Source organism: Citrobacter freundii complex sp. CFNIH2 (assembly GCF_002880615.1).
GTDB classification, from domain to species: domain Bacteria; phylum Pseudomonadota; class Gammaproteobacteria; order Enterobacterales; family Enterobacteriaceae; genus Citrobacter_A; species Citrobacter_A amalonaticus_F.
Window position 1 is genome coordinate 2,695,196 of sequence record NZ_CP025757.1, and the last position, 57,671, is coordinate 2,752,866.

The 57,671-nt window shown below is 52.5% G+C and carries 46 protein-coding genes and 4 pseudogenes (1 of these 50 cut by a window edge); 24 read left to right on the forward strand and 26 right to left on the reverse strand.

Annotation, left to right across the window (positions count from 1 at the left end):
- Window positions 1-186: 186 nt before the first annotated feature.
- Window positions 187-1,242: an NAD(P)-dependent alcohol dehydrogenase gene (locus tag WM46_RS13240; protein ID WP_102602486.1), complete on the reverse strand. Its 1,056-nt coding sequence runs from the start codon at window positions 1,240-1,242 to the stop codon at window positions 187-189.
- A 338-nt stretch (window positions 1,243-1,580) separates the two neighbouring features.
- On the opposite strand from WM46_RS13240, the gene WM46_RS13245 reads away from it, so the two are divergent.
- Window positions 1,581-1,895: a PTS sugar transporter subunit IIB gene (locus tag WM46_RS13245; RefSeq protein ID WP_102603836.1), complete on the forward strand. Its 315-nt coding sequence runs from the start codon at window positions 1,581-1,583 to the stop codon at window positions 1,893-1,895.
- An 82-nt stretch (window positions 1,896-1,977) separates the two neighbouring features.
- Here the strand turns inward: WM46_RS13245 and WM46_RS26840 are convergent, their stop codons facing one another.
- The 5 genes and pseudogenes from WM46_RS26840 to WM46_RS13270 all read right to left on the reverse strand — a co-directional run bounded on the left by WM46_RS26840 (window position 1,978) and on the right by WM46_RS13270 (window position 5,693).
- Window positions 1,978-2,352 (reverse strand): hypothetical protein, encoded by a 375-nt coding sequence (locus WM46_RS26840; RefSeq protein ID WP_410374611.1) that lies wholly within the window; start codon window positions 2,350-2,352, stop codon window positions 1,978-1,980.
- A gap of 281 nt (window positions 2,353-2,633) precedes the next feature.
- Window positions 2,634-2,741 (reverse strand): annotated as a pseudogene (locus WM46_RS26845) (toxin); the annotation flags it as partial.
- Window positions 2,742-2,917: 176 nt separating this feature from the next.
- A complete protein-coding gene (locus tag WM46_RS13260; RefSeq protein WP_187394376.1) occupies window positions 2,918-3,673 on the reverse strand; it encodes an ABC transporter ATP-binding protein in 756 nt (251 codons plus the stop codon).
- A gap of 2 nt (window positions 3,674-3,675) precedes the next feature.
- The gene (locus WM46_RS13265) at window positions 3,676-4,704 is read right to left on the reverse strand and encodes a FecCD family ABC transporter permease (RefSeq protein WP_102602488.1); all 1,029 of its coding nucleotides are present in this window, start codon (window positions 4,702-4,704) and stop codon (window positions 3,676-3,678) included.
- Window positions 4,701-5,693 (reverse strand): ABC transporter substrate-binding protein, encoded by a 993-nt coding sequence (locus tag WM46_RS13270; RefSeq protein ID WP_262360387.1) that lies wholly within the window; start codon window positions 5,691-5,693, stop codon window positions 4,701-4,703. Before WM46_RS13270 ends, WM46_RS13265 begins: the two co-directional genes overlap by 4 nt.
- Before the next feature lie 128 nt (window positions 5,694-5,821).
- On the opposite strand from WM46_RS13270, the pseudogene WM46_RS26635 reads away from it, so the two are divergent.
- Window positions 5,822-6,077 (forward strand): annotated as a pseudogene (locus WM46_RS26635) (IS3 family transposase); the annotation flags it as partial.
- A gap of 611 nt (window positions 6,078-6,688) precedes the next feature.
- Here the strand turns inward: WM46_RS26635 and WM46_RS13290 are convergent.
- The 6 genes from WM46_RS13290 to fepB all read right to left on the reverse strand — a co-directional run bounded on the left by WM46_RS13290 (window position 6,689) and on the right by fepB (window position 15,920).
- Window positions 6,689-7,852 (reverse strand): YncE family protein, encoded by a 1,164-nt coding sequence (locus WM46_RS13290; protein ID WP_102602492.1) that lies wholly within the window; start codon window positions 7,850-7,852, stop codon window positions 6,689-6,691.
- Entirely contained in the window at window positions 7,849-10,608 is a 2,760-nt protein-coding gene (locus WM46_RS13295) for a condensation domain-containing protein (RefSeq protein WP_102602493.1), read from the reverse strand. Before WM46_RS13295 ends, WM46_RS13290 begins: the two co-directional genes overlap by 4 nt.
- Before the next feature lie 81 nt (window positions 10,609-10,689).
- Complete coding sequence (locus WM46_RS13300) at window positions 10,690-12,786, reverse strand: TonB-dependent receptor (protein ID WP_102602494.1); 2,097 nt, start codon at window positions 12,784-12,786, stop codon at window positions 10,690-10,692.
- Window positions 12,787-12,938: 152 nt separating this feature from the next.
- A complete protein-coding gene (locus WM46_RS13305) occupies window positions 12,939-13,922 on the reverse strand; it encodes a FecCD family ABC transporter permease (RefSeq protein ID WP_102602495.1) in 984 nt (327 codons plus the stop codon).
- On the reverse strand, window positions 13,919-14,932 hold the full coding sequence (locus WM46_RS13310) for a FecCD family ABC transporter permease (protein WP_102602496.1): 1,014 nt from the start codon (window positions 14,930-14,932) through the stop codon (window positions 13,919-13,921). Before WM46_RS13310 ends, WM46_RS13305 begins: the two co-directional genes overlap by 4 nt.
- 1 nt (window position 14,933) lies before the next feature.
- Entirely contained in the window at window positions 14,934-15,920 is a 987-nt protein-coding gene (gene fepB, locus WM46_RS13315) for a Fe2+-enterobactin ABC transporter substrate-binding protein (protein WP_102602497.1), read from the reverse strand.
- 198 nt (window positions 15,921-16,118) lie between these two features.
- Between fepB and WM46_RS13320 the strand changes: the two genes are divergently transcribed.
- Complete coding sequence (locus tag WM46_RS13320) at window positions 16,119-20,513, forward strand: amino acid adenylation domain-containing protein (RefSeq protein ID WP_102602498.1); 4,395 nt, start codon at window positions 16,119-16,121, stop codon at window positions 20,511-20,513.
- 44 nt (window positions 20,514-20,557) lie between these two features.
- Here the strand turns inward: WM46_RS13320 and WM46_RS13325 are convergent, their stop codons facing one another.
- The gene (locus tag WM46_RS13325) at window positions 20,558-21,877 is read right to left on the reverse strand and encodes a condensation domain-containing protein (protein ID WP_262360388.1); all 1,320 of its coding nucleotides are present in this window, start codon (window positions 21,875-21,877) and stop codon (window positions 20,558-20,560) included.
- A gap of 328 nt (window positions 21,878-22,205) precedes the next feature.
- Entirely contained in the window at window positions 22,206-22,652 is a 447-nt protein-coding gene (gene hpaR, locus WM46_RS13330; RefSeq protein WP_102602500.1) for a homoprotocatechuate degradation operon regulator HpaR, read from the reverse strand.
- 284 nt (window positions 22,653-22,936) lie between these two features.
- On the opposite strand from hpaR, the pseudogene WM46_RS26850 reads away from it, so the two are divergent.
- The 11 genes and pseudogenes from WM46_RS26850 to WM46_RS13390 form a co-directional block, all read left to right on the forward strand.
- Window positions 22,937-24,330: pseudogene (locus WM46_RS26850) on the forward strand (fumarylacetoacetate hydrolase family protein).
- A complete protein-coding gene (gene hpaE / locus WM46_RS13345) occupies window positions 24,327-25,793 on the forward strand; it encodes a 5-carboxymethyl-2-hydroxymuconate semialdehyde dehydrogenase (RefSeq protein WP_102602503.1) in 1,467 nt (488 codons plus the stop codon). The pseudogene WM46_RS26850 and the gene hpaE overlap by 4 nt, the downstream one beginning before the upstream one ends.
- A gap of 1 nt (window position 25,794) precedes the next feature.
- Window positions 25,795-26,652 carry a 3,4-dihydroxyphenylacetate 2,3-dioxygenase gene (hpaD, locus tag WM46_RS13350; protein WP_102602504.1) on the forward strand — a complete coding sequence of 286 codons (858 nt, stop codon included), beginning with the start codon at window positions 25,795-25,797 and terminating at the stop codon, window positions 26,650-26,652.
- A 10-nt stretch (window positions 26,653-26,662) separates the two neighbouring features.
- A complete protein-coding gene (locus WM46_RS13355; protein ID WP_102602505.1) occupies window positions 26,663-27,043 on the forward strand; it encodes a 5-carboxymethyl-2-hydroxymuconate Delta-isomerase in 381 nt (126 codons plus the stop codon).
- A 107-nt stretch (window positions 27,044-27,150) separates the two neighbouring features.
- Window positions 27,151-27,954 (forward strand): 2-oxo-hept-4-ene-1,7-dioate hydratase, encoded by an 804-nt coding sequence (gene hpaH, locus WM46_RS13360; RefSeq protein ID WP_043018631.1) that lies wholly within the window; start codon window positions 27,151-27,153, stop codon window positions 27,952-27,954.
- Window positions 27,955-27,964: 10 nt separating this feature from the next.
- The gene (gene hpaI, locus WM46_RS13365; protein ID WP_102602506.1) at window positions 27,965-28,756 is read left to right on the forward strand and encodes a 4-hydroxy-2-oxoheptanedioate aldolase; all 792 of its coding nucleotides are present in this window, start codon (window positions 27,965-27,967) and stop codon (window positions 28,754-28,756) included.
- Window positions 28,757-28,826: 70 nt separating this feature from the next.
- Window positions 28,827-30,203 (forward strand): 4-hydroxyphenylacetate permease, encoded by a 1,377-nt coding sequence (hpaX, locus tag WM46_RS13370; RefSeq protein WP_102602507.1) that lies wholly within the window; start codon window positions 28,827-28,829, stop codon window positions 30,201-30,203.
- A 9-nt stretch (window positions 30,204-30,212) separates the two neighbouring features.
- A complete protein-coding gene (hpaA, locus tag WM46_RS13375; RefSeq protein ID WP_102602508.1) occupies window positions 30,213-31,103 on the forward strand; it encodes a 4-hydroxyphenylacetate catabolism regulatory protein HpaA in 891 nt (296 codons plus the stop codon).
- A 178-nt stretch (window positions 31,104-31,281) separates the two neighbouring features.
- Window positions 31,282-32,844: a 4-hydroxyphenylacetate 3-monooxygenase, oxygenase component gene (gene hpaB, locus WM46_RS13380; RefSeq protein ID WP_102602509.1), complete on the forward strand. Its 1,563-nt coding sequence runs from the start codon at window positions 31,282-31,284 to the stop codon at window positions 32,842-32,844.
- Window positions 32,845-32,863: 19 nt separating this feature from the next.
- Window positions 32,864-33,376 carry a 4-hydroxyphenylacetate 3-monooxygenase reductase subunit gene (locus WM46_RS13385; protein ID WP_102602510.1) on the forward strand — a complete coding sequence of 171 codons (513 nt, stop codon included), beginning with the start codon at window positions 32,864-32,866 and terminating at the stop codon, window positions 33,374-33,376.
- Between the two features lie 139 nt (window positions 33,377-33,515).
- A pseudogene (locus WM46_RS13390) lies at window positions 33,516-33,878 on the forward strand (type I glyceraldehyde-3-phosphate dehydrogenase); the annotation flags it as partial.
- Window positions 33,879-33,982: 104 nt separating this feature from the next.
- Here WM46_RS13390 and WM46_RS13395 read toward each other — a convergent pair.
- Complete coding sequence (locus WM46_RS13395) at window positions 33,983-34,210, reverse strand: helix-turn-helix domain-containing protein (RefSeq protein WP_252440815.1); 228 nt, start codon at window positions 34,208-34,210, stop codon at window positions 33,983-33,985.
- Between WM46_RS13395 and WM46_RS26380 the strand changes: the two genes are divergently transcribed.
- The 3 genes from WM46_RS26380 to WM46_RS13405 all read left to right on the forward strand — a co-directional run bounded on the left by WM46_RS26380 (window position 34,205) and on the right by WM46_RS13405 (window position 36,758).
- Window positions 34,205-34,429: a hypothetical protein gene (locus WM46_RS26380; RefSeq protein WP_187394517.1), complete on the forward strand. Its 225-nt coding sequence runs from the start codon at window positions 34,205-34,207 to the stop codon at window positions 34,427-34,429. The genes WM46_RS13395 and WM46_RS26380 overlap by 6 nt on opposite strands.
- A gap of 136 nt (window positions 34,430-34,565) precedes the next feature.
- Window positions 34,566-35,726 carry an IS30-like element ISCfr4 family transposase gene (locus tag WM46_RS13400; RefSeq protein ID WP_102602512.1) on the forward strand — a complete coding sequence of 387 codons (1,161 nt, stop codon included), beginning with the start codon at window positions 34,566-34,568 and terminating at the stop codon, window positions 35,724-35,726.
- 312 nt (window positions 35,727-36,038) lie between these two features.
- Entirely contained in the window at window positions 36,039-36,758 is a 720-nt protein-coding gene (locus WM46_RS13405) for a hypothetical protein (RefSeq protein WP_102602513.1), read from the forward strand.
- Window positions 36,759-37,114: 356 nt separating this feature from the next.
- On the opposite strand, the gene WM46_RS13410 is transcribed toward WM46_RS13405, so the two are convergent.
- Both WM46_RS13410 and WM46_RS13415 read right to left on the reverse strand, forming a co-directional pair.
- Window positions 37,115-37,927: an LPO_1073/Vpar_1526 family protein gene (locus WM46_RS13410; RefSeq protein ID WP_044264532.1), complete on the reverse strand. Its 813-nt coding sequence runs from the start codon at window positions 37,925-37,927 to the stop codon at window positions 37,115-37,117.
- Window positions 37,902-38,114, reverse strand: coding sequence for a hypothetical protein (locus tag WM46_RS13415; protein WP_044264533.1), 213 nt, complete (start codon window positions 38,112-38,114; stop codon window positions 37,902-37,904). Before WM46_RS13415 ends, WM46_RS13410 begins: the two co-directional genes overlap by 26 nt.
- Window positions 38,115-38,602: 488 nt before the next feature.
- Between WM46_RS13415 and fecI the strand changes: the two genes are divergently transcribed.
- From fecI to fecE, 7 genes are all read left to right on the forward strand, one after another.
- Window positions 38,603-39,124, forward strand: a complete 522-nt coding sequence (gene fecI / locus WM46_RS13420) for a ferric citrate uptake sigma factor FecI (RefSeq protein WP_102602514.1) — start codon at window positions 38,603-38,605, stop codon at window positions 39,122-39,124.
- Window positions 39,121-40,074 carry a ferric citrate uptake sigma factor regulator FecR gene (gene fecR / locus WM46_RS13425; RefSeq protein WP_102602515.1) on the forward strand — a complete coding sequence of 318 codons (954 nt, stop codon included), beginning with the start codon at window positions 39,121-39,123 and terminating at the stop codon, window positions 40,072-40,074. Before fecI ends, fecR begins: the two co-directional genes overlap by 4 nt.
- 86 nt (window positions 40,075-40,160) lie before the next feature.
- On the forward strand, window positions 40,161-42,485 hold the full coding sequence (gene fecA, locus WM46_RS13430; protein ID WP_102602516.1) for a TonB-dependent Fe(3+) dicitrate receptor FecA: 2,325 nt from the start codon (window positions 40,161-40,163) through the stop codon (window positions 42,483-42,485).
- A 72-nt stretch (window positions 42,486-42,557) separates the two neighbouring features.
- On the forward strand, window positions 42,558-43,457 hold the full coding sequence (locus WM46_RS13435; RefSeq protein WP_102602517.1) for a Fe(3+) dicitrate ABC transporter substrate-binding protein FecB: 900 nt from the start codon (window positions 42,558-42,560) through the stop codon (window positions 43,455-43,457).
- Window positions 43,454-44,452: an iron-dicitrate ABC transporter permease FecC gene (fecC, locus tag WM46_RS13440; protein ID WP_102602518.1), complete on the forward strand. Its 999-nt coding sequence runs from the start codon at window positions 43,454-43,456 to the stop codon at window positions 44,450-44,452. The genes WM46_RS13435 and fecC overlap by 4 nt, the downstream gene beginning before the upstream one ends.
- Window positions 44,449-45,405 (forward strand): Fe(3+) dicitrate ABC transporter permease subunit FecD, encoded by a 957-nt coding sequence (gene fecD, locus WM46_RS13445; RefSeq protein ID WP_102602519.1) that lies wholly within the window; start codon window positions 44,449-44,451, stop codon window positions 45,403-45,405. The genes fecC and fecD overlap by 4 nt, the downstream gene beginning before the upstream one ends.
- Window positions 45,406-46,173, forward strand: a complete 768-nt coding sequence (gene fecE / locus WM46_RS13450) for a Fe(3+) dicitrate ABC transporter ATP-binding protein FecE (protein WP_102602520.1) — start codon at window positions 45,406-45,408, stop codon at window positions 46,171-46,173.
- Window positions 46,174-46,768: 595 nt separating this feature from the next.
- Here fecE and WM46_RS13455 read toward each other — a convergent pair.
- The 9 genes from WM46_RS13455 to WM46_RS13495 all read right to left on the reverse strand — a co-directional run.
- Entirely contained in the window at window positions 46,769-47,965 is a 1,197-nt protein-coding gene (locus WM46_RS13455; RefSeq protein ID WP_102602521.1) for a tyrosine-type recombinase/integrase, read from the reverse strand.
- A 396-nt stretch (window positions 47,966-48,361) separates the two neighbouring features.
- Window positions 48,362-48,736 (reverse strand): hypothetical protein, encoded by a 375-nt coding sequence (locus WM46_RS13460; protein WP_102602522.1) that lies wholly within the window; start codon window positions 48,734-48,736, stop codon window positions 48,362-48,364.
- Window positions 48,733-49,263 (reverse strand): lysozyme, encoded by a 531-nt coding sequence (locus tag WM46_RS13465; protein ID WP_102602523.1) that lies wholly within the window; start codon window positions 49,261-49,263, stop codon window positions 48,733-48,735. Before WM46_RS13465 ends, WM46_RS13460 begins: the two co-directional genes overlap by 4 nt.
- Window positions 49,244-49,474: a class II holin family protein gene (locus WM46_RS13470; protein WP_102602524.1), complete on the reverse strand. Its 231-nt coding sequence runs from the start codon at window positions 49,472-49,474 to the stop codon at window positions 49,244-49,246. The genes WM46_RS13465 and WM46_RS13470 overlap by 20 nt, the downstream gene beginning before the upstream one ends.
- 93 nt (window positions 49,475-49,567) lie before the next feature.
- A complete protein-coding gene (locus WM46_RS13475; protein ID WP_187394377.1) occupies window positions 49,568-51,601 on the reverse strand; it encodes an acyltransferase family protein in 2,034 nt (677 codons plus the stop codon).
- A 33-nt stretch (window positions 51,602-51,634) separates the two neighbouring features.
- Window positions 51,635-53,878: a phage tail fiber protein gene (locus tag WM46_RS13480; RefSeq protein WP_102602526.1), complete on the reverse strand. Its 2,244-nt coding sequence runs from the start codon at window positions 53,876-53,878 to the stop codon at window positions 51,635-51,637.
- 20 nt (window positions 53,879-53,898) lie between these two features.
- On the reverse strand, window positions 53,899-55,509 hold the full coding sequence (gene terL, locus WM46_RS13485) for a phage terminase large subunit (RefSeq protein WP_102602527.1): 1,611 nt from the start codon (window positions 55,507-55,509) through the stop codon (window positions 53,899-53,901).
- The gene (locus WM46_RS13490; RefSeq protein WP_102602528.1) at window positions 55,506-55,847 is read right to left on the reverse strand and encodes a hypothetical protein; all 342 of its coding nucleotides are present in this window, start codon (window positions 55,845-55,847) and stop codon (window positions 55,506-55,508) included. The genes terL and WM46_RS13490 overlap by 4 nt, the downstream gene beginning before the upstream one ends.
- A 64-nt stretch (window positions 55,848-55,911) precedes the next feature.
- Window positions 55,912-57,671 carry the 3' portion of a hypothetical protein gene (locus WM46_RS13495; protein ID WP_102602529.1) on the reverse strand. 1,132 nt of this gene lie beyond the right edge of the window, so the window shows 1,760 of its 2,892 coding nt (coding positions 1,133-2,892); its start codon lies beyond the right edge, outside the window; the stop codon is at window positions 55,912-55,914.

Consider the following 57,671-nt stretch of genomic DNA (forward strand, 5'->3'; position numbering starts at 1 on the left):
CACTCCTTCACTACGACAGTATTGTCTCATGATCCCGGAAATATTACTTCCTGCTCAGCTCACACCGGATCATATTTTGTCAGCAGGAAAATCTGATTTCGGCTGATAACCACAAAGCAGGAAAACCACGTTTTATTCCTGCTTTGTCAGCAGTCTGAGGCGGTACCGCGTACCGCCTTTACTTCGTCATGCGTTCAGCGAAGCCATATCAATCACGAAGCGATATTTCACATCGCTTTTCAGCATTCGCTGCCAGGCGACATTGATATCCTGGATATTAATAAGTTCAATATCCGACGTGATCTGATGTTCGGCACAGAAATCGATCATCTCCTGCGTTTCAGCGATGCCGCCGATCACCGATCCCGCCACCGATTTTCGCCCCAGAATCAGCGGTGTACTGTTCAGCACAGGATCCAGATCGCCCAGATACCCCACCAGTACGAGGGTACCGTTCAGCGCCAGTGTAGGGATATACGGTTTCAGATCGTGAACATACGGAACGGTATCAATAATCAAATCGAACTGGTTATAGACGCCCTGCATTTGCTTTTCATCAGTTGAAATCACAATATGCGCGGCGCCCAGTCGACGGGCATCCGCCTCTTTGTTCGGAGAGCGACTAAACAAGGTCACCTCCGCCCCCAGCGCTTTCGCCAGTTTGATCGCCATATGGCCCAGACCGCCTAATCCCACCACCGCAACCTGACTGCCCGGCCCCACCTTCCAGTGGCGAAGCGGCGACCAGGTGGTAATCCCGGCGCACAGCAGCGGCGCCGCGCCTTTCAGATCCAGCGTCTCGGGAATTTTGATGACGAATTTTTCGGTCACCACGATCTTATCGGAATAGCCGCCGTAGGTCGGCATATGATCATGGCGATCGATATCGTTATAGGTCAGCGTGTTTCCTTCTTCGCAATACTGTTCCAGCCCCTGCTCGCAAGGTTTACAGTGCTGGCAGGAGTCAACCATACACCCCACCCCGGCGTAATCGCCGACGCGAAATTTCGTCACGGCGCTACCCACATGCGTAATGCGACCAATGATCTCATGACCCGGCACCATCGGGTATTTCGCGCCGCCCCAGTCATTGAACGCATTATGAATGTCCGAGTGACAGACCCCGCTATACAAAATCTCGATAACCACATCATTGTCGCGCGGATCGCGGCGAACAAATTGATGCGGAGCCAAATCTTCTTTCGCGGCAAACGCGGCGTAACCTTTTACATTAAGCGTCATGAATAGTTCTCCTGATGATGGGTCATATGGCGTGAAAGGGACGACACAGCGCGCAGGCCTTGTCGTCGTCACTCGCTGGCGATGTCATGCAGAATATCGTTTAGACGAAGAGGCAGTAAGGGTATCCACTGGCATGGCCTTATGAACCTGATTCATAAATTAACAGCGTTAGCAACGCAGACCCGCTTAAGTCTAGTCGACATCGCTGCCAACGGTCGGATGAACGCCTGCCTGTGCGGTCAATCCGGCAATATATTTGTCACGTAAATAAGATGTGGCGCTCATTTTTTGCGCATGTCCAGCCCTATTCTGAGAACCGTTTTCAGGAGGTCAAAAACATGAAAAAGCTTCTGATTTGTTGTTTGTTCGGGAATACGGCAAATTCGCTTGCCAAAAAGATGCAGGTACTGGCAGATAGCAGCGGTCACCCTCTCATGATTAGCGCGGTAGGACTGGATAATTTCGCCAGCGTTGCTCCCGCTTTTGACGGTTTTCTCATTGCGCCGCACATTCAATACAAACTCTCTGAGATTTATGAAATTGTCGGCAACGCGCGTCCAGTTGCCATTATTGAAAGCCTGCCCTATGCGTCTCTGGATGCAGAGAAAGTTTTACATTTTGTGAAGGAGAATATGCCTGAGCTGGCAGCCTGACGCATGAGGCCGCAGTGGCCTCTTATTATGAACGATAACGGTCGAGGGGGTTCTCACGTTCATCCCCTCGATTCATTTGCTATTATTTTGCGGAATAGAGGAAATAATCAAAGTCGGCATAAATGCGCTCGCCGGTGAAGTCTTGGCAGCACATCCCGACAAACGCCCCGGTGAAGCGTTCAATGCCTCTTTCTTTAAAATACTCATCGGAAAGTTTACTGTATTCCACATGATCACCTACCGGGAACCCGGTGCGTTCATCCAACGAATAATAAAACCTGGCGGCATCGTCTTTCACGCAGACTTTAAGATACACCAGGCCATCACCGGCATCGTAGTACATCCGTCCAACATATTTGAAATCATGTGCTTCATGGCAACCATCGCAGATAAAGGATACTTCTTTAAAAAAAGGGATAAATAGCTGTCTTAAATATAAGTAAACCGTGACATGCAAACAAACCTCTCGGCAAGAGCCGGCTCATCATCTTCGATGACGTAGCATAGATGAACCATTAAACAAACGGGTATTTATAAGAAATATTCAGCGATAATAGGAACATAACACAACACAAATAACCTTTGATAAATATAGACATTTTCTTTTTTCATCTTTATAAATGCCCTTTTGTGCCCCCGCCTTGTTTTTCATGCGACTCGATGAGTCGTTCATCGAGTCGCCAATATCACCAATTTCTTCACAGACCGTACAAATCTTCTCGGTTCTTGAAGTCCACCTCACTGCCGCGATCGGCTAAGAACAATATTACTTACTTCCCGATAAGAACAACTGTTCATTAATCCACATGCTCTCCTGGCATGAAGGATATCTGTCACGGTCAAATACCCGGTACCGCTTCTTTGCAGGCTGGTTTAGTGCATAGATGACTGAATTGGCTACGTCTTACGAGCTGATGGTAATCTTGTTCAGTTCCTGGACTGCCTCTCGCTCAAAGCTGACATTCCGGTGATTTAATCCAGCGGGGGCTGAATATCAATAATGGTTTCTGCGGAGCCCTATTTCAGGCGTACTGGATATTCATCATTCCCCGTTCAGTTCGATAGATGGTCGCATCGACCTGCCAGGTAGACTGAATCAGCTCCGGGGTAAGCACAGCAGCAGGTTGACCCGACGCCACAACGTGACCTTCATGCAGCACGACCAGGTGCTGACAATATCTTGCAGCCAGATTCAGATCGTGTAATGCCATAATCACGGTAATCGGCAGCGCGGAAATAAGGCGCATCAGCTCCAGTTGGAATTGGATATCCAGATGATTAATCGGTTCGTCCAGTAATAGAATATCCGGCTGCTGGGTGAGCGCGCGGGCTATCTGACAGCGCTGACGCTCGCCGCCTGACAGACGCTGCCAGGTTCTGTGGGTCAGAGCATCAAGCCTCATCATCGAAAGCGCCTGTTGTACAGCATCTTCATCAGCCTGCCGCCATGGCGTGAATGCATTGCGATGCGGCGTGCGGCCGAGGCGAACAATATCAATAACACTCAGCTCCGCCTCCGCCTCCGCATGCTGTGGAACAAAAGCAAGCGTGCGGGAAAGCTGGCGTTGGCTCAAGTTACTTGTCAGCTTGCCGCCAATTTTCACACCCTCACACGCGCAGGGCTGGACGCCAGCCATCGCGCGAATCAGTGTCGATTTACCGGAGCCATTAGGACCGAGTAGCCCCACCGTTTGTGAACGGTGCGCAACAAAGCTGATATCAGATAACACCCGACGAGCCTGGAGCGTCACACTTAGCTTATCAACCACGATATGCATAATCATTTCTCCCGGTTGCGGTACAGAATCATGGCAAAAACAGGTGCGCCCACAAGTGCAGTTACTACGCCAATCGGCAAAACCTGATGACTAATCAGAGTGCGTGAGATCAGGTCTGCAAGAATCATAAAATGGCATCCGGCAAGAAAAGCAACAGGGATAATGAGTAAATGACGATGCCCGGCAATCATGCGGGTTATATGCGGGATGACCAGCCCAACAAAGCCTACGGCACCGATGGCGCTGACGATTACCGCCGTAATCAACGCGGTAGTCAGCAGTAAAATAACGCGTACCTGCAGCACTCGCGTTCCGAGCGTCGAGGAGACTTCCGTACCAAAGTTAAAGGTGTCCAGCGAGCGGCTATAGCAAACCACGATAAGCAACCCCATGATGACTACAGCGAAGCACAGCAGCGCATCAGCCCAGCGTACGCCACTCAGGCTACCCAACAGCCAGAACATAACGCCGCGCGACTGTTCAGCATTGGCCGCCGTACTGACAATGTACGATGTTAACGCGTTAAACAACTGCGTACCGGCGATACCAGCCAGAATGATGCGTGCCGAATTCACGCGCATACCACCCGATAACAATATGATCAGCATAAAAGCGGTACAGGCTCCGATAAACGCCCCGACTCCCGTCGTGATGGAGCCGCTGCCAATACCAAGCAGCATCACGCTGACGGCGCCGGTTGAGGCACCAGCTGAGATACCCAGCAAATAAGGATCGGCAAGCGCGTTACGCAAAAGCGATTGCAGAACCAGCCCGCATAACGCCAGCCCTCCACCGCAGCTGGCCGCCATCAGCGCACGACTCATACGGTACTGCCAGACAATCCCTGCTTCTACGGCGGGTAAATCAAAGTGTGTTAGACCCAGACCATTGGTTATTGCGCGAAAGGCAGTCGCGAAACTTACCGGTATATCGCCGGTTGCCGCAGCAAGAATCATCATGACCGGCAAACTTAGTATCCCGCAGGAAATTATCAGGCTGATTTGCCAGTAAAAAACAGATTTGCTAATCATCTGGAGGGAGCGAAAGCGTTCATCTGCTGGCTAATCAGTTCTACTGCTTCTACGTTACGCAATGATGGATTGAGCGACATGGCAGGAACCACCACTATATGCCCTTGTTTGACCGCAGGCATTTCACGCGTGACGGGATCGGTTTCCAGGAACCGTTTTTTAGTCTCTACGTCATCGGCGGGATAAAGCCGTCTTTCCATACTCGCAATAACAATAATATCAGGCTGAGACTTAACGATATGCTCCCAGGTCACCGCAGGCCACTCCTCATCAGAATCGATGATATTGTTCAGACCCAGTGTTTTATTAATCCAGCCTGGCGCACCTTTACTGCCTGCTATCCATGGATCGCCTTTCAGACGTGGACTTGAAAACCAGTAAACCACTTTAAGTGGCGCTTGCGGATGCATGTGGATTTGCTGCTGCGCGGTGACAATGCGCTCAGACAGCTTCTGCTTCAGAGCCTCGCCACGTGCTGGCACATCAAAAACGCGCGCCAGCGCCGAGATTTCATCAAGAATGATATCGATTGAGTAAGGTTTTGATCGTACGCCATCGCCGTTGGAGGTAGCTGTGACTGTTTTTGCAGTACAGTCGGCTGGAGAGATCCAGGTCCTGATACCCAACTGTTCAAATTGTTGACGCGTAGCAACCTCTCCCTGCGGGCCAACGTGCCAGCTGTACTGAGCAAGAACAAGCTCAGGGCGCTGGGCCGCTACGGCTTCGAATCCCGGCGCATTCTCAGCAAGTCGCTTCAGCCCCGCCCCTTGCTTTTGTAAATCATCGGGTAATGCTCCAAACCAAACGGCAGTGCCTACAATTTTATCTTCCAGTTCCAGCGCCAACATGAGTTCCGTTTCATGTTGACCAATTGTCACCACACGTGAAGGTGCATGGTTAAAGGTTTCTTTAACGCCGCAGTTTTCAATTGTCAGTGGATAGTTGCCAGCGGTTGCGCCAGTCAGGGGAATCAACAGCAGTACAGACATCAACAGTGGGAAAGTGAGTTTCATAATTCCGAATACAAGATATGTTATAACATAACAATATACGTATTCTAAAATTCGCTGTCAACGCATAGTACACCTCCTGCATATATCAGGATTCCCGGGGCGGTTCACAACGGCTTAAGGATGCAGAACTGCTGGCACCGACCGATAGCACGGGCGACTCATACGACAACGCGATGGCGGAGAGTATCAACGGGCTTTACAAAGCGGAGGTGATACACCGGATGAGCGGGAAAAACCGCGCTGAAGTGGGTGGGCGGGTACAACAATCGACGGTTGTTGGAACGACCAGGTCATATCCCGCCGGCAGAAGCAGAACAGGCATATTACGCTTCCATTGTAAAAGGTGATCTGGCAGCCTGAGTTCACAGACAAAACACTCTCCCGGAAAACCGGGGTGGTTCACCCTATCGCTATAGGTAAGCCTGTGTAAAAAAGTTTACCGTACAATAGTTCTCTATAACCAAACTGATCCCAAATGACCTGTCATTCCGTTATCTCCTTCTCCTGTTCAATGGGGATTATACTGTCCAGGTGTAAGCGACTAAGACTGTTGCTGTTTCCACTGCGTCGTCCTGTGATTTTACTGTAGCATCTTCGGTGACTGACGCACCAGGATGTGGATGTTTCATAAAGATGCACGCGTCTGATGCCGTTTTTATGACTGATTAGTCCTGTGTGTGTTTTACTTGTTGCCATGAGAACAAAGATCCTCTTGATGTTAAATACTATTCTCTTTATATGAAATATGACATTTACAGGGGCGCAGCCAATCCTGGAGTAAACCCATGCTCTTGTTATTTAAATAGAATTCAGTTACATGCTCATCTGTAATAGGCATTTTGGTTGCTGGGTAACGAGGTATCTTGAGAATATTTTTCTTTATAACTGTTCAAAAGTTGAATATTTACTTACTAATTCTATAGATAAAAAAGCCTATCATTGTAGTGATAGGCAAATATGAGTCTGTAAAGTTATTCTACCGTCTTTTTAATCAAACGAAGGCGAGCTACACATTCTGGTTGCTTATCCCGAATTAACGTTTCGTCATTCTTCACGGTGAGAAATAGATATTTTTTCTCCGTGTCGAACGCCAGACTATTAGGATGAGGGGAAATTTGTAGTGTCTGCACTCTCGTATAATTGCGAGTATTAAAGACAGTAAGCGTTCCTTCCCCCTTATCGACGCGTATCCCTCGCCGATTCGCAACATAAAGTCGTTCTTGCTCATCATCCCATACCAGACCGATAGGTATTTCATCCGTCGCCATCCGGGCGATAATTTCAGCCGTATCCGCATTGAGCACAAAAACTTCATGCCCCTGACTGCGCGAAATGTAGTCCCGTTCAAGATGGTTGTTCCGCCAGTCTCGGCGATCGATTCCCTGATCCACACCAAACAGTCTGTTCTGACGGCGGTCATAAACCATATTCAGTAACTGATCGGCCGCCACCTCATGGCAATGAACGATGCTCAGCGTGTCCGGATCGACAACGAAAAGATGTCCCTGCATATTCGACACAAACACTCTCCTCCCCTGGCTATCCAGCGTGATGCCTACGACGTTATAGCGAAAGCCTGGCAGCACTTTTTCCAGCCTGCGCTCGCGGGTATCGATAACAAATAAAACGCTGTCGATCCCGAGCCCCAGTCCCGGCAGAAACAGCCGCTCCGTGACCGGATCAAACACCAGTTCGCGAAGCTTCCAGGGATAGCCCTCACTGACGCCAAAGCGCGCCAGTTCGCGCATCAAAAACGCCAGCCGCGCGCCGGAAATGCCCTCCTGCTGGTAACGTTGCTCAAAAACGACCTCTTCCATCAGCGGGATGGTGGCGATAAGCCGGTTCTTGCAGATATCCACCACCGCCACCGAGCCATTAAAACCCTGCGTGAGATAAAGCAAACCGCGCTTATCGTCCAGCGCCACGCCGAATCCTTTTACCGGCAATGCGATCTCCGCTTCCACGCTGAGCGTCTGCGGATTAATGCGCAGCACCCGCGACTGCGTTTCATCTTCCCAGTCCGGCGCGCTGACAAACAACGCCTGTTGCGCGTCGCTGAAGACCAGCTCAACCACCGTCGTCGCAGGATAGATACGTTGAATATCGCTAAGCTGAATGTGATCCATTGGGTTCATAAATGTTGTTGTCCTTCCTGTTGGGCGATGTTCATCTTCTCGCGCAGGGATGCCATCGTTACGTCCGGCCCCCCCACCGACTCGGCCATGACCGTAAACAGCTGAAGAGTTGTCTGGGCGATGAGATCAACCTGAGCAGGAGAATAATGGTCCGCGCGATAGCTCAGCATCACTCGCACGTCTGGTTCTCCGTCGATTTGTTCCTCCATCACTTCAAACTGTAACCCCAGCACTGACTCCGTTTTTTCCGGATCAACCTGGCGGAAACGCACCTCCCGGTCGTCGGCAAGACGGAACGCACCGTTGAGCTTGTTTTTGGCGTGGATCTGAATGAAAACCTCGAACATATGGCTGTCCTGCGCAAGCTTATCGCCGAACAGCGCTTCTTCCACCAGGTCGACTGGAATGTCGGTATAGGGCATTGAATCATTGATTTGCCGCTTCACGTCATCGATCAGGGCATTGATGGTTGGCACCTGGGTAAACTGTATGCGATGCGCCACCACGGTGGTGAAATAGCCAATGGTATCAAAGAATTGTGCATCATTACGTCCGGAGGCGGAGGTACCTATCGTCAGCTCTCTGAGGTTGCCAAGCAAATGCAGCGCAGCCGCAATACCGCCGTACATAACGTTAAACAGCGACGCGCCCTGCTGTTTCGCCAGCTGATAAAGCCCCTTTGCCACCTCGCGTTCGACTTTGCATTCCACCCATCCGCCGTGTGAACCGGAGGCTTCCCTCACCTGCTCTTTGGCGGCGAAAATGGGCATCGCTGGCGACACGCCGTACAGGCGATCGAGCCAGTAACGCAGATGCCGATCGTTAAGCCCCTCTTCATGCTGTTGCAACGCAAATGCATGGAACGGCGGCGGAACGCTCTTCCACTCCGGCGCACGACCCGCTGAGCGACTCTTCACCGCCAGAGCAAGCTCATCCATCAGCAGATTGGCGGACCACTCATCCAGCACGATATGGTGGAACAGCAGCGACACCACCTGCTGACCATTTTTCTCATCCCTGAAAAAGGTAATGCGAATGGGCAGCTCATTATCCAGTTCAAAATGATGATCTGCGGCGCGCTTCAGCGCCTGATCAAGAGGCTCATGCTGCTGGCTGTCCGAGGGCCAGAACCATTCGTACTGAGAGAGCATCTGGGGCGGAATGACCTGCTGGTAAATCTCGCCGCCAATGTCCACAAACACGCTACGCAAACCCGAATGACGCACCAGGATATCGCTGAACGCCTGGCGGAAAATCTCTTCATCAATAGCATCAAGAAAGCGCAGCGCAAACGGAATATTGAACGCTTCGCTGAATCCCAGCGCCTTGTAAATCTTCCATAACGACTTTTGCGCCAGGGAGAGAGGTGCCTGAAGCTGGCTGACATACGCATTTTCGCACACCGCGCCGCTGGCCTGTGCCTCATCCATTTTCGCACACGCCGCCAGTTGCGCTGCGGTCGGATAACTGAACAGATCGTTAATGTTGATCTCAATGCTATAGTCGTTTTTTAAGCGCCCGATAATTCGTGTGGCAATAAGCGAATGCCCGCCAAAATCAAAGAAGTCGTCGTTTTCACCCATTTCCGGCATCGCCAGCGCTTCGCGAAACGCCTCCAGAATGCGCTGCTGAACATCCGCTTCGCCAGAGTAAGTAGACTGCGGTACGACAACGCTAACCGGCAGTTGGCTGACCTGCGCGTCCTGGCATTGAATGCTCTTAAACAGTAAGTATTCCGCGACCCAGCCTGCGATCTGCGCCCCGGCGATAATCTCCACCTGCGCGGGATCCTGAAACGCCACCGTCAACGGCCAGCGCGTATGCCCCGGCGGTAATGATAAAGGCTCACACACAATCCCGTGTAAAGATAACGCAGTCTGCCAGCACACGCGCAACGGCACGCCTTCGTTAGCCAGCGGGAGCATAATATCGTGGCCCTGCACGTGCCGATGAATGAGTACAGCAAGTTCTGCAGATGATTTACCCGCGCAGGTCAGCACCAGCGGCGCGGGGTTGCCATTCTGAAAGCGGTCGCCCTCGAACCAGAGCGTGATCTGCGCCTGTCCGGCGATCTCGCTGAGCGCCAGCGCAACGCCTGCGGTCCACTCGCTGAGTGCCTGTTCCTGCGGGCCAGCGCTGACCGGCAGAGTAGTGCGCAGGTGAACGCCGTGGTCGACGTGTCCCGGCAGCGCCGCGCAGGATGACAATAAGTGACTGCCCACGGGAGATGGCAGACTTCCGGGCGGCGAGGACTCGCGCGGCTGAGTGCCGTCTTGCCCGTTGTAAAACGCGCTGACGGTCTGCACTATTTCCGGCAATCCCAGCGAAATGAGCAGGATATCGTGGACCACCATTCCCAGGATGCAGATCTCTTCACCAATAAAAAGGTAAAAGTGGAGCGGCGTGGTGCTGGCGAGATCGAACGGTGTCTCTTTTAACCGCAGCAACGCCTCTGACGCCTGCCGTTCATGACGAATGGCCTGTATCGTCACGCCCGGCGATACGGAGGCTGGCCGTCGAACCAACCCGCGTGCGTCATCATAGTCATAGTTCAGGTTCGCCGCGCCGGTCTGCTGCTGCGCCAGAGTGAGCGCATTCACTAAACGCCCGGTATCGACGCGGCTATCGAGCGTCCAGGCAAAGCAATGCTGGCTTTCACCATGCTGCTGCTGTTGATGCTCAAACCAGATCTGTTCTTCAGCCTCGCTGGCCTTTTCCGTACGCTGCATGCCGGACTGATAAAAAATCGTACTCATAAACCCCTCTCAGGCGAACTGCCCACCTCGCCAGATCGTGTTGATATTTGGGGGAGCCGAACCTCCCCCACGCTTTTCGCCTCAGAAATCCAGTTGCACGGCAACGCCGACAAGACGAGGGCGCTGCAACACCGCCGTCGAAACATCGTTGTCGATCACCATAATCCGCTTGTCAGAATCAAACAGGTTTTGCGCAAAGACGCTGACGCGGCCATGGGTGAAGGTATAAGCCACCTGCATATTCGCTATCCATGACGAGGGAATTTCGCCCCGGCTATCGTTGTCATACTGGGAATAATAGGTATCGGTAAAGCGAACGTCTCCGCTCAATTCCAGTCCGGGCATCAGCATATATTTCGCGCCGAGGTTTGCCGTTAATGACGGTGCTCGCGGTAATTCATGTCCGTCTATTCCGCTGCTGGAGAATTTTTTAATCTTGGTTTTTAAAACCCCAACGGAGCTGTTCAGTTCAAAATCCAGCGTTGGTTTCCAGATAGCACCCAGTTCCGCGCCGTACGTTTCGACTTTATCCGCATTTCTGATCACCATCGAACTACTGTTGGAATTAAGATAATACGGTAACTGCATATCTTTATAATCGTTGTAAAACAGGTTGCTGGTTAATTCCAGATTCCAGTCGCTTATCCCGTGACGGCTGTATAATTCATAGCTCCAGACATATTCAGGATCGTAGGTATAGTTAATTAACGGCGCGACAAAGGTCATTCCCGCCCCGCCAGCGTTATATCCTCGCGACACCTTCATGCCTAACGTCTGTTGCGGTAACGGTTTCCAGGCAATATCAAGTTTCGGCAGGAAAACGTCCCAGGTTTCATCAAAATCCACCTTCCGGGTCGCACCGCCTTTGCGCTGACGATGCTCGCGCTCGACGCGGCTTGCGGCGGTGATATCCACCTCTGAGGTCACGGCCCAGGTCAGTTCGCCAAACGCCGAGTAGGTTTCCGTTTTATCCTTGAACTTACTGCCGCCGAACAGGTTCACAAACTCATCCTGCGAGGCGTGGAAATAACGCGCACCCACCAGTCCGCGCAGGGTATCGCCTTTGACGCCAAAGCGGGCCAGCGGCTCGGTCTGGAACTCTTTCCCGTCAATATTGGCCCACGGCAGGCTTTCTACGGTGCGACGGTGGTTGTCAAAATCGGTGTAGATCAGCTTGTTCTCCAGGCTGAGGCTTTCCGAGGCTTCCCAGGCCAGATCCCAGATACCGCTGGTCGAAGTGGTCTCAAACACCGGACGCCGTGGGTCGAAACGAGCGCTGACATGATTTTTCGGACTCAGCGTCTCATTCTGCGGCGCCCGACTGTCAAAGTGGTTAACGGTCAGTTTAGTGGTGAGTTCGCGAAGCCCGGCCGGGTTGAACAATAACTTGCCGCGCAGATTGGTGGCTTCAATTTCCCGCGGATCGCCCACCGGATCGTAAGAGATTAAATTGACGAAGCTGTCGCGCCGCTGTCTATCGGCGCTGAGACGAAACGCCAGTTGATCTTCAATAATCGGCCCAGATAACATCGCGGAAGCCACGGTAGAGCTTTGATTCCCGCCGCCCGCCTTCACTGAGGATTCCCAGTCGAAGGTCGGATCTTTACTGGTCATCACCACGGCGCCGGCAATCGCGTTGCGCCCCTGGATATAGCTTTGCGGTCCGCGCCAGACCTCAACCCGCTCCATATCCCACAAGGATTGCGGCCCAAACGCCAGCTCGTTGTAGGTCAGGGAACGCCCGTCCAGCGAAAGATTCAACCGCGGCCGGGTGCCATTCAGGAAAGCATTCGCCCCGTTTGCCGGGCCTGAGCCGTCGATACCGCGAATCGTAGGCAGATCGTTGCCGATACCGGTATCGACAACGTTGGCGGTCATTTTTAAGAGATCCGAGACCTGGGACGCGCCCGGCATCGCATTAATACGTGCGTCATCAAATACCTCGACGCTGCCGCTGGTATCGTAGAGCGTCCGGGCCACTTTCTCTCCGGTGACCACAATCGTATCCGGTTGAGAATTATCGTCACGCAGAGATACTTCTTCTGCGGCCATGACGTCTCCGGCGGCAAATACATATAAACCAAATATTGCGTAAGGAACAGGGTATTTCTTCGCCGTACTGCGGCGTCGGTATTTTAAAAATATCTGTTGTGCTTTATCACTCTCTAGTTCGCTCATTGTTTTCTCCTTTCCCAAAATGCGCACTAAATTTGCTTATTGTTAGATTGAGCGACAAAGAACACATTGCTTTATATTGGCAGCCTGACGGCCTTATTATGAGTGACTTACTTTCTCATCAGACGCACCGAGCCCGCCTGAAAAAATACCACCTAAACGGAAGGCATTCGCAACAGCAGAATAAGTAAATAAACGCCGCCGATAATCCCGGTCATTAGGCCAACGGGAAGGGTTAATGCCAGCGGCTGAATTTGCGTAAGCATATCGGCACCCAGAAGCAGGCAACTGCCAGCCAGCCCGGCGCTGAAAACCGGTAATCCCGGCGTTCTGGTTAAGCGTAACGCCAGCTGCGGCGCAATCAGGGCAATAAACGCGATTGGCCCTGTCGCACTGGTGGCCACCGCGGCCAGCGTGACGGCGCAGAACGTTACCGTTCTTCGCGTCCGCTCAACGCGCACCCCAAGCTGGCTGGCAATATCATCTCCCATCGCCATGATATTTATCGCTCTGGCGTGCAGAACAATGGCCGGAAGCAGCACCAGAAGACTTAACGCCACCGGTGCCACGTGATACCAGTTGCGTCCCTGCGTGGTACCGGCCAGCCAGAGCGTGGCGGTCACGGCATTGTCGATATCACCTTTCACCAGCAGCAGCGCATTAAGCGCGCTGAGTACCGCTCCGACGCCTATCCCCATCAGCACCAGTCGCTGGCCCTTCACCACGCCATAATGGCGCGCCAGATAATAGACCAGCAGCGCGGTGGCGAACCCGCCGGCCATGGCAGAAAGCACAATGGCGACCGGGTTTCCTTCAAACAAAATGATCTGGATAATCGCCCCGGTCGCTGCGCCGGTGGTAAAACCGATCACGTCCGGGGAACCCAGCACATTTTTCGATACCGACTGAAAGAGCGCGCCGGAAACGCCTAACGCAAAGCCAACCAGAATGGCGGTCAGGACGCGGGGCAAACGGATCATCCTGACAATATGCTGCGCCGTCGGATCACCTTCTCCCCGCAGCGCCTGGAAGGCTGACTCCACGGGAAGCATGAAACGCCCGACCAGCAAGGCATACAGGCCCGTCACCCCAAGCAACAGCGCCAGGGCGGCGCACACCCATCCGGCCCTCTGACTCATACGCGCGCCCCCTGCCAGCGTTTAACCAGCAGCACGAAGAACGGTCCGCCGATTAACGCTGCCATAATGCCGACGCCAATCTCGCCGGGATGACCAATTATCCGCCCGAGAATATCCGCGCTGAGTACCAGTATTGCAGAGAACATCATCGCCCACGGCAGCAGCAGACGGTGTCCCGAGCCGACAAAAGCCCGTGCAAAATGGGGCGCGGTGAGACCGACAAAGCCGATCGGTCCGGCCGCTGCCGTGGCCGCACCCGCCAGAATGACGATGATCGCGGCAGAGATCCCTGCGAGCACATGCGGGTTAATGCCAAGTGCGCGTCCTGTGTCCAGTCCCAGCGCCGCCACGTCCAGCATTCGCCCTCCCGCCAGCGCCAGAATAATACCGACACACGCAAGTACCGAGACCGGCAGCAGCACGTCATACCCCCGTCCCTGCAACGCGCCCGTCACCCAGTGACGAAACCTGTCGAAGGCGTCGGCGTCGCTGTTCAGAATAACCAATTGCGTCAGACTCAGCAGAACGATAGTCAGCGCCGCGCCAGCCAGCACGATACGAATCGGATTGGCGTGGTTCAGGCCACCCATCATAAATACCAGAATACTGATAACCCCGGCACCAGCCACACCGAATACCATATAACTGCTGACGCTGGTGACATTTAAAAAGGCAATCGACAGCACAATCGCCAGCGTGGCGCCCGCGTTAACGCCTAACAGGCCGGGGTCCGCCAGTGGATTGCGAGTCAGCGTCTGCATTATCACCCCGGCTCCGCCAAGCGCCGCGCCGACCACCATCGCCAGCAGCGTGCGCGGCAGGCGTAAATGCCAGACCAGCAGATGCGCGCTGTTTTGCGGATCGAACTGCGTCAACGCCTGCCAGATCACCGCAGGCGGGATCGTCCGCGAACCAAACCAGAGACTGGAGAAACCCAGCATCAACAGAATAAGAAAACCACCGCCCAGCCCTGCACTTCGCATCCCACGTCCCGCACACTGCGCAAACATCTCAGCGCGCCTCCGGCGTGGCCGCAGCGGACGGCGTTTCAACGACAAAACGATCGGCGATTGCCTTAACCATTTCACTGGCGCTGTAGAAATCGACGCGAAAAGCGTGAGGCCCCAGGCTGTAGACCTGGCGGGCGCGGGAAGAAGGCAAACGCTGTAACAGAGGATCGTTGATAAATTCGTCTATACGCACATCGCTGGCGCTCAGCAAAAAGGTTGTTTCGGCTTTCAGCTGGGTCAGGTTTTCATATTCAACCCAGATAAAATCGCCCGAGCGGGTGAGATGACTTTGCCATGCGGGGTCGGGCGCTTCGAGGGTGAATCCCAGTGATTGCAACAGCCGCGCGTGAACGCTTTCCGGTGTCGCCACGGGATTGACAGTGCCCGGCCCATTGAAATTGATAATATTGGCTTGCCCTTCCGGCAGGCGGATCCGCGTTCTGGTGCTGGCGATCAGCGCATCGAAACCGGCAATACGTGCGGCGGCCTGTTGCTCCAGCCCCAGCGCGTCGCCCAACTGGCGCGCCAGATCCTGCCAGGTCTGATTGCCGTAATTGACCACGATAACCGGCGCAATGGCCTGTAAATCCGCCAACTGTGCCCGCGCGGAATCCGCGCCATTGATTGATACCACAATTAAATCCGGTGCTGCGGCCCACGCCTGTTCCAGATCGACGCTGCCCGCCGGCCACACCTTCGCGACCTTTTTGGCTTTTGCGACGTCCTGCCACTGGCCGAAGAACTGACCGTTCACCGCCGTGGCGCTGGCGACAACCGGCGCATCAATCGCCAGCAGGGTTCCGGTGACGCTGACGGCGGTCGATAATATGCGTTTGGGCTGCTGAGGAATCGACGTGACCGTGTCATCGGCATTATGAAACGTTCTCGGCCATCCCTGTGCGACGCATTGCCCCGCAAACATGACCAGTCCGAGCGCCCACATGACACTCTTAAACCAATGGCGTTGTTTTTCCCTACAAACGTTCATTTTTGCCTGCTCCCTCTGCCACTCTTCCGATCGGCGCGTTCAGCCCTTTGGTCAGCAATTAACCCATCGTAAACCATCGCATCATAGCCTTTCTTTTGAATAAACATCAACAGCAAGAATAATAATTATCATTTTCATTCGCATTATCGTGCGATATATTCAGGGCGTTTCCGTTGGCTTAATCAGGAAAGATACCCAATGAAATCATTGACTCCAATGCAGGCGGCCTCCTGGGTCGGCAGGCAGTCGCCCCAGGCGTTGGGCGGCGTTGCCGCTCACTTATACGCCGAATTTGACGGATTTATTCATGACAGCGCGCGCTTCCGGCAGGCCGTAAACGCGCTGTATGCCCGCCACCCCATGCTGCGGTTGCGCATCAGCGATGAGGGGCAGCAGTACGTAGTGGCGGAGCATCCTCCGACGAGTCTTGATGATTACCGCCACTGCACCGGCAAAGACATCCAGACCCGGCTGGCGGAGAAACGTCACCGCATGGAGAACCAGCAGCTGCTGCGCGACCGGGGCGTGCCGTGTGAAATCAGCCTCTCATTGCTGCCGGAAGGGAAAAGCCGGTTACATATCGATCTGGACATGATCGCCGCTGATGCCGGGTCATTTCGTATCGTTATGGAGGATCTGGCGCGTTTTTATGCCTCTCCGCCCGACGATATTATTCCGCAACATGAGGTGGCATGGTTTCACTATCTGGACCAGCGTCTTCACGATCCGCAGTTGCAGACGCTCAGAATGCGCGACCGTCTCTGGTGGCAGGCGCAATTACCGACGTTTCCCCCTGCTCCGCGTCTTTTTGCAACGAAACAACGCTGTCAAAGCCGCCGATTAGCCCTGTCTCTTGACCGCGAAACCAGCCTCGCCCTTAACGCCTGCGCACGTCAGCATCATCTGACGCTCAGCGCGCTGTTCCTGTCGCTGTTTACGCTGACGATTGGTGAAGGACTTGCCCAGCCAGCGCTGCGCATCAACGTGCCGACCTTTTTCCGCGATCCGGATTTCCCCCAGGTGGAACAACTGGTGGGCGATTTTACGGATTTGCTGCTGTTCAGCGGCGAAATCCGCCCGGCGATATCCCTGCTGCACCACGCACAAGAGACGATGGAGCAGCTTCATGAACGGGTCGCGCACGGTCACTATCCTGGCGTCAGCGTTATGCGCGACCTGTCGCGACAGCACGGTAGCCTGCAATACTCGCCGGTCGTTTTTACGGCTGGCTTCGGTATTCGCGGCGGCGCGCTGTTCTCCGAACGCGTCCGCGAACAGCTCGGTACATTGAATTGGGTGATATCACAAGGCCCACAGGTCGCGCTGGACGCGCAGGTCGCCTGGTATGGCGACGAGATTTTGATCAACTGGGACGTGCGGGCCGACGCCTTTAAGCCAGGGCTGCCTGAACGCCTGTTTACGCATTTTAACGCGCTCGCCAGTCGACTGGCGCAGCAGCCCGACCATATCCACCACCCGGTTTCGCAGTGGCTTGCCCGCCCGCCGGAGGTCGAACACAATGCCCAATTCGGGGAGGAAAGGATGACGACACCCTTAACGCCGTTACAGCAGGCCTATCTGCTGGGAAGAAGCACACAGTGGCCGCTGGGCGGCGTGTCGATGCATGATTTCAGAACCTTTCGCGGACCACTGGAACCGTCGCGTTTCTGTCAGCGCGTCGCGGAGTTGATCGCCCATTTCGACGCCTTACGCACGGTGATCGACGCCGAAAAACAACAGCAAACGGTGCTACCCGCCCTGCCCGCGCCTGTGGAGCGGATAGACCTCACCGCCCTCAGCGAGAATGATGCGGAGCTGCAACTCCGGCAGCTTCAACAGCGCTATCAGCAACGTTGTCACGATCTCGCCTTCCCACCGTGGAACATCGTTCTGATCGCCATGCCGACGCAAGGCGAGTATGTCGTCTTTACCAGCTTTGATGCCCTAATTCTGGACGGTCAGGGGATCTCGCACATTGTCGCGCGCCTGTTCGATAATCAGCCTCTGGAGCCACTGTTGCCGCGGAGACCCGACGTCGAATCGCCGGGAACCGCCCACAGCCGCGAAGCGGCCAGAGAGTGGTGGAAAGCGACGCTCAACGACGCGGTCACGCCGTCGCGTTTGCCCTGGCAACGACCGCTGAGCGAAATAACGCGCCCCGAATGGCGACGTGAAAGCCGGACGTTAGCGGCGAACAGCCGAAAAACCCTCACCCGGCTCGGCGCTAAAAGCGGATTATTCGCCAACAGCGTGCTGTCGGCAGTCGTCCTCGACACGCTGGCGCTGTGGGCGGAGGATGAAACGCTGCTGGTCGGCGTGCCCTGCGCGTTTCCGGCGACGGCAGAACAGCCCAACAACGCCTCAACGTTTATCGCAGTACACTATCAGCGCACCGGCGAACTGGAAGAGAATGCGCAGCGTTTGCAGGTGGATATTCTCCACGGCCTGGATCATCTCGCCTGGTCGGGTGTCGATCTGGCGCGCCAGCTGGCGTCGCGAAACGCAAACCAGCCCGTGCTGCCGCTGATCCTCACTAACTGTCTGGCGTGGGAAACGTTGCCCGCCGGATCAGTCATCCGGGAAGAAGACGGTCTGACCCAGACGCCGCAGGTGGCGCTGGACATGCGTCTGATGACCGACAGCGCGGGCAATCTGCGGCTGGTTGCAGACTATGTCGTACAGTCGCTGTCCATGGAAACGATACGGGCCGTGCTGGAGGCAATTACGCGGCGTATTCAGTTAATCGTCGACCGCGAATCGCTGAATATTTCGCTGCGTGAGGCGCTATCGTATTCCCATTACCAGGCAAACACGCCGATGACGACCGCGGTCGGGTATGACTTTCTGGGCAACATTGCCGGACATTTGTTTAGCGGTGACGACGCCCGCACGGCGCTGATTTGCGGCGACAGACGCTGGAGCTGGAAACAACTCGGTCAGCAGGTTGCGCGCGTGGCAAACGGGCTGCTGGCGCGTCAGCTGAAACCCGGCAACGTGGTGGCGATTTCACTGCCGCGCAGCCCGGAACACGTCATTATTTCGCTCGCCTGCGCGCTGACCGGGATCGTTCGCGTGCCGGTAGAAATTAACTCACCGGCGGAACGCACGCGCTATCTGCTGGAAAACTGTCGTCCCGACCTGGTGATCAGCCAGGAAGATGCGCAGGTTGTTGGCAGCGTTACGCCGCTGGCGCTGGTGTCGGATAACGACTCACCCCCGCCATTCGCCGGGCAAAGCGCCAGTGAACAGCCGTCATATTATCTCTATACCTCGGGCACAACGGGTAAACCCAAGTGCGTGATGCTCAATAACCGCGCCACCGCTAATGTGCTGGCGCAAACTATCGCCCACTGGCAGGTAGACGAGCGCGACGTGTTTATTTCCGTCACGCCGCTGCATCACGACATGTCCGTTTTTGATCTGTTCGCCGCGATGAGCGTTGGTGCAACGCTGGTGATCCCGGCGCAGGAGCAGGAAAAAGATGCAATCGGCTGGAGTCGTCTGGTAGAACAGCACCGGGTTACGCTTTGGTGTTCAGTGCCTGCGATACTTGAAATGCTGCTGGATTGTGCCCAACCGGCGCAACTTCGCACGCTGCGGCTCGTGGCGCAGGGCGGTGATTATATAAAACCCGCTACGCTCCGGCGTTTGCGGGCGCTTTGTCCCGCGCCGCGTCTGGTTTCGCTCGGTGGTCCGACGGAAACCACGATCTGGAGCATCTGGCATGACATCACCCCCGACGACGTTGAGCACGTTCCCTATGGCCAACCGCTCGCCGGCAATCAGTATTACATCTGCCATGACAGCGGCGAACATTGCCCCTGCGGCGTGGCGGGCCGCATTCATACGGCTGGCGTCAATCTCGCCTGCGGCTATCTGGAAAACGGTGAACGGGTCGACCATGATTTTGTGAATCTTCTCACCCCCGAAGGTGAAACCGTCCGCGCCTTCCGCACGGGCGATATCGGCTTTTACCGGCCTGATGGCGTCATTATGTTCGCCACGCGCATCAACGGTTACGTGAAAATTCGCGGCGTGCGCGTTTCGCTGCCGGAGATCGAGGACGTCTTTCGCCAGCATCCCGCCATTCACGATATCGTCGTGGTGGACTACGCGACGGACGATGCTAATGAAAAATCTCTCGGGGCGATTTGCCTTGTCGGCGACCACGTCACGCCGGGAGCGGCGGAACTGCGCGCTTTCGCTCAGCGCTACCTTCCCTGTACGCATATCCCGGGACGATTTATTACTCGCCACGCCTTCCCGCTGACGGCCAACGGCAAGATCGATCGCCATGCGCTGCGCGCCAGCCTGGCGCAAACACCTCAACACCCATCGCCTGCGCTGAACGCCCCCGCCTGCGCAGCGCGTCCGGCTATTGAACAAAAAATACTGGAGATTTACTGCGCGGCAATGCAGCAGCCTGCCCGCGCGGAATGGGATGCCACGGTGCCGTTCATCGTGATGGGGTTGAAGCTGAACCATCTGAAGACGGTCAGAGAACGCCTTAACGCCGAGTTTGGCTGTCGCCTGGCCGGGCACGATCTGATTAAGTGCAAAAATATCCGCGACGTTTGCGCACTGTTGAACTAAACCAGTCCGGCCGCCAGGGGATTTATGGCGGCCGGACTGGCTGATTACAGCAACGGCTGAGGTTCGTACTGCGAAGCGAAGGCGTGCGAGAGCCAGTCGGTTAAGCTGGTGAGCATAGCCTGCGGATCCAGTCCCGGGAACATGCCCGCTTCCGCGTCAATATCGACATGAAGTTCACTGCAATCGGTGCGACCGCGCCAGGTAATATTAAAGCCGTCTCCAGGCCCGCTGGCCATCACCTGACGCGCCGTTTCGCAGCCGGCAAAGACTGGCGGATCGAAAGGCAGAACGTTAATCAGCGGCGAGAAGAAGTACCGCATTCCCTTGCCAATGCCCTGATCGGCGGCAAGCGTTTCAATGCGGTAACGGCTGTGTGCACGCATATCGTGGAGCGCGATGGCGGTACGCTTCAGGAAATCAACAAGACTTTCCAGGGGATCGAAAGTGATAAATACTGGCAATATATTCACCGCCAGCGACGGTGTATTGGCCGCTGCATGACTACGCCGGTTCATCACCGGCACCCAGACAGGCAAGACGCCGTTATGTTGCACATCAGGGATCTGTTTTGCCATCCATGCGGCGGAAAGGACCAGCAGGACATCAGGCCAGCCAATCCGACACAACTCGGCCAGCGCAAGAATATGTTTAGTGAACGAGGCCGGAAGCCATGTATCACTGTGCAGGGATTCGGTTGCGTAATCCTCCCCGCCTTTCTGTAATACCTTTAGTGGAGGTGCCTGTTCGAGAAGTCGGTGCCAGTACGCGCGATCCGCCTGACACTTTTTGCTGCGCGCGTAGTGCTGCTCTTCTGCGAGAAAATCAGCAAACGGGTTGAGTGGAAACCCCGTCAACGTAGTCTCGCAATAGGCCTGATACAGTTCCGCGCAGCGATGTTCTATTAACGCCATGCCGAAACCGTCGACAATAATATGATGCGCACGAATATAGACCATATAGTGCTCAGGCGAGAACCGTATCAGCCATACCGCGGCCAACGGCTGGCGCAACAGATTCAGTTGTCCGTCAATATCACCCTGCATCATGGCCTGTGCGACCGTCTGCGCAGAGCGCCGCTGTTGCATATCGATAATACGGACGTCGGGATACTGGTGGGGATCGCAATACTGAACCGGCATGGCGTCTTCCCCAACTAAGCGAAAGCGGACGGAAAATACCTCGGTTTCTTTGATAACCTGCTGAAGCGCGGCAAGCAACGCGCGTTCGTTAATGGCACCACGTAACGTTATACAATGGGCGACGGTTGAGACCGGCTGATGGGGGTGAAACGTAAACTCTTCCCAAAAATCCAACTGCGCCGGCGTCAGCGGCGACCAGTGACTGGACTGAATAGTCTGTGACATATCATACCTTTCCATATCATTAATCCTACGAAACAACGACTCACGCTCGCCGTTGCGGCAGACGCTTACCTCTGTTTCATCCCAGATGACGACTTGCTCAGATTAAAATGACAGGCCAGGTTGTTATTTTTTTCATTCGGTGAGTGCGTCAAGGCTGAATCTGTTTTCGCCAGAACGCGATGGTTACCGTTGGGTTGCCAGTGCCAAAATTGCTTATGTAAATAATAATCATTTACTTATCAGATATGCAAATGCTATTGCCGATAAACGCCCTGTTTCACTGCGGCTTCTGTGGTGGCGCCTCCTGTCTTGCCAACAGGAGAAATAGTCACGGTTTCCCCCTCTTTGTCATCTCCCCCGTACCGTTGCCCAGCGAAATAAACTCTTCCAGCAGCACGGTAAGTTGCTGCATTTTTTCGACGGTAAAATCGGATTCTATCAGGCGATATGCCTCTTCCACCTGGATCCTCACACTTTCATACAGTTTTGAACCTGCTGGAGTCAGCGAAACGTACAGCTTGCGCTGATCGTTAACTGGCTTGAGGCGCAGAACCAGGCCATCGCGTTCCATGCGGGTCAGGATGCCCGTCAGGCTCGGGCGTAAAATACAGGCGCGAAAAGCCAGATCGTGAAAATCCATCGACGGATTTTCGGCAAGGATGCGCACGATACGCCATTGCTGCTCGGTAAGATTGTGGCGTTTAACGATCGGGCGAAAGTGGGCCATCGCCGCTTCCCGCGCCTGTAGTAGCGCGATAGTTAATGAATCATGCATGGCTAACCTCTGAATCATACCTTCATTTGTTAATAAGTTAATAATTAGCGTTAATTAAACCAGAACGCAACCGGTTTCTGTCTCTGAAAAGTACAAGTCGATATAATAAAACAACCTTATATATTGATTTATAAGAAATAAAAATCAAAACTGTAATTTTATTGTTAATCTGATCACAAATCATTCACTTCTGTTTGCCAAACCTTTCTGCAAAGCATAAAAAATGATCATTAACATATTAATGAAATGATCGTATCCCGAAATCAGAATCAGAGGAGTGGTGAATGAAAGGTACCATCTTCGCCGTAGCGCTTAATCACCGCAGCCAGCTCGATGCCTGGCGCGAAGCGTTCCAACAGGCCCCCTACAAAACGCCGCCAAAGACCGCGGTGTGGTTTATCAAACCGCGCAATACCGTTATCGGCAACGGAGATAGCATCCCCTATCCGCAGGGTGAAACCGTGCAAAGCGGAGGAACTGTGGCCCTGATCGTCGGTAAAACCGCCCGTAAAGTAACTGCAGAAAAAGCTGTTGATTACATTGCCGGGTATGCGCTGGCTAACGACGTAAGCCTGCCGGAAGAGAGCTTCTATCGCCCGGCAATCAAAGCCAAATGCCGCGATGGCTTCTGCCCGATTGGCGCACTTTCTACACTCAGTGACGTCGATAACCTGACCATTATCACCGAAATCAACGGTCGCGAAGCTGACAGTTGGAACACGGTTGATCTCCAGCGCTCCGCCGCCGAGTTGCTAAGCGCCCTGAGTGAATTCGCGACCCTCAACCCTGGTGACGCCATTCTGATCGGCACCCCACACAACCGCGTAACCCTGCGACCAGGCGATCGCGTACGTATTCTTGCCGCAGGCCTCCTGCCGCTGGAAAACCCGGTGGTTACCGAAGGAGAGCTGGCATGAAAAAGGCACGTATTGAATGGCAGGGTCAACTGCACGATGTCCATGTTGATGAACGCGGCCAGGTACAACTGGCGAATGGTAAGCAGCTAAATGAAGGTGAATTTCGCTGGCTACCTCCCTGTAATGGCACACTTTTTGCGCTGGGCCTGAACTACGCCGACCACGCCAGCGAACTAGAGTTTAAGCCGCCAACTGAACCTTTAGTGTTTATCAAAGCGTCAAACACTCTTCTCGGCCACCAGCAGGAGTCGGTAAGACCGGATAACGTTGAGTACATGCACTACGAGGCTGAACTGGTGGTGGTGATTGGCAAAACGGCGAGTAAGGTCGCCGAAGCCGACGCCATGGAGTACGTGGCCGGGTACACCGTCTGCAACGACTACGCCGTCCGCGACTATCTGGAAAACTACTATCGCCCCAATCTGCGAGTAAAAAGCCGTGACGCTCTGACACCAATAGGACCCTGCATCGTCGACAAAGCGGATATTCCTGACCCGCACACCCTGGCACTGCGCACTTGGGTCAACGGCGAACTGCGCCAGCAGGGCACCACCGCCGATCTAATCTTCAGCATCCCGTTCCTGATCGCTTATCTGAGCGAGTTTATGACCCTGCAACCGGGCGACATGATCGCCACTGGTACGCCAAAAGGGCTGTCAGACGTGGTGCCGGGCGATGAAGTGATCGTCGAAGTGGAAGGCGTCGGCCGTCTGGTCAACCACATCATCAGTCAGCAGGCATATGAGGAGAAGCTGTCATGAAAAAGATTAACCATTGGATCAACGGCAAAAACGTCGCGACCACGGAGTATTTCCACACCACCAACCCGGCAACAGGAGAAGTGCTGGCGGAAGTGGCCTCCGGCGGTGCCGACGAAGTGAATCTGGCGGTGGCGGCAGCGAAGGAAGCGTTCCCTAAATGGGCCAATCTGCCGATGAAAGAGCGTGCACGTCTGATGCGCCGTCTGGGCGACCTGATCGACCAGAACGTCCCTGAAATTGCCGCCATGGAGACAGCCGATACCGGCCTGCCGATTCATCAGACCAAAAATGTGCTGATCCCTCGTGCATCGCATAACTTCGAGTTTTTTGCCGAAGTGTGCCAACAGATGAACGGCAAGACCTATCCGGTCGATGACCAGATGCTCAACTACACCCTCGTACAGCCAGTCGGCGTTTGTGCGCTGGTGTCGCCGTGGAACGTGCCGTTTATGACCGCCACCTGGAAAGTCGCTCCATGCCTGGCATTGGGCAATACCGCTGTGCTGAAGATGTCCGAGCTTTCGCCGCTGACTGCCGATCGTCTGGGTGAACTGGCGTTAGAAGCAGGCATTCCGGCAGGCGTACTGAACGTAGTTCAGGGCTATGGCGCAACAGCAGGCGATGCGCTGGTACGCCACCACGACGTACGCGCGGTGTCGTTTACCGGCGGTACCGCCACCGGGCGCAATATCATGAAAAATGCCGGGCTGAAAAAATACTCCATGGAACTGGGCGGCAAATCACCGGTGCTGATTTTTGAAGATGCCGATATTGAACGTGCTCTCGATGCCGCACTGTTCACCATCTTCTCGATCAACGGTGAACGCTGCACCGCCGGCTCGCGCATCTTTATCCAGCAGAGCATCTACCCCGAATTCGTCAAACGCTTTGCTGAACGCGCCAACCGCCTGCGCGTCGGCGATCCAGCCGACTCGAACACTCAGGTAGGCGCGCTGATTAGCCAACAGCACTGGGAGAAAGTCGCTGGCTATATCCGCCTCGGCATTGAAGAAGGGGCAACCCTGCTGGCGGGCGGCCCGGATAAACCCACCGACCTGCCTGCACATCTGAAAAGCGGCAACTTCCTACGACCAACGGTGCTGGCGGATGTCGACAACCGCATGCGTGTCGCGCAGGAAGAGATTTTTGGCCCGGTAGCGTGTCTGCTGCCGTTTAAAGACGAGGCGGAAGGTCTGCGCCTGGCCAACGATGTGGAGTACGGCCTCGCCTCTTATATCTGGACCCAGGACATCAGCAAAGTGCTGCGCCTGGCACGCGGCATCGAAGCCGGAATGGTGTTCGTCAACACGCAGAACGTCCGCGACCTGCGTCAGCCGTTTGGCGGAGTGAAGGCTTCTGGTACAGGCCGTGAAGGCGGCGAATACAGCTTTGAAGTGTTCGCCGAAATGAAAAACGTCTGCATCTCGATGGGCGATCATCCGATCCCAAAATGGGGAGTCTGATATGGGAAAGTTAGCTTTAGCTGCAAAAATTACACACGTTCCGTCGATGTATCTTTCTGAACTGCCGGGTAAAAACCACGGCTGCCGTCAGTCAGCCATCGATGGACATAAAGAGATAAGCAAACGCTGCCGCGAAATGGGCGTCGATACCATCATCGTGTTCGACACCCACTGGCTGGTCAACAGCGCCTATCACATCAACTGTAGCCCCTATTTTGAGGGGAACTACACCAGCCACGAACTGCCGCACTTTATTCGCGACATGGCCTACCGCTACGAGGGGAACCCGGCACTGGGTCAATCAATCGCCGATGAAGCCGTTAAACTGGGTGTGCGTGCTCAGGCACACAACATTCCCAGCCTGACGCTGGAATATGGCACTCTGGTACCCATGCGCTATATGAACGAAGACAACTACTTCAAAGTCGTTTCCATCTCAGCGTTCTGTACCGTGCATGACTTCGCGGACAGTCGCAAGCTGGGTGAAGCAATTCTTAAAGCTATCGAGAAATACGACGGCACCGTAGCTGTCCTGGCCAGCGGTTCACTGTCGCACCGCTTTATCGACGATCAGCGTGCGGAAGAAGGCATGAACAGCTACACCCGCGAGTTCGACCATCAGATGGACGAACGAGTCGTGAAACTGTGGCGTGAAGGTAAGTTCAAAGAGTTCTGCACCATGCTGCCAGAGTACGCCAACTACTGCTACGGCGAGGGCAACATGCACGACACAGTGATGCTGCTCGGCATGCTGGGCTGGGATAAATATGACGGCAACGTTGAATTTATCACCGAGCTTTTCGCCAGTTCCGGTACCGGCCAGGTCAACGCCGTCTTCCCGCTGCCGGAACAGGTTTAAGGAGTTCAGAATGCCGCACTTTATTGCCGAGTGTACCGACAACATCCGTGAACAGGCCGATTTACCCGTTCTGTTCGGTAAAGTTAACGAGGCGCTGGCGGTGACCGGCATCTTTCCCATCGGCGGCATTCGCAGTCGCGCCATCTGGCTGGATACCTGGCAGATGGCCGACGGCCAGCATGATTATGCCTTCGTGCATATGACGCTGAAAATCGGCTCCGGGCGTAGCCTGGAGTGCCGTCAGGACGTGGGTGAGATGTTGTTTGCGCTGATTAAGGCTCATTTCGCCACGCTGATGGAGAGCCGCTATCTGGCACTGTCGTTCGAAATCCAGGAGTTGCACCCGACGCTGAATTACAAACAGAACAACGTGCACGCGTTATTTAAATAATGTGCAAATTGCCCGGTGGCGCTGTGCTTACCGGGCTTACACCGGCCATGAATTGTAGGCCGGATAAGCGAAGCGCCATCCGGCAATGCAATGCCACAGGAACCACTATGCTCGATAAACATACCCATACTCTGATCGCCCAGCGTCTAAACCAGGCGGAAAAACAGCGCGAACAGATCCGCGCTATTTCGCTGGACCACCCGACGATCACCATCGAAGACGCCTACGCCGTTCAACGCGAATGGGTAAAAATGAAAATCGCCGAGGGCCGCGTGCTTAAAGGCCACAAAATCGGTCTTACCTCCAAAGCGATGCAGGCCAGCTCGCAGATTAGTGAACCGGACTACGGCGCGCTGCTGGATGATATGTTTTTCCACGACGGCGGCGATATTCCCACCGATCGCTTTATCGTTCCCCGCATTGAAGTTGAACTGGCCTTCGTGCTGGCAAAACCGCTGCGCGGCCCGAACTGCACCCTGTTCGACGTCTACAACGCTACCGACTATGTGATCCCGGCGCTGGAGCTAATCGATGCCCGCTGCCACAACATCGACCCGGAGACCCAGCGCCCGCGCAAGGTCTTCGACACCATCTCCGATAACGCCGCCAACGCCGGGGTGATCCTCGGCGGTCGCCCCATCAAACCCGACGAGCTGGATCTGCGCTGGATCTCCGCCCTGCTCTATCGCAACGGCGTGATCGAAGAGACTGGCGTGGCCGCTGGGGTACTCAATCACCCGGCCAACGGCGTGGCCTGGCTGGCGAATAAGCTTGCGCCGTATGACGTCCAACTGGAAGCCGGTCAGATTATTCTCGGTGGCTCCTTTACCCGTCCGGTTCCGGCTCGCAAGGGCGACACTTTCCACGTCGACTACGGCAACATGGGCGCGATTAGCTGCCGGTTTGTTTAGGAGAAACATGATGAATAACGCCTTTAAAGATGCCTTAAAAGCCGGTCGCCCGCAGATTGGCCTATGGCTTGGACTCACCAGCAGCTACAGTGCAGAGCTACTGGCCGGGGCTGGGTTCGACTGGCTGTTAATTGACGGAGAGCATGCGCCGAACAGCGTGCAAACGATACTGACCCAACTGCAGGCGATCGCCCCCTATCCCAGCCAACCTGTGGTGCGACCGTCATGGAACGACCCGGTGCAAATTAAACAACTGCTGGATGTGGGTGCGCAGACCCTGCTGGTACCGATGGTGCAAAACGCAGCCGAAGCGCGACTGGCAGTGAAGGCCACCCGCTATCCGCCCGCAGGTATTCGCGGCGTAGGCAGCGCGCTCGCCCGCGCTTCACGCTGGAACCGCATCCCAAATTACATCCATCAGGCCAACGACGCAATGTGCGTGCTGGTGCAAATTGAAACCCGCGAAGCGCTAAAAAACCTGTCACAGATCCTCGACGTTGAGGGCGTGGACGGCGTGTTTATCGGCCCAGCCGATCTCAGTGCCGATATGGGATTTGGCGGCAATCCGCAGCACCCAGAAGTACAGACCGCCATTGAACAGGCCATCGAGCAAATTCGTGCAGCCGGCAAAGCGCCGGGGATCCTGATGGCCAATGAACAGCTGGCGAAACGTTATCTGGCGCTAGGCGCACTGTTCGTTGCCGTCGGCGTTGATACCACTCTGCTGGCCCGTGGCGCAGAAGCGCTGGCGGCGCGGTTCGGGGGGGAAATAAACGCGCCGGGTTCGCCTGGCGTCTACTAATGCCCGGCAAGCGCAGCGCTACCGGGCAAATAGCCGTACCTTACATAATTCCCATTAGAGGAAAATGACAATGAGCGATACATCATCTGCCATCCCGGAAAAGTTCGATCCGGCTAACCAGCACAAACAGCTGACGGCGCAGCAGCAGTCAGTTATCAACAAACTATTCCGTCGCCTGATCGTATTTTTGTTCGTACTCTTTATCTTTTCGTTTTTAGACAGGATCAATATCGGCTTTGCCGGACTGACCATGGGGCAGGATCTGGAACTGAACGCCACCATGTTTGGCCTTGCCACCACCTTGTTTTACGTCACCTACGTGATTTTTGGCATACCCAGCAACGTGATGCTCAGCATCGTCGGCGCACGCCGTTGGATTGCCACCATTATGGTGTTATGGGGCATCGCCTCTACTGCCACCATGTTCGCCACCGGGCCCAATAGCCTCTATATCCTGCGTATGCTGGTGGGGATTACTGAGGCTGGTTTTCTGCCCGGCATTTTGCTGTATCTGACTTACTGGTTCCCAGCCTTTTTCCGCGCCCGCGCCAACGCGTTGTTTATGATTGCTATGCCTGTCACTACCGCGCTGGGGTCGATCGTTTCTGGATATATTCTGTCGATGGACGGCATGCTTAGCCTGCGCGGCTGGCAATGGCTGTTCTTGCTGGAAGGCTTCCCGTCGGTGCTGCTCGGCGTTATGGTCTGGTTCTGGCTCGATGATTCGCCATCGAAGGCGAAATGGCTGACGGCAGAAGACAAAAAGTGCCTGCAGGAGATGATGGATAACGATCGCCTCATGCTGGTACAGCCGGAAGGGGCGATCAGCCATCACGCCATGCAACAACGCAGCCTGTGGCGGGAAGTATTTACGCCGATCGTGCTGATGTACACCCTGGCCTACTTCTGCCTGACGAACACACTCAGTGCGATCAGTATCTGGACGCCGCAGATCCTTAAAAGCTTTAACGAAAGCAGCAGCAATATCACTATCGGCCTGCTGGCAGCAATCCCGCAGATTTGTACCATTCTCGGAATGATCTACTGGAGCCGTCACTCTGATAAACATCGAGAGCGTAAGCATCATACCGCTCTACCTTTTCTGTTTGCCGCTGCAGGCTGGCTGCTGGCTTCGGCCACCGATCACAACCTAATCCAACTACTGGGGATTGTGATGGCCTCCACCGGCTCCTTTAGCGCCATGGCCATCTTTTGGACCACCCCAGATCAGTCGATCAGCCTACGCGCCAGAGCTATCGGAATTGCGGTGATCAACGCCACTGGCAATATCGGATCAGCAGTAAGCCCATTAATGATCGGCTGGCTGAAAGATATTACTGGCAGCTTTAGCAGTGGTCTGTGGTTTGTTGCCACCCTGTTGGTCATTGGCGCGGTGATTATCTGGGCTATTCCGATGAAAGGTTCGCGTCCTCGCGCGACGCCGTAAGGAGCCGCTATGTGTCAGAGCTCTATCGCCAATATCGATATCAACAAAGAGTACGATGAGAGTCTGGGAACGGAAGATGTGCATTATCAGTCTTTTGCCCGCATGGCGGAGTTCTTTGGCCGCGATATGCAGGCGCACCGTCACGACCAGTATTTTCAGATGCACTTTCTTGATACCGGGCAGATTGAACTGCAGCTTGACGAGAGTCGTTATTCAGTACAGGCACCGCTGTTCGTTCTGACACCGCCCTCAGTGCCGCACGCCTTTATCACTGAGTCTGATAGCGATGGACACGTACTGACGGTGCGGGAGGATTTGGTCTGGCCGCTGTTGGAGGTACTTTACCCCGGCACACGGGAAGCCTTCGGCCTGCCGGGTATCTGCCTGTCGCTGGCCGATAAGCCCGAAGAACTGGAGGCACTAACGCACTACTGGCGGCTGATACAACGTGAGTCGACCTCGCAATTACCGGGACGTGAACACACTCTGATGCTGTTGGCGCAGGCAGTGTTCACCCTACTACTACGGAATGCGAAGCTTGACGATCATGCCGCCAGCGGGATACGCGGCGAGCTAAGGCTGTTTCAACGTTTTAACCAGCTAATCGATAACCACTATCACCAGCACTGGACGGTGCCGGATTATGCCTACGAGCTGCATCTGACCGAATCCAGACTGACTGATATCTGTCGCCGCTTCGCTAACCGCCCACCAAAAAGGCTAATTTTCGACAGACAGTTGCGCGAAGCCAAGCGGCTATTGCTGTTTTCCGACAGCGCGATCAACGAAATAGCCTGGCAGTTGGGTTTTAAGGACCCAGCCTATTTCGCTCGCTTCTTTAACCGTTTAGTGGGCTGCTCACCGAGCGCGTTCAGACTGAATAAAGTGCCAGTGTCGTGATTCTGCTTACCCTTTCATTCTAAATGACGTCTGGATCACAGAACGTTATCTCACCTGAAAAGTACCCACAGATGACCTAAAAGTCTCTTCACGGAAACCTTGTTAACCGCTTCAATTGAACAACAAAAACAAAACATAAATTTAACATCAATTTCAATTAATACTGAAGAGGTCCCCTATGAAACCTGAAAATTTCCGTGCAGACGCTAAACGCCCGTTAACTGGTGAAGAGTATTTGAAGAGCTTGCAGGACGGCCGCGAAATCTATATTTACGGTGAGCGCGTTAAAGACGTGACTACGCATCCGGCTTTTCGCAACGCAGCCGCTTCTGTCGCCCAAATGTACGATGCGCTGCACAAACCCGCATTGCAGGACACTTTGTGTTGGGGTACCGACACCGGCAGCGGCGGCTATACCCACAAGTTTTTCCGCGTCGCGAGAAGTGCCGATGACCTGCGCCAGCAGCGCGATGCTATCGCCGAATGGTCGCGCCTGAGCTACGGCTGGATGGGTCGTACTCCGGACTACAAAGCCGCGTTTGGTTGTGCGCTGGGTGCTAACCCAGAATTTTATGGTCAGTTTGAACAGAATGCCCGCGACTGGTACACCCGCATTCAGGAAACCGGCCTGTACTTTAACCACGCCATTGTCAACCCACCGATCGACCGCCATAAGCCAGCGGATGAAGTAAAAGACGTCTATATCAAGCTCGAGAAGGAGACCGACGCTGGGATTATCGTCAGCGGTGCAAAAGTGGTAGCTACCAACTCTGCGCTGACCCACTACAACATGATTGGCTTCGGCTCCGCGCAGGTGATGGGCGAAAACCCGGACTTCGCGCTGATGTTCGTTGCGCCAATGGATGCCGAAGGGGTCAAACTTATCTCTCGCGCCTCCTATGAGCTGGTCGCCGGAGCAACCGGATCGCCATACGATTATCCGCTCTCCAGTCGCTTCGACGAAAACGATGCGATCCTGGTCATGGATAACGTGCTGATCCCGTGGGAAAACGTGCTGATCTATCGTGACTTCGACCGCTGCCGCCGCTGGACGATGGAAGGTGGCTTCGCCCGTATGTATCCGCTGCAGGCCTGCGTGCGTCTGGCGGTGAAGCTCGACTTTATCACGGCCCTGCTGAAGCGCTCGCTGGAGTGCACCGGTACCCTGGAGTTCCGCGGCGTACAGGCCGAGCTTGGCGAAGTCGTGGCCTGGCGCAATATGTTCTGGGCGCTGAGCGACTCAATGTGCGCCGAAGCAACGCCGTGGGTCAACGGGGCATATCTGCCGGATCACGCCGCGCTGCAAACCTATCGCGTGATGGCGCCGATGGCTTACGCCAAAATCAAAAATATTATTGAGCGCAGTGTCACCAGCGGCCTGATCTATCTGCCGTCCAGCGCACGCGATCTCAATAACCCGCAAATCAACGAATATCTGGCGAAATACGTGCGCGGATCGAACGGTATGGATCACCTCGAGCGCATCAAGATCCTCAAACTAATGTGGGACGCCATCGGCAGCGAATTTGGTGGCCGCCACGAGCTGTATGAAATTAACTACTCCGGTAGCCAGGACGAAATCCGCCTGCAGTGCCTACGCCAGGCACAGAGCTCCGGCAACATGGACAAAATGATGGCGATGGTCGATCGCTGCCTGTCCGAGTACGACCAAAATGGCTGGACGGTTCCACATTTGCACAACAATTCCGATATCAACATGCTGGATAAGCTGCTGAAGTAACCAGCAGTGGGAGGTCACAATGCAATTAGATGAACAACGTCTGCGTTTTCGCGATGCCATGGCCAGTCTGTCGGCCGCCGTTAACGTCATCACCACCGAAGGCGAAGCGGGCCGCTGCGGGATCACCGCCACGGCAGTCTGTTCGGTGACCGACTCGCCACCGTCGGTGATGGTCTGTATCAACGCCAATAGCGCGATGAACCCGGTATTTCAGGGCAACGGCAAGCTATGTATCAACGTGCTGAACCACGAACAGGAAGTGATGGCCCGCCATTTCGCCGGGATGACAGACATGGCTATGGAAGCTCGCTTCAACCTTTCATGCTGGCAGAAAGGCGTGCAAGGCCAACCGGTCCTGAAAGGCTCACTGGCAAGTCTTGAGGGTGAGATTAATCAGGTGCAGGCTATCGGCAGTCATCTGGTCTATCTGGTTGAAATCAAGAATATTACCCTCAGCCAGCAAGGCCACGGGCTGATTTACTTCAAGCGCCGTTTCCATCCGGTGATGATGGAAATGGAAGTGGTCGCGTAGTGGTCATCCTGAGTTTACCCGTCGCTCGGCGGGTAAACTTACACTGCGTGAGCTGATAATTATTCATGCCATATTAGTTTTTTTATATCCGAAAGCCCGCATCCAGTTGCGCATTGTGCACATGGTAGGCAACAGTTGCGGCAAAGTCATTCCTGAGCTGGAGGGTCGTTTGACCGGCTACTTGCTGCGCGTACCGGTTCCGGTGGTCTCCATTGTTGATCTCACCGTAACGCTTGAGCGGGATGTGACGACTGAAGAGGTCAATAATGCGTTTCGTGAAGCCGCCGTGACGGGACCGCTGAAAGGGATCCTCGGCTATAGCGACGAACCGCTCCTCTCAAGCGACTACCAGGGTGACCCGCGTTCTTCCATTATCGACGGTCTGTCGACGCTAGTGATTGGCGGAAATATGGTCAAAATTCTGGCGTGGTATGACAATGAATGGGGATTCTCCAATCGCCTCGTCGACCTGGCGCTGTTGATGGCAAGGCGTGAACGCTAACCCCCTGCTCTTGCACTTCCTCTAAAATCCACGCCAGGCGTGGATTTTTAATCACTGCCGTTTGCCAGCCGTCACCTGGCGATGCTGCCCGGGCGATCATCCCATCACACGTTAAAGGCTTTACCAAACGCAGTGTCAGACTCGTAACCCAACGCGTTGGCAATCAGCGCGACGGAGTTGTCGGTATTTTTCAGTCGATCGCAGGCCAGCAACATGCGCCAGCGCGTAAAGTACTCCACCGGCGCGCTACCCACTTTTACGTTGAAATGTCTGGCAACGCTCGTCGCGCGGGTAAAGGAGGTCGGGTGGCAGAAGAAGGAATCCCAATGCACAGCCTGGCTGAAGTGATCAGTTATATTATGAATCTCCCCGCAAAGCGTATCGCCGCTAAAGATGCAAAAACGCATTTTGGCTGGATGAGTATGCTTATCGAATATGATATGTCGGCCTCAAACACACGCCCCCGAGAACGCCTGCCAGGGATATCTACAGATCCAGGGTTGATTGACAACCTTTTAATGGTTCGCACTGTTAGCAATAACCCGACTTGATAGTCAATCTCCGTCACATCCATGGTCAGTTTATTAAGCCGACAGGTGTCCCTTACTGAATAGTCGCAACGTCGGCTATGTGCTGTGAGTTCAACGGGTCGATGCAACACTATCCTTAATCAAGGGGGACGTTGCCATGAAACGAAGAACTCGGATTAACTACACGCCAGAGCAGAAGGCGATTATCTGGGACAGATATAAGCAAGGTGATTCCCTGCATGATATCGCCAGAATGTTCGACAGATTTCATTCTTCCATTATGCCCACTATCCACCAGACAGGCGGCTACCGTCCTCCCGTGCGAAAGCGGCACCGATTAGCGCTTTCGCTTGATGAAAGAGAGGAGATATCCAGAGGGCTGGTAGCAAAACTCAGTATCAGGGACATCGCCGCCAAATTATCAAGAGCGCCCTCAACGATTAGCCGCGAGATCAGGAGGCACGGTGGTGCAAAACAATACCGTGCAGCAAAAGCCGATGCTACTGCATGGGAAAATGCGCGGAGACCAAAACCTTGCAAGCTAATTGAAAGCCCCGCATTGTGTAAAATCATTGCAGAGAAGATGCATCAGGACTGGTCACCGGAACAGATCGCCGGTTGGCTGAAACGCTGTTATCCGGATAATCAGGAAATGCATGTGTCACACGAAACGATTTATAAAACGCTTTTTATACAAACCCGGGGAGCATTAAAAAAAGAGCTGCAGCAATGCCTCAGAAGCGGAAGAGCAGTGCGTAGATCCAGAACGTCATCGCTTAAAGGGAAAGGATTAGGGTCAATCCCGAACACTATACCTATCAGCGAAAGGCCACCAGAGGCGGCTGACAGAGCCATTCCCGGTCACTGGGAAGGTGACTTGATTCAGGGCTCGAAAAACTCCTATATCATCACCCTCGTAGAACGTCATTCCCGTTTTGTTATGCTGGCGAAGATCAGAGACAACAAGACCATAACGGTTATATCTGCACTCATCAGACAAGCCCGGGAATTACCTGCTGAGCTTTATAAAACATTAACCTGGGATCGTGGCGCTGAAATGACCAGCCACACACGATTTACTGTAGCGACAGACATTCAGATTTATTTTTGTGATCCTCAATCTCCCTGGCAACGTGGCTCAAATGAAAATACGAACAGATTGCTCAGACAATATTTTCCAAAAGGAACTGACTTATCGGTTCACAGCCAGCAAAGACTTAACAGTGTTGCCAGACAACTCAACGAAAGGCCGAGAAAAACGCTAGACTATGAATCACCCGCAGAACGGTTCAATAAGTGTGTTGCGTCCATCAGTTGAACTCACAGCCAGGAGCGGACGTTGCTTGTTTTTAATCTGCTAATATTTTGGACCGCAAGCCAATCCGACTCTGACCGGGCATAAGGAATGGATAACTCAGCATCGAAGTTGAGGATGCGTTGGAGATATCTTAGTCATTGTAAGTATTAGCTTGATACGACTGCAAAGCCATACCGAAAGATATTTTTTAACCCATAACCCCCTATCTTTTGGAGTTGAAATTTTATACTGGTTATGTTTCATTTGCTGTGTACTATAGTGTTAGAAATCAATCATAAACAATAATTAACTCTTAAAAAATGGATGTTTAAAATGGCAAACTGTTATTATCCGGGTTGTAAGAATGTTGCAAATACAAAAGAGCATATACCACCAAAATCATTTTTTCCAACGGACAAAAAGTTAAACTTAATGACAGTGAAGTCATGTGAGGAGCATAATAACTCAAAAACTAAAGATGACATTTATGCTTTAACTCAAATATGTCTGTGTTGTTTAACCTCGGATGCAGATGAGAATGTTAGTAAAGTTTTTAGTAGTAGTGTGATTGAACAATTGCAGCACAATAACAAAGCGTTACAAAGAACTATTTTTAAAAACTCTAAATCCAGCAATAAAGGGACTATCATTTCTGTTGATACTGAGAGGATGGATAACTTTATGAACTGTTTGACCTTGGGGGTGATATACAAAAAAACAAGAAAAACTATTAAATTACATGATTATGTTATAAATAATGTCTATTTAGATTTCACCAATGAAAGCAACTTACCCCAAAAGATCCAAAATTTTTTCTTTGACCTTTACAAAAGTTATTTCGAGAATGATAATGGGTTCGAGTTTTTAAAAAGTTCTTTTGAAATTAAGAAAGGATATAGCGAAGATATATATAAAGTGAATGTAATGGGGATGGATTCATTAATAATGAATGAAGAGGATGAATTCAAACACAATGTGACTGTTAATCATCTTTTTTTTGGAAAGTTTAGAGTGACAACTTTAATTACAAGAATGTCATTACCAACGAGTTAAATTAATTTTTCAGTATAAAAAAGAAACAGACTATGCTTGCCTTGCTGCTGCGGCAGCTAATAAATGCAGCAGTGTTGCATTTAGAGTTATTGCATCTGAGCAGTTTTTAAAGAGCGAACTATGGCATTTTTTACCTTAAGCTCCAGAAGTGTGTCCGCCTGGTGCCAGGAGCGGACGTCAAGCACGTCTAAGTATATTAATAGATGGCGAACATATCATATTTCAAAAATTGAATGGAGCAATTTTTCTGATATTATATGAACTTGTTAGGGCTGCTACAGTAGCCCTATTTTATAAGTAGAAATAGACAAGATCCCAAATATACTAATCGGCATGGTTCTAGTCAATGCTAAGATTTACTGTAAAAAATCGCGCAAATTCATTGAAGGAAATATTTTTGCCAGCATTTTGATGGCTATTACTTGGCCCGGTGTAGTGAGCGTGAGTTGGTGCAAGTCTTTTTGATCATAGAAATTTAAAGCTTGATACATTCTCGGATATTTCAATTCTGCATCAATCCCTTGTAGGTAATTATTTTTTTCCTTCATATCTTCAAAGGTATTGCTTCTCATAATGTTGACGTAACTTCCCACCCCAATAGAGGCCATTGTCTTGAGTTTCGAACGTGACATATCGTCACCTCGCGACAAAAAATGATCATAGATTAAGCCATAAACATTATCAATTTCAGCAGGGTTATCCAAAGTAAGTGATTGAATAAAATGTAATGCTGGCAAGATTGCTAGCATATCACTTGTTAATTTTGGTACCATCTCGACTGCAGCTTCAATGCAATTATCAATGTAGTCAGTACTGTCTTTTTCGATTCTGGATTCCAATAATTCGGCCAATAAATCGATGTCTATTTTGGTGCCTTTTCTTGCAGCACCTTGAACTGCGTTGTTAAATGTACTTTGTACATCAGGCTGAGCAAGCTTTTCCACGCTGATTTGATCAATCTTTGAATCAATTTTTTCGAACGTCGCTTTTACTAATGCGTCAACATTTTCCTTGGCCTTTGAGGCAGCAATAGCTTCGAGTCTGGGGAAATTCTCTGTTAGCAACAAATTAAATAATCTTTCACAATCAGCAAAGCTGATTCCTTGAGTTAAATTTCCTGCAATCTGTATTACAGTTGAATTTTCATTTGCTTGAGCTTTTTGATTCATTATCCTTTCCTCCTTTAAAATCACCTCCGACCTGAATAACCATACCGCCGTTGACTTTGGCCTTTTGGGTGATTGACTTATTTTTTAGCACCTTTTTCCCTCCCCAAATTAATGAAAGAACCGTTAGAAGTACACCGAGATATGTAGCCCAGTCTGTACCTACGTGGATATTTAACCATTCAAGCATAGTTGCGCTCCTTTTTTGGACAATTTACTATTTAAATCAATTTGTTATGTATGTTTGCTATTGAAGCTAGCGGTATCAGGCGATAGTGTAGTTGAGTCATGATAGGAAGCTATCGAAGGTGATTGATATAGCGACATTAACACATGGTGAAGGTGAAGATCATCCTACTCAGGTAATTTCTGGGTTACATCGGGTCTATGACTAACTCCTTGTTGATTAACATACTACATTGTCAGTCATGACAATGCTTGTTTTGCGAGCAATAGCGAACTTCCGCTCCTCGCTCATAGCAGACTTGGTCAGATGTCATTCCAACCTCACATGCCAGAAGCAGACTCCTCTTCCCCATCCGATATCCACCTCATAACATTTTTATAAAAAACAACATATTAAAAATTTCAACGCCATACAATTTTATTTGCAATTGTAATGATAACCATTCTCATATTAATATAACCGCGTGATAATTAACTTTTGATACACTCCGCATGTCTGACCGCGCCACTACTACTGCTTTCTTAACACTCGAATCGCTTTATGGCGCACATCACGGCTGGCTGAAATGCTGGCTGACGCGCAAACTCCAGTCTGCCTTTGATGCCGATGACATTGCCCAGGACACTTTTCTACGGGTAATGGGCAGCGACACACTCTCGACGATCCGCGATCCTCGCTCCTTTCTGTGTACTATCGCCAAACGCGTGATGGTCGACCTGTTTCGCCGAAACGCGTTGGAAAAAGCCTATCTGGAGATGCTGGCGCTGATGCCGGAGAGTCTCACGCCTTCGCCCGAGGCACGCGAAAGCCAGCTCGAAACCCTGCAACTCATCGATAGCATGCTTGACGGACTAAACGGAAAAACACGCGAAGCGTTTCTGCTTTCGCAACTGGATGGTATGACATACAGCGAAATAGCGCTGAAGCTCGGTATCTCCGTCAGCTCGGTGAAAAAGTATATGGCAAAGGCTATCGAACATTGTCTGCTGTTTCGTCTGGAGCACGGCCTGTGAACGCTTCTATCACCGATTCTCGCCGCCAGGCATTGCGCTCGGCATCACACTGGTATGCCGTATTGAGCGGCGAGCGCGTCAGCCCACAGCAGGAAGCGCGCTGGCAACAATGGTATGAAGAGGACAAGGATCATCAGTGGGCCTGGCAACAGGTTGAAAACCTGCGCAGCCAGCTCAGCAGCGTCCCGGGCGATGTCGCCAGCCGGGCGCTGCACGATACGCGTCTTACCCGTCGTCATGTCATGAAAGGGCTACTGCTGCTGCTCGGCGTGGGCGGCGGCTGGCAGCTCTGGCAATCTGAAACCGGAGAAGGTCTGCGCGCGGACTACCGCACCGCCAAAGGTGCGGTCAGCCATCAGCGGCTGGACGATGGCTCGCTGCTGACGCTCAACACGCAAAGCGCCGCGGATGTTCGTTTTGATACGCGTCAGCGCGCGGTCCACCTCTGGTACGGCGAAATTGCGATTACCACCGCAAAAGACGCGCAGCAAAGGCCTTTCCGCGTGGTGACCCGTCAGGGCCAGCTCACCGCGTTAGGCACAGAATTTACCGTCTACCTGCAGGACAATGTCACGCGCGTTGCCGTTCAACAACATGCTGTCGAAGTCATACTGGCAAACCGTCCGCAGGAAAAACGCATCGTAAATGCTGGCGAAAGCCTGCTATTTAGCGCGTCTGAATTTGGTGCCATAGCTCCAGCGGATGATGAAAGCGACGCCTGGACGCAGGGGGTTCTGAGCTTCAGCGATAAACCGCTGGGTGAAGTGATTGCCACGCTCGGCCGTTATCGCAACGGCGTGCTGCGCTGCGATCCGGCTGTGGCCGGGCTGCGCCTGAGTGGGACGTTCCCGCTGAAAAACACCGATGCAATCCTGGAAGTTATTGCCCAGACTCTTCCAGTGAAAATTCAGTCGGTTACGCGATATTGGGTTAATATTTTGCCGCTGTAAGAAAAATAATTCTCATCTCGATTGTCCTTTTTCCCCTTCTCATTCGACTCATAGCTGAACACAACAAAAATGATGATGGAGAAGCTATGACGCCTTTACGCGTTTTTCGCAAAACAACACCTTTGGTTAATGCCATTCGCCTGAGCCTGCTGCCGCTGGCTGGGCTATCGTTATCCGCCTTTGCTGTACAGGTTGATATTGCACCAGGTTCGCTCGACAAAGTCCTTAATCAGTACGCCGCGCACAGCGGAATTACCCTGTCGGTTGACGCCAGCCTGACGCGCGGCAAACAGAGTAGCGGTCTTCACGGTGACTACGACGTCGAAACCGGGCTACAACACCTGCTGAACGGTAGCGGCCTGCAGGTGAAACCGCTCGGCAATAACAGCTGGACGCTGGAACACGCGCCAACCCCGCAAGAAGATGCCCTGACCGTGGTGGGCGACTGGCTGGGAGATGCGCGCGAAAACGACGTATTCGAACATGCTGGCGCGCGTGACGTTATCCGCCGTGAAGATTTTGCGAAAACCGGCGCGACGACCATGCGCGAGGTGCTGAACCGTATTCCTGGCGTCACCGCCCCGGAAAACAACGGCACCGGTAGCCACGATCTGGCGATGAACTTTGGTATTCGCGGCCTGAACCCGCGCCTCGCCAGCCGTTCAACGGTACTGATGGACGGTATTCCAGTGCCGTTTGCCCCTTACGGTCAGCCGCAGCTTTCACTGGCGCCCGTTTCCCTCGGCAATATGGACGCCATCGATGTGGTACGCGGCGGTGGTGCGGTACGTTACGGGCCGCAGAGTGTGGGCGGCGTAGTAAACTTTGTCACCCGTGCCATTCCGCAAGACTTCGGTATCGAAGCCGGCGTGGAAGGCCAGCTCAGCCCAACATCCTCACAAAATAACCCAAAAGAGACGCACAACCTGATGGTGGGCGGCACGGCGGATAACGGTTTTGGTACCGCTCTGCTGTACTCAGGCACGCGCGGCAGCGACTGGCGCGAGCACAGCGCAACACGTATCGACGACCTGATGCTGAAAAGCAAATATGCGCCGAACGAAGTGCATACCTTCAACAGCCTACTGCAATACTACGACGGTGAAGCCGATATGCCCGGCGGTCTGTCTCGCGCGGATTATAACGCCGACCGCTGGCAGTCCACTCGCCCTAACGATCGCTTCTGGGGTCGTCGCAAGCTGGCAAGCCTCGGCTATCAGTTCCAACCCGACAGCCAGCATAAATTCAATATTCAGGGCTTCTATACCGAAACCCTGCGCAGCGGCTACCTGGAACAGGGCAAACGCACCACTCTTTCACCACGTAACTACTGGGTACGCGGCATTGAGCCACGTTACAGCCAGAGCTTTATGGTGGGCCCTTCCGCGCACGAAGTGGGCGTGGGATACCGCTATGTGAGCGAGTCGACGCATGAAATGCGTTACTACACCTCCACCAGCAGCGGACAACTGCCGTCCAGCGCCAGCCCTTACGATCGTGACACTCGTTCCGGCACCGAAGCGCACGCCTGGTATCTGGATGACAAAATCGATATTGGCAACTGGACTATCACACCGGGTATGCGCTTTGAGCATATCGAGTCGTATCAGGACAACACCATCAAACGCACACATGAGGAAGTGAGCTATAACGCCCCGCTTCCGGCGCTTAACGTGCTTTATCACCTGACTGACAGTTGGAATCTTTATGCAAACACCGAAGGCTCGTTCGGCACCGTACAGTACAGCCAAATTGGCAAGGCTGTGCAAAGCGGCAATGTGGAACCGGAAAAAGCGCGAACCTGGGAACTCGGAACACGATACGACGATGGCGCGCTGACGGCGGAAATGGGGCTGTTCCTGATTAACTTTAATAATCAGTACGACTCCAACCAGACCAACGACACCGTTACCGCACGCGGCAAAACGCGCCATACCGGACTGGAAACCCAGGCCCGTTATGACCTCGGTACGCTGACGCCGACCCTCGACAACGTTTCAGTCTACGCCAGCTATGCGTATGTGGATGCCGAGATTCGCGAAAAAGGCGACACCTACGGCAACCAGGTGCCGTTCTCGCCGAAACACAAAGGCACGCTGGGCGTGGACTATAAGCCGGGCAGCTGGACCTTCAACCTGAACAGCGATTTCCAGTCCAGCCAGTTTGCGGATAACGCCAACACCGTGAAAGAGAGCGCCGACGGCAGTACCGGTCGCATCCCTGGCTTTATGCTCTGGGGCGCTCGCGTAGCCTATGATTTTGGTCCGCAGATGGCGGACCTGAACCTGGCGTTCGGCGTGAAAAATATCTTCGACCAGGCGTATTTCACCCGCTCTTACGACGACAACAACAAAGGCATCTACGCAGGCCAGCCGCGCACGCTGTATATGCAGGGTTCGTTGAAGTTCTAAAACCCGGTAGCCCGTCCTGCATACTGTTTTGTAGGTCGGGCAAGCGAAACGCACTCGACACAGGCAACTCACATGTTCACATCATTACGCACGCTATTCGCCGCTCTGCTGCTCACCAGCAACGCCTTTGCCGCCACGGTTCATGACGAACATGGCACCTTTACGCTTGATAAAACGCCACAGCGGATAGTGGTGTTGGAACTGTCGTTCGCGGACGCACTGGCCGCCGTCGATGTCAGCCCGGTCGGTATTGCCGACGACAACGATGCCACGCGCATTCTTCCAGAGGTTCGCGCCCATCTGAAACCATGGCAGTCTGTCGGCACGCGTGCGCAGCCGAGTTTAGAAGCCATTAGCGCGCTGAAACCGGATCTGATCATTGCCGACAGCAGCCGTCATGCGGGTATCTACGGCGCCTTGCAGCAAATCGCACCGGTGCTGCTGCTGAAGTCTCGCAATGAAACCTACGCTGAAAACCTGCAATCTGCGTCCATCATCGGCGAAGTCGTGGGCAAAAAGGCACAGATGCAGTCACGGCTGGCGCAACATCAGCAACAGATGTCAGCGTGGGCCAGCCAGTTACCAAAAGGTACGCTGGTGCTGTTTGGTACGTCTCGGGAGCAGCAGTTTAATCTTCACACCCAGGAGACCTGGACCGGGAGCGTGTTGACCGCTCTGGGGCTGACGGTGCCTGCGGCGATGTCGGGTGCGTCTATGCCGTCCATTGGTCTGGAACAGCTTCTGGCTCTCAACCCTTCATGGCTGCTGGTTGCGCACTATCGCGAAGAGAGCATCGTGAAACGCTGGCAGCAAGACCCGCTGTGGCAGGTGTTAACTGCGGTGCAAAAACAACAGACGGCATCGGTCGACAGTAACGCCTGGGCGCGGATGCGCGGCATTTTTGCGGCCGAACGCATTGCCAGTGACACGGTTAAAATCTTTCATCACCAGCCTTTATCCGATGTGAAATGACAATTTTTAGACACCCAGCGCTGCAGTGGGGGCTTCCCCTTGCCGCGCTTATCACTCTCTTCTGGCTGAGTCTGTTTTGCTACTCGGCCATTCCTGTTTCTGGCGTTGACGTGATTCACGCCCTGCTACCCGGCCATGCGCCGACGCTTCCACAAGCGCTGGTGCAAAACCTTCGTTTGCCGAGAAGCCTGGTCGCCATTCTGATCGGCGCAAGCCTGGCGCTCGCGGGAACGCTACTGCAAACCCTGACGCATAATTCAATGGCTTCCCCTTCGTTGCTCGGCATTAACAGCGGCGCGGCGCTGGCGATGGCGCTTACCAGCGCCATCAGCCCTGTGCCCGTTGAAGGTTACTCCATAGCCTTTATCGCCGCCTGCGGTGGCGGCGTAATCTGGCTGCTGGTGATGACCGCGGGCGGTGGATTTCGCCACACCCAGGACCGAAACAAACTGATCCTCGCGGGTATCGCATTCTCGGCTTTTTGTATGGCCCTGACCCGCATCACTCTGCTGCTGACCGAGGATCATGCTTACGGCATTTTATACTGGCTCGCGGGAGGCGTATCCCACGCACGCTGGCAGGAGTTCTGGCAGCTTTTCCCGATGGTGGCGGTTGCTGTACCGGTGGTGTTATTGCTGGCTAATCAACTGAACCTGCTTAACGTCAGCGATAGCACCGCCCGTACGCTGGGAGTAAATCTGCCGAAGCTACGTTTGATCATCAACATTCTGGTACTGCTTCTGGTCGGTGCCTGCGTCAGCGTGGCTGGCCCGGTTGCGTTTATCGGCCTGCTGATGCCGCATCTGGCTCGCTTCTGGGTGGGTTTCGATCAGCGCAAGGTCCTGCCGATGAGCATGATGATGGGCGCTACGCTGCTGCTACTGGCAGATGTTCTTGCCCGAGCGCTGGCCTTCCCTGGCGAATTGCCCGCAGGGGCAGTGGTGGCGCTGATTGGCGCACCTTGCTTTGTCTGGCTGGTCAGGAGGCGTGGATGAAAAGTGCGATAGTCATTTTCATCGTCCTCACGCTGGCGGGATTTTCAGCGCTGTCACTGCAAATGGGGGTGATCGCCGTTCCCTGGCGCGCCCTGCTGACCGACTGGCAAACCGGGCGCGAGTATCATTATGTGTTAACCGCGTACCGTCTGCCGCGACTGCTGCTGGCGCTACTTGTCGGTGCAGCCCTCGCGGTAGCAGGCGTTCTGGTGCAGGGGATCGTGCGTAATCCTCTGGCATCGCCAGATATTCTCGGCGTAAACCATGCCGCCAGCCTTGCCTCTGTGGGCGCACTGCTTCTCTTACCGTCACTACCAGTGGTTTCTCTGCCGCTGCTGGCTTTTACCGGTGGCATGGCGGGCCTGATTCTCCTGAGAATGCTGGCGAACACCAGCCAGCCGATGAAGCTGGCACTCACGGGTGTCGCGCTCTCTGCCTGTTGGGCCAGCCTGACGGATTATCTGATGCTCTCGCACCCACAGGATGTGAACAGTGCCCTGCTGTGGCTGACCGGAAGCTTATGGGGGCGCGACTGGAGCTTTGTGAAGATAGCCGCCCCGCAGCTGATTCTATTTCTACCGCTGAGCCTGCTTTTTTGCCGCGATCTCGATCTCCTGGCACTGGGCGATGCGCGCGCCACCACGCTCGGTGTGTCGGTGCCGCGTATTCGATTCCAGGCTTTGCTACTGGCTGTCGCCATGACGTCAACCGGCGTGGCCGTCTGCGGCCCGATTAGCTTTATTGGACTCGTAGTACCACATATGGTGCGCAGCATTACCGGTGGACGTCACCGCTGGCTGCTGCCCGTTTCGGCCATGACAGGTTCGTTGCTGCTGGTGGTTGCCGACCTGCTGGCGCGAGTTATTCATCCCCCGCTGGAGCTTCCGGCTGGCGTGTTAACCGCCATTATCGGCGCGCCATGGTTTGTCTGGCTGCTTGTGAGAATGCGATAAATGACATTACGAACTGAAAATCTGACGGTCTGTTACGGTACAAACAAGGTGCTTGACGGCGTTTCACTTGCGCTGCCAGCAGGAAAAATAACCGCCCTGCTCGGCCCTAACGGTTGTGGGAAGTCGACGTTGCTAAACTGTTTTTCGCGACTGTTAACACCACAGTCCGGTAGCGTATTTCTCGGTGATAATCTCATTAACACGCTATCACCTCGGCAGTTAGCTCGCAGGCTGGCGCTGCTGCCGCAGCATCATTTAACGCCAGAAGGGATCACCGTGCAGGAGCTGGTTTCGTACGGTCGAAATCCGTGGTTATCACTCTGGGGACGTCTTTCTGTTAAAGACAATGCGCGGGTTAATGACGCGATGAACCGGACCCGGATCCAACACCTTGCCGACCGGCGGTTGAGCGATCTTTCCGGCGGTCAGCGCCAGCGTGCATTTCTGTCGATGGTCCTGGCGCAGGATACGCCCGTTGTACTCCTCGATGAGCCAACCACCTATCTCGATATCAATCATCAGGTGGAACTGATGCGGCTGATGGGCGAACTCCAGGCCCAGGGGAAAACGGTAGTCGCCGTGCTACACGACCTTAATCAGGCCAGCCGGTACTGCGATCATCTGGTGGTAATGGCGAACGGACATGTTATGGCGCAAGGCACACCAGAAGAGGTGATGAACCCTAGATTGCTGAGAACCGTATTCAGCGTGGATACGGAGATACACCCCGAGCCGGTATCTGGCAGGCCGATGTGTGTTGTGAGGTAGATGCCACAGACTGTAATGGTATTAGGATCTCAACAAGAGGATGACGAAACGGGGGAAACAGGGAAACGGGTTAATTAATCTTTCCGCTTAATATTAACGGGCGCCGGTTTGCTTCATATCGACGTCAGTTGTGTGCCAGGAGCGGAAGCTCGCAATTGTTATTACCGTGTAGGATGCATTACTAACGTTGCTATGTGTCAACGAACGGGGAGCGGGTCAGAATGTTATCTGTGACATGCCCCATTGACTAACACAGGCTAAGGTTTGCAGCCTCTGCTTACAACACATAGTTGACGGGCAGCCTTGATCGAAAAGCGAACATTTCCCTTTGTTGTGGTCAGCTAAAACTGCATCGCACCCTGAGGCAGGATGTCAAACCTCATACCATTATTGCTACAAATCTTTGTCCTTGTTTATCAAGTCTTCCATTGCCAAGAAAATTATTGGATAGTCGTCTTTATTGATATTACTGTTTGGTTTTTGGTAGCTAATAGCTAAAAACAGAACATTTCTGGTGTTGAACTCCTCCAAAACGGAGGAGCTCAGCTTTAGTATTCACACTATCTACTAATAAACGACCAATTTAACAATAGTATCATAATGCTATGATTAGTTTATATTTCCCCATATTATCAATATAATCTGCATACCACTGCATCATCTCCCTTCTACCTTCCAGATACAACGCATGGTTGTACGTCCCGCGAATCGCATTCTTATCGACATGCGCAAGCTGGGTTTCAATCCATGCCGTATTGAATCCTTCCTCATGCAAAATCGTACTCATCGTATGGCGGAAACCATGCCCCGTGACCTTCCCCGTGTACCCAATCCGCTTAAACACCTGATTAATACTCGCTTCGCTCATCGTTTTGTGGGGATCATTGCGCCCTGGGAACACCAGTGGATATTGCCCAGACATCACTTTGAGCTGCTGTACGATCTCCAGCGTTTGGGTAGAGAGGGGAACAAGGTGAGGTCGCTTCATCTTCATTCGCTCGGCAGGAATTTCCCACACAGCTTTATCAAGATCAAACTCACTCCAGAAAGCACCTCGAAGCTCGCCAGTGCGAACTCCCGTAAGGATCAGCAGACGTGCGGCAAGAACAACCAGCGAGCTTCCGGTATAGCTGGATAGGGCTTTAAAGAAGTCTGGTAACTCTTCAACTGTCAGGAAGGGGTAATGTTTCGATTCATGCCCTGACATCGCGCTGGTTAGATCCGCTGCAGGGTTATATTCCGCACGACCAGTCACTATGGCGTAACGAAAGACTTCACTGCAGCGCTGGCGAACCTTCCTGGCCTTCTCTGTCGCACCACGGTTTTCCATTCGACGCAGCACATTCAGCAGAACCAGCGGTTTGATTTCATTCACCGGCTGCTGACCGATATAGGGGAAAATATCTTTATTGAAAGCTTCGATAATGTCGGAGGCATAACCTTCTGACCATCGGCTTATCTTCGTTCCGTGCCATTCAAGTGCCACAGCCTGAAACGTGTTGTTGAGCTGCACATTGCGAACCAGCTTTTCTTCTTTCTTGGCAAAAGATGGATCGATACCCTCAGCCAGCTTTTTCTTGGCGTCATCACGCAGTGCTCTTGCTTGCGCAAGCGACACTGCTGGATAGACACCGAAAGCCAGACGTTTCTCTTTTCCATTGAAGCGATACTTCATTCGCCAGTATCTGGAACCAGAGGGAACAACCTCAAGATACAAACCAGCTCCGTCTGCCAGCTTATAAGCTTTCTCTCTGGGTTTAGCCGCGTCTACCAGTCGCGCATTAAGCTTCATTGGGGGCATCTCCCTGGACCGAACACAGAATGCCCCCACTTATGCCCCCAACTGTGACTTGATTTCGGTTGAGTCCAGTTGATGACAGGAGATAAGGTATGGGCTGCAAACCGCAGTATACGGGCTTTTAGTTGATTTCGATAGACTTGGGAAGAGTTTGAAATGGTGCCGATAATAGGAGTAAAACACAACAAATAACATAATGTATTTATTGTGTTTTATTTACCACGCTTTGACAGATACCCGAATTGATACCCGTTTTAGTTTTACTTCCAGAAAGGGAACAAAACACGCTATTCCGTCGCCTTATACCATGCCTGCCAGCGGTACTTATCCAGCCGCAACTGGCGCAGGCATTCAGCGGTCTCTATATCGGCCTGCAGGTCTTCATCGCTGTCAGTTCCTGCTTTGCTCGCTCCCTTGCACGGCTCCTGCATCAAATCCGCTGATGGAGTTGGCCGCGTCGAGGGCGCGCTGACGCAGCTGCACAGCGTGATCGTCAAAATCGCACTTAGTATGATTCGGGTCGTTAACATATTTCACCACATCACGGTAAACGGTCCGGTAAATTACTTTACCTTCGGCGCTGGCGGTAGCCGCTTTCTGTTCGCTGGTGGCGACGGCCTTCTCTGTCTTTTTGCTCTTCGCCTGATACTCGCTGTTTACCTTGTCGCTGTGTGCGTACCAGCCTTTCAGATATCCGGCGTAATATGTACCAGCGAACAGCGCCAGCAGAACGGCCAGCACTGACAGTTTTGCTTTAAGGGTCACTGGTCTATCTCCCAGCACGCAAGCGCGCTTTCCTGATCACGCCGTGGTGGCTGACCATAACAATTATTTGACCTGATACGGCAATCTTTACCGCCGTCGAATATCCAACGCCTGATTTCAGCACAGGCCCCCTTACGGTCACCGGCATTGATTCGTTTATAGAACGTGGAGGGGAAGCACTTGCCGGGCCCGATGTTGTACGGGCAGAACGACGCAATACCTGCTTTCTGCGGTTCAGTCAGCGGCACCTTGATATTTCGCTCTACCCAAGCCAGCGCCTTATCACGCTCAATAGCATTAACCTGATCACATTTTTCCTGCGTCAGCTTCATGCCCTGTACCACCGGTTTGCCATCAACCATCGTGGCGCCACGGCATATCGTCCAGATCCCGCTACCGTCGCGATACGCCATCAGGCTGTTACCTTCTTTCTCATTCAGGAACTGATCGAGAATTACCGACGCTGGCGCACTGGCGAGTACCAGTCCCAAAACAGCAGCGCTAAGCTTAGTCCTGTTGCTGGCCATAGAGTTGAGCCTCTTTGCGACGATCTTCTTTGATTTTGAAATAGAGATTGGTCAGGTAGGTAACAAGTCCCAAAAAGATACTTGCCAGTACACCAATAGCGGCCCACTGACTGGGGCTTACTTTGTCCAGTAGTTGTAGTAGCCAGTAGCCACCACTGCCAAGAGAAGTGACGTAGGAAGCCCCCGCTGCCAGATCTGAATGGTTGTTCATCCTCATGCCTTACCCCCGTGGGGTCCACTTAATGTTGTGGTGAGGGTAAGGCTGATCTGCGGTCGGAATCCCGACTTACGTACAGATTATCTACTATTCTATAGCGACTTCACGTATTTCTTTGACAAGTAAATTCATGCCGTAATAATTCAGGTGATTATTATCCTTATAAAGTAAGTGTTCACCATTGCTAACCCTACATGTATTGGACATACATAATAATGACACCGGGTAAACCCTAACGACATTATCCGAATTAATAGAATCAAACAGAGCATCTGCTTTTACAAAGCTTTCAGACCATAATTTATCATATTTTTTGTTATTAAATGATAAAAAGTCAACATTCTGTAGCGTTTGAATCTTCTTCCCTACCCCGTTAATTTTTATTATTTCTTTATTTACTTCACTGGGAACATCGACAGGAGACTGAGGAACAGGATAAACCAGAATTAATTTATTATTACCAGCCCATTCGGTTAATTTTTTATTGATACTTTCACTTACGCTACCTCCATCATTAGAGAATATCCAAGTACCGATCTTATACTTATAATTAAGCATATATAATGGCATTCTTGACATATACACGATTATCGAATTTTCATTAGAAGATATGAATTCATCAGCTTTAATAGAAAGCTCTTTACACGCCTCGTCTGTCCCATCTTTCAATGTGCGTCTTAATGTGCTTATTACGGGACATCCGGCCATAGATAAATTTATGAAATTATAATTTTGTTTTATAGCCAAGTCATAGAGACTCTTAGACATGGCCTGGGCATGGGAATCACCAACAAGGATCATATTCCTATTATGTTCTTTGTTTATATATAAGCAACGTTTACCCATGCCGTTACCGCATTCGTCCATTTCATTCATTACAGGCCCGTTATCAAAAAACGCAGACACTGATTTTAATCTTTGCGGATATCCATCATTTTTCACTACCATACACCCAGATACTGTTATTACTAGTACAACTGACATTATTACAGCAACAAACTTATGTGACTTTATCTTCCTCATTGGGTTTTCTATTGTGTAATATGTGACCACAGCCAAAAGGATAGATATAGAAGTCAAAAGAAGCGCTTCTTTTATTGTTAGAGACGCTTCGTTTATTGTTCTGTAATATACAAACACTGGTTGATGCCATAAGTACAATGAATATGATATCATCCCCAAAAAAACAATTACCTTCGTTGATAAAATTTTAGTCGCAAGGTCGCTTGAATTTGAAGAGCAAATAAATAAACAAGTACCAGCAACCGGTATCACAGTCCAAAGAGATGGAAGGCTCATTCCGTCATTAATTAATGACATGCTAAATATGATTGCCATCACACCCGCAACAGGAATTAATCGCATCAAGAGGGGAGTTCTATGCTTAATGTATGATGCTAAATTATCTCTGTTTACATATGAACATAGCCCCCCTGCAATCAACTCCCACGCCCTTGAGGGTAGTAAGTAGAAAGCGAATTCAGGATGATTATCCACTGTCATGCAGGCTATAACTAAGGATGCCACGCCAAGCAAAACCAATGAATAAAATAGCTTACTTCTAAAGAACTTAAATACTGAATAAACAATGACAGGGAAAGCCATGTAGAATTGCCATTCTACGCCAAGACTCCATGTGTGTAAAAGCGGCTTAAAGATACTATCTGGTGCGGTGTAGCTATCCTCGAAAAAGAAATAAAAATTAGATAAAAAAATAGATGCAGAAATAAGTGATTTTGAGTAGGAAATAAGAGGTTCTGGAAGAAGAAGATTGTAGAAAAACAAAGATGTGGCTATTAAAACAACAACCATTGCGGGAACTATTCTTTTTATTCTTCGCTCATAAAAACTTAAAAACGAAAAATTATTTTTCTGCAAGCCACTTAATACTATTCCTGTAATCAAATAACCTGAAAGCACGAAAAAAACATCCACACCAAGAAAACCGCCTGGCAAAATGCTCATTCCATTTAGCATTAGTTTAGAGTGGTATGTGATGACAGCCAGCACTGCCAGCGTTCGCAGTCCATCGAGTTCTTTACGGTATTCCAAAACAGGTCTCCAACATGCAAAGTTTCTGTCGTGGATGGTATACATGACGAATAGAAATGTCACTAGCATATTCCCCCTCATCCATGAGGGGATGTCATCATATCACGTCCCAAGAACAGACCATCTACCACCAACTTTGATAACCTGAACGGGCTTACCGTTGTAGTTAGTACCATTAAGGGTAATGCTCGCCCAAATTGATGTCCCGCTTACAAATGAGACACTTCCGTTAGTTGCATCTGGGGACAAGATTAACAGATAAAACATATGTCCATCAGGCATATCTACAGGCATTGAGCTGATAGTCGTAACGCCGGTGTCGCTTGCATTTGTAGTGTACGTCCTCCCGTAGACTGGCCTCCAGTTTGAGATCGTTGAACCCCCAGCTTCCGTTCTTAGTGACACGCTACCGGGTTGTGGTCTGTCTGGTCTTGCGCCAATTACGTATTTATCTACATCGAGGTAAAATTCGCATACAGTCCCCATATGCCTGCCATAGCCAATAGTTAGCGATGCCGGATCGGCGCGGAACCCACTACCAGTAAACTTTATGGCACAAACGGGGTTCTCTGAGCTAACCATGAATCTGGCTGTTTTCGCAGAGAATCTATTCGCCTCAATATTTACTGTTGCAATAATGGTACCAGTTGTATAGTAAATAGTGTCTTCTTCAGGAATTATCGTTGTAGGACCGATTGGCACATAAATTTCTTTTATCTTCCTTTTCGGCGAGCCCCATGAGTTCTGTGTTTGCATCAATGTTAATAATTGATAAACTTGCTCACCTTCAAATGAAAAATACATTACCGTTCCATGAGCAAGAGTATCCCTAAGTGTTGAAAGGGATTTAACTGTTGTACTTCCCCATGAAACTAAATCACTAGACGTGTTGTAATAAATTCCTGTGCGATTGTAGAAATCATCAACATACAGGATCCAATCATTTTCTCTGCGCACCAATGATGGCCCCTCAACCCTGAAACCTGAGGATGGAGCCGTACTTAAAAATTGGAACGTACCAGAAATATCAGTGTTACTTTGCCATAAGTCTATAGTCTTATCGTATTCATTTTTTACGGCCAGCCATAGATCTCCGCCATAACTTACGAGGCTTGCATCTATTCTGTTCTGGTCGTTGGCTGTACTTAGTGAAAATCTAGTAGGCCATTCAAAAGTAGGAATTTCCACATCAGGCTCTGATGTCATTTTTGCATAGTAAATTCTACAATCAGGAATAGAACCACTGTATGCATCTGGAATGTTCGGCCCATACTGAAATCCATTAAGAATATATAATTCTGACCCATCTATGAAAAATTCTGGTGCACCATTGTAAATGGCATCGGCAGTTGCACTTGGCTCAACCTTATTACCATAGACACCACTTCCAAACTTACAATCCGCAGACGTCCAGTTGATCAAATCTTTCGACCTAAAAATTCTCACATCAGCATTAACTGTTGCTTGTGTAACTGCAATCCACCACATGTCTGAGAAAAAACATATAGATGGATCTCTACCGCGGAGGGGGCTACCATCTGACATCTTTAACGCAGATTGACCAGACCAGCTAATTCCATCAATTGATGTAGAAAGGTAAACATTTAGCGTTGAAGGGTCGAAGAAAACTGACACGAATACTTTTTTATTTTCTTTTATAAATGTGAGGTCTTCTACAGTTCCACCATCCAGTGTTCCTATCATCCCTGCCCCGGTTGGTTTGGCAAGCTCGATCATAACATCAGCCGCACTACCATTTTCAGGCAAGACCATAAGAGGATCGCCCGAATTATCCATCGCTACAATTTTATTTTTTCTTTGCTCCACAGGTGGAAGAGGAGCTACAAAAGCTTCCGGGACGCGAAGCGCACGTACCAAGCTGACATTGTCAACATAGTTTTTGGTAGCGAAATCCTGCTTATCTACCGGATCGCCGCCGTTAGCGATACGGTAACCCTGAGCGTCAAACGGACCACCAAATAAAGGGCGACGTAACGCCAGCCCGAGATAAATAAACGAGCGCTGAATCGCCATCCACAGACGGTCAAAATCTTTATTAACGGTATCTGCCAGCAAGTCACCATTGTCCTGGTAATCAGTCAGGCGATAGGTAGGAACAACACGTTCCAGCATAACAACTGTGCCGCTTACGGGGGGCGTCAGAAAAACAATATCCCCGCCGCTTACGTTACCTACACCAGACACGGTATAGCCTGACGTAACCTCGGTACCGTTAATACTGACCTGAATATCACTGGCGCTGATGATGTAAAACTCGAAAGGAAAAACGGTCGTCAGACCGTTGGCGTTATAAATAATATAAGGGATTTGATTCGGTACCGACATGGCGTGTAACCTCTGGCAGGTTAATAATCGACTTCAACCTCATGGTCTCCGTCACTTAACTGCCAATGTTCGCGCGATTGCCCGGTCGGAATCCCGACCACTTTGCCAATGCGCACCGGTGTCGCACTAATCGCCCCCGCGCCGGAATCAATGAAGTCGTCTGGCTGGTTGGTCAACGCCGGGTTAAAGTCCCGCATCTGGTCGTACATCGGACCATCAAGTACGTCGGAGTGAGCCCACAGGAACCGTGACGAGAGAGGCGCTTCGAACGCATCAAGGATACGCTTCTGTTTGTTGGTAACACTGAACTCTTCCCGAACGCCGCAGCCGGTTCCTTTTAGCGCCTGCCGCAGCAATTTGCCCGCAAAGCTGCCAGGGCCGTTTACCTCAACACAAACAACGGGGATCTGGTATCTGATAACCAGCTCTTTGATTTGCGCCACCTGCCCGCCGGTGATTTTGTCGTTATCGTCAAACTCTGCCAGTTCGCCAGTCAGCTCCTTGCAAACATGCCAGTACAGATGACCGCGCGCGTCAGTCAGTATCAGGGATAACGCCGAGGCGTCCGCTTTCACTTTGCCGGTAGCCACGTCCCACCATGCCACGGCCCCAACAATTTGCGTGCTGCCGAGCCACATTGACGCGGTACGGTTGGCGTAGCGAATCTCCGGATGGATGTTGTATTCGCGGATACGTTCAGGATCGAGACGAACGTCGCCAACGGGTTTACTGTGCAACTGGTACTGGCTGTCCCATTCGTTAATTGTGCGGGTTTCTCTCCGGCGGTTCTCCATTTCTTCGCGGGTAAAACGCTCCGGCCACGCACAGTCTGAGTAGAAATCAATAACCGTATCCGGTGCGACAGCGAACACCACGCCGTCTTCGGTCAGCTTATAGTCAACATCCTCGACCAGCAATCGCGCCGCTTTATGGATCCCGGCAAAAACATACTCTGGCCGGAACGGGGTAACATAGCGCAGTTGCGTGGCGTCTTTCGCCTCGATGCGCTTTTCTTTCTCAAACAGCTTAATGGTCAGGCAGTCAGCGCCCATAGACTCAACCTCATCATAAAGGCTGTCGTGCGTGTGAGGGGTACCGATGTACAGCTTGCGCCCACCGGGGATCAGAATGTGGGTTTGTTCACCCAGGCGATACCGCAGCTTTTCTCGCGCTTCCGGCGTCTGGATATTGCGGGGGACTTCCACATCGTCATTCTGGCATTCGTTGGCGCGTGCCGAGGTAACGTTAGACAGAATACCTTTGGCATACATACTGCCGTTACGCATATCCAGCGCACCATTTACCCACCATTGTTCGACGGTACCGAGTCCATCCGGCAACATGCCTTTCGTCAGCGGATGGTTTCGCAGTACGTTCTGCGTATCGCGACTGGTTTTGTATGCAGTTGGATCAGCTTCAGACTGATGTAAAATCCGGTACTGGCGATCGCAGTAATATCGCCAGGCGTTATACACGGCAAGAATGGTTGATTTACCGAACCCACGAAAACAGCGAAGCACCGCGAGATTCCCGCGATGCTCCAACCAGTGACAGGCGCGATAGTGGCAGTCCGGAACGTCCCAGTTCATCCGCTCCGCCCACATTAAAAAGAAGGCGAGGAACGAAATCATTTTTTGCCTTTCTGCAGGCGCGCGATAATGGCGGCCGCTTCGCGCTCAGCCTTCGATACCTGCTGCCCCAGCGCAAAGGCTTCATCATCCTGTCCTGGGTTATCTGAAGGCGTACCACCGCGCGTCTGCATGCCAATAAGGGAATGCACCTTAATCAGCAGCGTCAGCGAAGCCGCCGCGTTCTTCATGCCCCAGTATCGATCGCCGCGCTCATCTTTGGTCAGTTCGCTGGGTTTCTTCCCCGCCCCCGGCCAGTTGTCCGGATCGGCTTCTTCGAGCACCACGTCAGTGAGTTTATCGCTCAGCGCGGTAAGGCGTGTTTTGTAATCCTGATGCATAAAAAAGCCCCGTAGTGAATACAGGGCTATGATGACGCGGGTTTAAGGTCGGAATCCCGACCGATTACCGCATACCGGGGTCCACCTGGTTAATCAGGGGTGCGATCCAGAACAGGTTATTACCCGGCAACAGCGTACGCACATTGTGCAGAACCCGATCGCCGGCATCCCCATTCAGCACGCCAGCGGTCACGTCTGTGACGGTATCGAGCAGGCCAAACGTCGGGCCGAGCGCAGAGCCGATAAAACCACGGCTGGCGTAACGAGACTGCGTGCCGGTGCCAAGCAGCGCCCCCAGCCCGACCATACCGCCGGAAGCTTTTTCCGCCATGTTGTTATATTCCATCAGCGGGCCGAGAATACCGGATCGGTCAACGCCTTCAATCACCAGTTTTTCAGGAGACCAGTCCACCTCTTTCCCTTTGGCTGCTTCTTTAAGTGCGTACGTCAGCGCGCCCAGGCCGATCTGGAATGCAGTACCGTAGTAGAACTGCGCAGTACCTTCCTGCAAACCGCCCAGCGTGGCGCGGTTATAGGATGCGGTCGCAAACGATTTGAACTGGAATACCGTTTTGCCAAGCGGCGTACTGGCCCACAATGGAGTATCACCAATACCAGGAGTAATAACGGTATTGTTAACGTCTTTCAGAACAGCAGACTGAAATACACCAGCCACGTGCTGATCGTCCCATTTTTCAAAATTACCGATATGCCAGCCGTCGATAACCTCGCCATGTTTCTGAAACTCGCTACGAATACGCGTGGCCATATTGTCGTTAATGCCAAGTTTCGCCAGGCGACGACCAGCGAACGCACCGGACAGAATGCCGTCAGACGTGATCATGCCGTTAACCGATTTGTTCATGTCGTCGAAATGTCCCATCAACGTGAGCTTGCCGAACACATCAGTAACTCGCTCCATACCCGCTTCCACCGCCGTAGTACGTGCGGAACTGTCCACCAGATCGCCCATCGTACGCGCGCGGGTGTGCAGGATGGTTTCCAGCCCCACGGCCATCTTTTTCTGTTCGGCTTTGCTGGCAACCCACGCAGGAGATTTAGATATCATAGCGCCATAGCCGCGCGTAATATTGCGGAAGCCGTTCACCATTACGCCACGGGCCAGATCCGGTATTGCGGATACCGTCATACCGCCCAGTTTGGTGACAAAGTTAGCGCTACGCAGAAACGCACCAGCGCGGACAAAAAACGACGACGGGTCGTCAGGCATGCCGTATGCGCCGACAAGACGGTCGCGCAGCGCGGTAATATCGCGCAGATCGTTATCGCGGGCCTTTGCCAGTTTTGCCTGGTCTTTGGGGCGGGAACGCATCAGCGCGTCGTATTCGTCCTGGATATCCTTAAGCTGCTTTTCCAGCGTCTTATTGCCAAAGGTACGGGTGAGCTCCACTTCGGCGGATGCTTCGCGAATATGGCGCTGCAGGACATAGTTGGCATCGCTCTCCAGATAATCTTTCATCAGGCGATCGGGAACACTGAGCGTACGGCCTTTGGTGCTGCCAGCGGATTTAACCATAAACACATTGGCGAAATCCTGCGGAATTTTTGCGCCCACGATTTTGTTAATGGTGGCATCCGCCGTGATCTCGGCCTCTTCTCGGGACATGGTTTTCTCGCCGCGCGACCACCAGTCCACCAGCATATCGCGGAACTTATCGCGCTCGTTGACGATTTTCCCTACCTTGTACACGCGCGGGAAATAGCTGGTCTGCCCGATAGCTTTAAGCTCTTCATCCGGCGGTAACAGCCCCAGTTTTTGCTGTGCCACCTTCACACGGTTAACGACGGTGCGCATGGCCTGCG

Coding starts and splice junctions, on each gene's coding strand:
- WM46_RS13260 (WP_187394376.1), bottom strand. CDS start 3,673: ATGCATATCGTGGTTGATAAGCTAAGTGTGACGCTCCAGGCTCGTCGG.
- WM46_RS13470 (WP_102602524.1), bottom strand. CDS start 49,474: ATGAACAACCATTCAGATCTGGCAGCGGGGGCTTCCTACGTCACTTCT.
- WM46_RS26380 (WP_187394517.1), top strand. CDS start 34,205: ATGCACAGCCTGGCTGAAGTGATCAGTTATATTATGAATCTCCCCGCA.
- hpaI (WP_102602506.1), top strand. CDS start 27,965: ATGAATAACGCCTTTAAAGATGCCTTAAAAGCCGGTCGCCCGCAGATT.
- hpaH (WP_043018631.1), top strand. CDS start 27,151: ATGCTCGATAAACATACCCATACTCTGATCGCCCAGCGTCTAAACCAG.
- WM46_RS13385 (WP_102602510.1), top strand. CDS start 32,864: ATGCAATTAGATGAACAACGTCTGCGTTTTCGCGATGCCATGGCCAGT.
- WM46_RS13480 (WP_102602526.1), bottom strand. CDS start 53,878: ATGTCGGTACCGAATCAAATCCCTTATATTATTTATAACGCCAACGGT.
- hpaB (WP_102602509.1), top strand. CDS start 31,282: ATGAAACCTGAAAATTTCCGTGCAGACGCTAAACGCCCGTTAACTGGT.
- fepB (WP_102602497.1), bottom strand. CDS start 15,920: ATGAACGTTTGTAGGGAAAAACAACGCCATTGGTTTAAGAGTGTCATG.
- WM46_RS13475 (WP_187394377.1), bottom strand. CDS start 51,601: ATGCTAGTGACATTTCTATTCGTCATGTATACCATCCACGACAGAAAC.
- WM46_RS13415 (WP_044264533.1), bottom strand. CDS start 38,114: ATGCTTGAATGGTTAAATATCCACGTAGGTACAGACTGGGCTACATAT.
- fecC (WP_102602518.1), top strand. CDS start 43,454: ATGACAATTTTTAGACACCCAGCGCTGCAGTGGGGGCTTCCCCTTGCC.
- WM46_RS13240 (WP_102602486.1), bottom strand. CDS start 1,242: ATGACGCTTAATGTAAAAGGTTACGCCGCGTTTGCCGCGAAAGAAGAT.
- WM46_RS13490 (WP_102602528.1), bottom strand. CDS start 55,847: ATGCATCAGGATTACAAAACACGCCTTACCGCGCTGAGCGATAAACTC.
- WM46_RS13265 (WP_102602488.1), bottom strand. CDS start 4,704: ATGATTAGCAAATCTGTTTTTTACTGGCAAATCAGCCTGATAATTTCC.
- WM46_RS13455 (WP_102602521.1), bottom strand. CDS start 47,965: ATGAAGCTTAATGCGCGACTGGTAGACGCGGCTAAACCCAGAGAGAAA.
- WM46_RS13310 (WP_102602496.1), bottom strand. CDS start 14,932: ATGTTTGCGCAGTGTGCGGGACGTGGGATGCGAAGTGCAGGGCTGGGC.
- WM46_RS13410 (WP_044264532.1), bottom strand. CDS start 37,927: ATGAATCAAAAAGCTCAAGCAAATGAAAATTCAACTGTAATACAGATT.
- hpaD (WP_102602504.1), top strand. CDS start 25,795: ATGGGAAAGTTAGCTTTAGCTGCAAAAATTACACACGTTCCGTCGATG.
- WM46_RS13325 (WP_262360388.1), bottom strand. CDS start 21,877: ATGTCACAGACTATTCAGTCCAGTCACTGGTCGCCGCTGACGCCGGCG.
- fecI (WP_102602514.1), top strand. CDS start 38,603: ATGTCTGACCGCGCCACTACTACTGCTTTCTTAACACTCGAATCGCTT.
- WM46_RS13305 (WP_102602495.1), bottom strand. CDS start 13,922: ATGAGTCAGAGGGCCGGATGGGTGTGCGCCGCCCTGGCGCTGTTGCTT.
- WM46_RS13400 (WP_102602512.1), top strand. CDS start 34,566: ATGAAACGAAGAACTCGGATTAACTACACGCCAGAGCAGAAGGCGATT.
- WM46_RS13405 (WP_102602513.1), top strand. CDS start 36,039: ATGGCAAACTGTTATTATCCGGGTTGTAAGAATGTTGCAAATACAAAA.
- hpaA (WP_102602508.1), top strand. CDS start 30,213: ATGTGTCAGAGCTCTATCGCCAATATCGATATCAACAAAGAGTACGAT.
- WM46_RS13270 (WP_262360387.1), bottom strand. CDS start 5,693: ATGTCTGTACTGCTGTTGATTCCCCTGACTGGCGCAACCGCTGGCAAC.
- fecA (WP_102602516.1), top strand. CDS start 40,161: ATGACGCCTTTACGCGTTTTTCGCAAAACAACACCTTTGGTTAATGCC.
- WM46_RS13435 (WP_102602517.1), top strand. CDS start 42,558: ATGTTCACATCATTACGCACGCTATTCGCCGCTCTGCTGCTCACCAGC.
- hpaX (WP_102602507.1), top strand. CDS start 28,827: ATGAGCGATACATCATCTGCCATCCCGGAAAAGTTCGATCCGGCTAAC.
- hpaE (WP_102602503.1), top strand. CDS start 24,327: ATGAAAAAGATTAACCATTGGATCAACGGCAAAAACGTCGCGACCACG.
- WM46_RS13290 (WP_102602492.1), bottom strand. CDS start 7,852: ATGAACCCAATGGATCACATTCAGCTTAGCGATATTCAACGTATCTAT.
- hpaR (WP_102602500.1), bottom strand. CDS start 22,652: ATGCATGATTCATTAACTATCGCGCTACTACAGGCGCGGGAAGCGGCG.
- WM46_RS13295 (WP_102602493.1), bottom strand. CDS start 10,608: ATGAGTACGATTTTTTATCAGTCCGGCATGCAGCGTACGGAAAAGGCC.
- fecD (WP_102602519.1), top strand. CDS start 44,449: ATGAAAAGTGCGATAGTCATTTTCATCGTCCTCACGCTGGCGGGATTT.
- WM46_RS13465 (WP_102602523.1), bottom strand. CDS start 49,263: ATGGCCAGCAACAGGACTAAGCTTAGCGCTGCTGTTTTGGGACTGGTA.
- WM46_RS13245 (WP_102603836.1), top strand. CDS start 1,581: ATGAAAAAGCTTCTGATTTGTTGTTTGTTCGGGAATACGGCAAATTCG.
- WM46_RS13355 (WP_102602505.1), top strand. CDS start 26,663: ATGCCGCACTTTATTGCCGAGTGTACCGACAACATCCGTGAACAGGCC.
- fecE (WP_102602520.1), top strand. CDS start 45,406: ATGACATTACGAACTGAAAATCTGACGGTCTGTTACGGTACAAACAAG.
- WM46_RS13320 (WP_102602498.1), top strand. CDS start 16,119: ATGAAATCATTGACTCCAATGCAGGCGGCCTCCTGGGTCGGCAGGCAG.
- WM46_RS13300 (WP_102602494.1), bottom strand. CDS start 12,786: ATGAGCGAACTAGAGAGTGATAAAGCACAACAGATATTTTTAAAATAC.
- terL (WP_102602527.1), bottom strand. CDS start 55,509: ATGATTTCGTTCCTCGCCTTCTTTTTAATGTGGGCGGAGCGGATGAAC.